Annotated in this window: 42 protein-coding genes, 4 tRNA genes and 1 riboswitch (2 of these 47 only partly in view); of the genes, 14 read left to right on the forward strand and 32 right to left on the reverse strand. The window is 64.2% G+C overall.

Annotated features, from left to right (window positions below):
* On the reverse strand, positions 1-252 hold the 5' portion of the coding sequence (locus KP003_RS13525; protein WP_216499518.1) for a hypothetical protein. Its footprint begins 69 nt before the window's first position; only the first 252 of its 321 coding nucleotides appear in the window; the start codon lies at positions 250-252; the stop codon falls past the left edge of the window.
* A 168-nt stretch (positions 253-420) separates the two neighbouring features.
* On the opposite strand from KP003_RS13525, the gene KP003_RS13530 reads away from it, so the two are divergent.
* From KP003_RS13530 to KP003_RS13540, 3 genes are read left to right on the forward strand one after another with little or no spacing between them, the layout of a single operon-like run.
* Positions 421-2595, forward strand: coding sequence for a type I secretion system permease/ATPase (locus KP003_RS13530; protein ID WP_217299685.1), 2175 nt, complete (start codon positions 421-423; stop codon positions 2593-2595).
* A gap of 13 nt (positions 2596-2608) precedes the next feature.
* Positions 2609-3967, forward strand: coding sequence for an HlyD family type I secretion periplasmic adaptor subunit (locus tag KP003_RS13535; RefSeq protein WP_217299686.1), 1359 nt, complete (start codon positions 2609-2611; stop codon positions 3965-3967).
* Positions 3968-3971: 4 nt separating this feature from the next.
* Entirely contained in the window at positions 3972-4589 is a 618-nt protein-coding gene (locus KP003_RS13540; protein ID WP_217299687.1) for a response regulator transcription factor, read from the forward strand.
* 9 nt (positions 4590-4598) lie between these two features.
* On the opposite strand, the gene KP003_RS13545 is transcribed toward KP003_RS13540, so the two are convergent.
* The 8 genes from KP003_RS13545 to KP003_RS13580 form a co-directional block, all read right to left on the reverse strand.
* Positions 4599-5219, reverse strand: coding sequence for a CAP domain-containing protein (locus KP003_RS13545; protein ID WP_217299688.1), 621 nt, complete (start codon positions 5217-5219; stop codon positions 4599-4601).
* Complete coding sequence (locus tag KP003_RS13550) at positions 5216-5491, reverse strand: hypothetical protein (protein ID WP_217299689.1); 276 nt, start codon at positions 5489-5491, stop codon at positions 5216-5218. The genes KP003_RS13545 and KP003_RS13550 overlap by 4 nt, the downstream gene beginning before the upstream one ends.
* A 390-nt stretch (positions 5492-5881) precedes the next feature.
* Positions 5882-6583, reverse strand: coding sequence for an amino acid ABC transporter permease (locus KP003_RS13555; RefSeq protein WP_216499524.1), 702 nt, complete (start codon positions 6581-6583; stop codon positions 5882-5884).
* A 62-nt stretch (positions 6584-6645) separates the two neighbouring features.
* Positions 6646-7350 carry an amino acid ABC transporter permease gene (locus tag KP003_RS13560; RefSeq protein WP_199390840.1) on the reverse strand — a complete coding sequence of 235 codons (705 nt, stop codon included), beginning with the start codon at positions 7348-7350 and terminating at the stop codon, positions 6646-6648.
* A 185-nt stretch (positions 7351-7535) separates the two neighbouring features.
* A complete protein-coding gene (locus tag KP003_RS13565) occupies positions 7536-8357 on the reverse strand; it encodes an ABC transporter substrate-binding protein (protein WP_216499525.1) in 822 nt (273 codons plus the stop codon).
* A gap of 86 nt (positions 8358-8443) precedes the next feature.
* The gene (locus KP003_RS13570) at positions 8444-9178 is read right to left on the reverse strand and encodes an amino acid ABC transporter ATP-binding protein (RefSeq protein WP_216499526.1); all 735 of its coding nucleotides are present in this window, start codon (positions 9176-9178) and stop codon (positions 8444-8446) included.
* A gap of 528 nt (positions 9179-9706) precedes the next feature.
* The gene (locus KP003_RS13575) at positions 9707-11131 is read right to left on the reverse strand and encodes a sigma-54-dependent transcriptional regulator (RefSeq protein ID WP_216499527.1); all 1425 of its coding nucleotides are present in this window, start codon (positions 11129-11131) and stop codon (positions 9707-9709) included.
* A 362-nt stretch (positions 11132-11493) separates the two neighbouring features.
* Positions 11494-13215: a transporter substrate-binding domain-containing protein gene (locus KP003_RS13580; protein ID WP_239027533.1), complete on the reverse strand. Its 1722-nt coding sequence runs from the start codon at positions 13213-13215 to the stop codon at positions 11494-11496.
* A 317-nt stretch (positions 13216-13532) separates the two neighbouring features.
* On the opposite strand from KP003_RS13580, the gene KP003_RS13585 reads away from it, so the two are divergent.
* Positions 13533-14027, forward strand: coding sequence for a hypothetical protein (locus KP003_RS13585; RefSeq protein ID WP_217299690.1), 495 nt, complete (start codon positions 13533-13535; stop codon positions 14025-14027).
* 3 nt (positions 14028-14030) lie between these two features.
* Here the strand turns inward: KP003_RS13585 and KP003_RS13590 are convergent, their stop codons facing one another.
* Both KP003_RS13590 and KP003_RS13595 read right to left on the reverse strand, forming a co-directional pair.
* A complete protein-coding gene (locus KP003_RS13590) occupies positions 14031-14327 on the reverse strand; it encodes a hypothetical protein (protein ID WP_217299691.1) in 297 nt (98 codons plus the stop codon).
* Complete coding sequence (locus tag KP003_RS13595) at positions 14324-15622, reverse strand: NfeD family protein (RefSeq protein ID WP_217299692.1); 1299 nt, start codon at positions 15620-15622, stop codon at positions 14324-14326. The genes KP003_RS13590 and KP003_RS13595 overlap by 4 nt, the downstream gene beginning before the upstream one ends.
* Positions 15623-15947: 325 nt before the next feature.
* On the opposite strand from KP003_RS13595, the gene KP003_RS13600 reads away from it, so the two are divergent.
* The gene (locus KP003_RS13600) at positions 15948-16385 is read left to right on the forward strand and encodes a MarR family winged helix-turn-helix transcriptional regulator (RefSeq protein ID WP_216499531.1); all 438 of its coding nucleotides are present in this window, start codon (positions 15948-15950) and stop codon (positions 16383-16385) included.
* Between the two features lie 104 nt (positions 16386-16489).
* Positions 16490-17083, forward strand: coding sequence for a YceI family protein (locus tag KP003_RS13605; RefSeq protein ID WP_217299693.1), 594 nt, complete (start codon positions 16490-16492; stop codon positions 17081-17083).
* Positions 17084-17218: 135 nt separating this feature from the next.
* Here the strand turns inward: KP003_RS13605 and KP003_RS13610 are convergent, their stop codons facing one another.
* From KP003_RS13610 to KP003_RS13620, 3 genes are all read right to left on the reverse strand, one after another.
* Complete coding sequence (locus KP003_RS13610) at positions 17219-19879, reverse strand: PAS domain-containing hybrid sensor histidine kinase/response regulator (RefSeq protein WP_217299694.1); 2661 nt, start codon at positions 19877-19879, stop codon at positions 17219-17221.
* 135 nt (positions 19880-20014) lie between these two features.
* On the reverse strand, positions 20015-21646 hold the full coding sequence (locus KP003_RS13615) for a methyl-accepting chemotaxis protein (protein WP_217299695.1): 1632 nt from the start codon (positions 21644-21646) through the stop codon (positions 20015-20017).
* Between the two features lie 389 nt (positions 21647-22035).
* A complete protein-coding gene (locus tag KP003_RS13620; protein WP_217299697.1) occupies positions 22036-23415 on the reverse strand; it encodes a sigma-54-dependent transcriptional regulator in 1380 nt (459 codons plus the stop codon).
* A 158-nt stretch (positions 23416-23573) separates the two neighbouring features.
* Between KP003_RS13620 and KP003_RS13625 the strand changes: the two genes are divergently transcribed.
* Genes KP003_RS13625 through KP003_RS13645 form a run of 5 tightly spaced genes read left to right on the forward strand, consistent with a single transcriptional unit; the run spans position 23574 to position 29182 of the window.
* Entirely contained in the window at positions 23574-24377 is an 804-nt protein-coding gene (locus KP003_RS13625; RefSeq protein WP_217299698.1) for a glycosyltransferase family 2 protein, read from the forward strand.
* Positions 24378-24379: 2 nt separating this feature from the next.
* On the forward strand, positions 24380-25375 hold the full coding sequence (locus KP003_RS13630; RefSeq protein WP_217299700.1) for a lysylphosphatidylglycerol synthase domain-containing protein: 996 nt from the start codon (positions 24380-24382) through the stop codon (positions 25373-25375).
* Entirely contained in the window at positions 25372-26802 is a 1431-nt protein-coding gene (locus KP003_RS13635; RefSeq protein WP_217299701.1) for an aminoglycoside phosphotransferase family protein, read from the forward strand. Before KP003_RS13630 ends, KP003_RS13635 begins: the two co-directional genes overlap by 4 nt.
* Positions 26799-27527: a glycosyltransferase family 2 protein gene (locus tag KP003_RS13640; RefSeq protein WP_217299702.1), complete on the forward strand. Its 729-nt coding sequence runs from the start codon at positions 26799-26801 to the stop codon at positions 27525-27527. The genes KP003_RS13635 and KP003_RS13640 overlap by 4 nt, the downstream gene beginning before the upstream one ends.
* Positions 27528-27538: 11 nt before the next feature.
* On the forward strand, positions 27539-29182 hold the full coding sequence (locus tag KP003_RS13645) for a hypothetical protein (protein ID WP_217299703.1): 1644 nt from the start codon (positions 27539-27541) through the stop codon (positions 29180-29182).
* Between the two features lie 85 nt (positions 29183-29267).
* On the opposite strand, the gene KP003_RS13650 is transcribed toward KP003_RS13645, so the two are convergent.
* The 10 genes from KP003_RS13650 to KP003_RS13695 all read right to left on the reverse strand — a co-directional run bounded on the left by KP003_RS13650 (position 29268) and on the right by KP003_RS13695 (position 41732).
* Positions 29268-30317 carry a protein-glutamate methylesterase/protein-glutamine glutaminase gene (locus KP003_RS13650; RefSeq protein WP_217299704.1) on the reverse strand — a complete coding sequence of 350 codons (1050 nt, stop codon included), beginning with the start codon at positions 30315-30317 and terminating at the stop codon, positions 29268-29270.
* A gap of 4 nt (positions 30318-30321) precedes the next feature.
* Positions 30322-31170 (reverse strand): CheR family methyltransferase, encoded by an 849-nt coding sequence (locus KP003_RS13655; RefSeq protein ID WP_216499542.1) that lies wholly within the window; start codon positions 31168-31170, stop codon positions 30322-30324.
* A complete protein-coding gene (locus KP003_RS13660) occupies positions 31167-33533 on the reverse strand; it encodes a HEAT repeat domain-containing protein (RefSeq protein WP_217299705.1) in 2367 nt (788 codons plus the stop codon). The genes KP003_RS13655 and KP003_RS13660 overlap by 4 nt, the downstream gene beginning before the upstream one ends.
* Positions 33517-34458 (reverse strand): CheR family methyltransferase, encoded by a 942-nt coding sequence (locus KP003_RS13665; RefSeq protein WP_216499544.1) that lies wholly within the window; start codon positions 34456-34458, stop codon positions 33517-33519. Before KP003_RS13665 ends, KP003_RS13660 begins: the two co-directional genes overlap by 17 nt.
* Before the next feature lies 1 nt (position 34459).
* On the reverse strand, positions 34460-36766 hold the full coding sequence (locus KP003_RS21495) for a methyl-accepting chemotaxis protein (RefSeq protein WP_217299706.1): 2307 nt from the start codon (positions 36764-36766) through the stop codon (positions 34460-34462).
* A 30-nt stretch (positions 36767-36796) separates the two neighbouring features.
* On the reverse strand, positions 36797-37339 hold the full coding sequence (locus tag KP003_RS13675) for a chemotaxis protein CheW (protein ID WP_216499546.1): 543 nt from the start codon (positions 37337-37339) through the stop codon (positions 36797-36799).
* Between the two features lie 39 nt (positions 37340-37378).
* A complete protein-coding gene (locus KP003_RS13680) occupies positions 37379-39055 on the reverse strand; it encodes a chemotaxis protein CheA (protein WP_217299707.1) in 1677 nt (558 codons plus the stop codon).
* A complete protein-coding gene (locus tag KP003_RS13685) occupies positions 39045-39464 on the reverse strand; it encodes a response regulator (protein WP_239027534.1) in 420 nt (139 codons plus the stop codon). The genes KP003_RS13680 and KP003_RS13685 overlap by 11 nt, the downstream gene beginning before the upstream one ends.
* A 61-nt stretch (positions 39465-39525) precedes the next feature.
* Complete coding sequence (locus KP003_RS13690; protein WP_216788792.1) at positions 39526-39945, reverse strand: response regulator; 420 nt, start codon at positions 39943-39945, stop codon at positions 39526-39528.
* Positions 39946-40322: 377 nt separating this feature from the next.
* Complete coding sequence (locus tag KP003_RS13695) at positions 40323-41732, reverse strand: sigma-54-dependent transcriptional regulator (protein ID WP_216499549.1); 1410 nt, start codon at positions 41730-41732, stop codon at positions 40323-40325.
* Positions 41733-41883: 151 nt separating this feature from the next.
* On the opposite strand from KP003_RS13695, the gene KP003_RS13700 reads away from it, so the two are divergent.
* Positions 41884-44514 carry a PAS domain-containing sensor histidine kinase gene (locus tag KP003_RS13700; protein ID WP_217299708.1) on the forward strand — a complete coding sequence of 877 codons (2631 nt, stop codon included), beginning with the start codon at positions 41884-41886 and terminating at the stop codon, positions 44512-44514.
* Positions 44515-44712: 198 nt separating this feature from the next.
* Here KP003_RS13700 and KP003_RS13705 read toward each other — a convergent pair whose 3' ends face one another.
* Entirely contained in the window at positions 44713-45093 is a 381-nt protein-coding gene (locus tag KP003_RS13705) for a hypothetical protein (protein WP_217299709.1), read from the reverse strand.
* Positions 45094-46020: 927 nt separating this feature from the next.
* On the opposite strand from KP003_RS13705, the gene KP003_RS13710 reads away from it, so the two are divergent.
* A complete protein-coding gene (locus KP003_RS13710; RefSeq protein WP_217299710.1) occupies positions 46021-52869 on the forward strand; it encodes an InlB B-repeat-containing protein in 6849 nt (2282 codons plus the stop codon).
* 264 nt (positions 52870-53133) lie between these two features.
* Positions 53134-53210: riboswitch (cyclic di-GMP riboswitch) on the forward strand.
* Positions 53211-53282: 72 nt separating this feature from the next.
* Entirely contained in the window at positions 53283-54152 is an 870-nt protein-coding gene (locus KP003_RS13715) for a response regulator (protein ID WP_216500671.1), read from the forward strand.
* Positions 54153-54218: 66 nt separating this feature from the next.
* On the opposite strand, the gene KP003_RS13720 is transcribed toward KP003_RS13715, so the two are convergent.
* The 7 genes from KP003_RS13720 to KP003_RS13750 all read right to left on the reverse strand — a co-directional run.
* Positions 54219-54303, reverse strand: a tRNA-Leu gene (locus KP003_RS13720).
* Between the two features lie 59 nt (positions 54304-54362).
* Positions 54363-54438 (reverse strand) — tRNA-His (locus KP003_RS13725).
* Between the two features lie 12 nt (positions 54439-54450).
* Positions 54451-54527, reverse strand: a tRNA-Arg gene (locus KP003_RS13730).
* A 21-nt stretch (positions 54528-54548) separates the two neighbouring features.
* Positions 54549-54626 (reverse strand) — tRNA-Pro (locus KP003_RS13735).
* A gap of 156 nt (positions 54627-54782) precedes the next feature.
* Complete coding sequence (locus KP003_RS13740) at positions 54783-55394, reverse strand: XTP/dITP diphosphatase (protein WP_216788805.1); 612 nt, start codon at positions 55392-55394, stop codon at positions 54783-54785.
* Positions 55391-56110 (reverse strand): ribonuclease PH, encoded by a 720-nt coding sequence (gene rph, locus KP003_RS13745; RefSeq protein ID WP_216500673.1) that lies wholly within the window; start codon positions 56108-56110, stop codon positions 55391-55393. The genes KP003_RS13740 and rph overlap by 4 nt, the downstream gene beginning before the upstream one ends.
* Before the next feature lie 273 nt (positions 56111-56383).
* Positions 56384-57671 carry the 3' portion of a beta-helix domain-containing protein gene (locus KP003_RS13750; protein WP_239027535.1) on the reverse strand. It continues 59 nt past the right edge of the window, so only the last 1288 of its 1347 coding nucleotides appear in the window; the start codon falls outside the window, past its right edge; the stop codon is at positions 56384-56386.

A 57671-nucleotide genomic window follows, 5' to 3' on the forward strand; every position in this document is an offset into this window, starting at 1 on the left:
CCTCTGCTGCGCCTGTTCGGGGAGTTCGGTGAAGTTGATCACGTTCTTTCTGACCAGGAGGTCGACCAGGTCCTCGATGACGCGCACGGTGGCCGCGTCGGAGAAGGCCAGCGCCTCCCCCCAGGCCCCGGCTTCGTTAAGGAAGGCGATCACCTCCTCGTCCATCGGGGATTTCTGTTCGGTGGCCGATGCGGCGGGACTTTTGTGCAGGGCGACGATCTTGCCCTCGCCGTCTCTTTCTACATAAAACATGGAGTATCCTTTCTTTGAACGGGTGGCTGACGGTGTTTCTAAAAGAGGTACTGACACGGGAAGACAGCCGCAAGTATAACGCAAAACGTTTACCAATGTGAAAGGTATTATGCTAGGATGTTTCCCGTTCATTTGAGCGGCCCCTTTTACAGCTAAAGAGGATCGGACGTGCCAGAGACTGAAAACCTTACCCAAGAAACAGAGTGGAATGTCGGCGAGGACAGCGATCGCCACGACGACCCCCTTCTCGACTCGCTCCTTTTGGTAGCCAAGCTGCACGGGCTGCCGGCATCGCGGACGGGGCTGACCGCCGGGCTCCCCCTGGTGCAAAACCGCGTGACGGTCGAGCTGTTCCCCCGCTGCGCCGAGCGCGCCGGGCTCTCCTCCCGCCTGGTGAAGCGTCCCCTTGAGCGGATCTCCCAGCTGCAGCTCCCCGCCATCCTGCTTTTGCACAACCGGCAGGCGTGCGCGGTGGTCGAGCGGCTCCCGGAGTCGGACAGCTTCAAGATCCTGCTCCCGGAGGCGGGGACCGGCGAGAAGACGTTGACCCGCGCCGAACTGGAGAAGCTCTACACAGGCTTCGCCGTCTTCGTCCGCCCCAGGTACCGCATCGGCAAGTCGACCAGCGTGACCCGCGAGGACGGGAAAGGGAACTGGTTCTGGGGGGCGATCACCTCATCCTGGCGCATCTACCGCGACGTCCTGATCGCCTCCTTCCTGATCAACGTCTTCGCCCTGGTCAGCACCTTCTACATCCTGAACGTCTACGACCGGGTCATTCCGAACAGCGCCTACGAGACCCTCTGGGTCCTCTCCATCGGCGTCACCGTGGTGTACCTGTTCAGCGTGCTGATGCAGGGGCTGCGCGGCTACTTCGTCGACGAGGCGGGCAAGAAAGCCAACCTGAAGATCTCCTCGCTGCTGTTGCAGCGGGTGCTGAACCTCCGCCTGGAGGCGCGCCCGCAGTCGATCGGCTCCTTCTCCAACAACCTGAGGGAATTCGAGACCATCCTCGACTTCATCACCTCCTTCTCCATCACCGCCGTCATCGACCTCCCGTTCGTCATCCTGGGTCTGGTGGTGATCTGGTACATCGGCGGTGGCGCCATCCTGACCATCTTCCTGGTGAGCATCGCTCTCATGCTGATCTACTCCGCCTGCATCCAGGCGCCGCTGCGCCGGGCCGTGGAGAACACGTTCGCCGCATCGAGCCAGAAGAACGCCATCCTGGTCGAGGGGCTCGCCGGGCTGGAGACGGTGAAGATGCTCGGTGCGGAGAGCCACGTGCAGCGGAGCTGGGAGGACGCCGTCAGCTACATCTCCACCTGGAGCGCGCGCTCCCGCTTCCTCTCCTCCTCGGTGAGCAACGTCTCCTACCTGGTACAGAACCTCGCCGTGGTCGCCCTGGTCATCGCCGGGGTCTACGCCATCGCCCTGCGCGAACTGACCCAGGGGGGGTTGGTGGCGCTGGTGATCCTGTCCCGGCAGGTGGTGGCGCCGGTGGCCCAGGTGGCCAACCTCGCCACCCGCTACCACCGGGCCAAGGAGGCCTACCGGGCCCTGGACGACATCATGAAGCTCCCGGTGGAGCGCCCCGCCGGCAAGACCTTCCTGCACCGCCCCCGCTTCAAGGGGGGAATCGGGGTGAAGGCGCTCTTCTTCGCCTATCCCGGACAGACGGTCAACGCGCTGAACAACATCTCCCTGCAGATCGCCCCGGGCGAAAAGGTCGGCGTCATCGGCCCCATCGGCTCCGGCAAGACCACGCTCGGGAAGCTCCTTTTGGGCCTCTTCGAGCCGGCCAGCGGCATGGTCACCATGGACGACACGGATCTCCGGCAGATCGACCCGGCAGAGCTGCGGCACTACGTGGGGTACGTCCCGCAGGACATCTCGCTGTTCAAGGGGACGGTGCGCGAGAACCTGACCCTGGGGGCTGCCGACATCGACGACCACGCCATCATGCGCGCGGCGGAGCTTGCCGGCGTCGGGGAGTTCGTCAAGAAGCACCCCATGGGGTTCGACATGGAAGTCGGCGAGTTCGGCCGCGGGCTCTCCGGCGGACAGCGCCAGTGCGTGGCCATCGCACGGGCGCTTCTGCTCGACCCGCCGGTGCTGGTCTTCGACGAACCGACCAGCAACATGGACAGCCGGGCCGAGTTGAAGCTCAAGAACAACCTGGCGGCCGGCGCCCAGGAAAAGACCATGGTCCTGATCACGCACCGCGCCTCGCTCCTGGAACTCGTGGACCGCATCATCGTGATCGACAACGGCGCCGTGATCGCCGACGGACCCAAGGCGACGGTCCTCGAAGCGCTGCAGCGCGGGCACCTGAACATCTAGCGGAGAATACGACGTGGAGATAAAAGCAGCCAAGAACAAGGGAAACGGGGTGTTCCGCAGGATGCCCGAAGACGACGTCGACTACGTCACCGACATCAGGACCTCGATCCTCGTGCAGTCCCCGCGCGGCGGGCGGGCCATCCTCTGGGCCACGTTTGCGCTCTTCGTCATCTTCATCGGCTGGGCGTCGGTATCCGAGGTGGAGCAGACGACCAGGGGCGAGGGGAAGGTGATCCCGGCCAGCCAGGTCCAGGTGATCCAGAACCTCGAGGGGGGGATCCTCTCCGAACTGCACGTAAAGGTGGGGGACACGGTCAAGAAGGGGCAGCTCCTGTTGAAGATCGACGAGACCCGCTTCGTCTCCTCGCTGGAGCAGAGCCAGGCGAAGTCCGGCGCCGACAAGGCCAAGGCGGCCCGCCTGCGCGCCGAGGCGGCCGGCAGCACCAGCTTCTCCATTCCGAGCGACGTTCCGGCCAGCATCGCGGCCAGCGAGCGGGCCCTCTTCGAGTCGCGCCGCGCCGAGCTGAAGCACTCCATCGAGGTGAAGCAGTCCCAGGTCGACCAGCGCCAGGGGGAACTGAGGGAACTGAGCACCCGCCTGCGCGAGCTGAACCAGACCTACACCCTGTACCAGAAGGAGATCAACATCACGAGGCCCCTGGTCGCCAAGGGAGCGGTCTCCGACATGGAGCTGTTGCAGCTCGAGCGCAAGGCGAGCGAGATGAAGGGGGAGATCGAGACCATCAAGCAGTCGATCCCGCGCATTCAGTCCAAGATCGACGAGAGCTACGCCGCCATGAAGGAGCTGAGGCTCAGCTTCTCCAACAAGGCCAAGGCCGAGTACAACGACGTCGCGGCGAAGGTCGGCGAGGAAACGGCGTCCTCGCTCGCGCTCAAGGACCGTCTGGACCGCACCCTGGTCCGCTCCCCGGTGAACGGCACCGTGAACCGGATCCTGGTCAACACCATCGGCGGCGTCATCCAGCCGGGGATGAACATCGTGGAGATCGTCCCCACCGAGGGGACCCTCCTCATCGAGACCAAGATCAAGCCGGCTGACATCGCCTTCCTGAAGCCGAACCAGAAGGCCACGGTGAAGTTCTCCGCCTACGACTACACCATCTACGGCGGGCTGGAGGCACGGCTGGAGCAGATCGGTGCCGACAGCATCACCGACGAAAAAACCAAGGAAAGCTACTACCTCGTCACGCTGAGGACCGACCGCAACTACCTGGGGACCAAGGAGAAGCCGCTCCCCATCATCCCGGGCATGGTGGCCACCGTGGACATCGTGGCCGCCAAACGGACCATCCTCTCCTATCTCTTGAAACCGATTCTCAAGGCCAAGTACTCGGCGTTGCGCGAAAGGTGATTACATGCTGATCCTGCTGGCTAGCGCAAACGCATCCCTGTTGGGCCGGTGGCAGGGCCTGGTGGCCGAAGGGAACCAGGTCCAGGAGTGCCGCACCCTCGGCGAATTGAAGCGGCTGGCCTCCTCCGGACAGTTCGAGCTGGTGCTCCTGCACCGCGACCTGGTGGACGCTGCCGCCTGCGCCGAGTTGCGCGCCGCGGCTCCCGCGGCCCGGCTCTTTCTCCTCTCGGACCGCCCCGAACCCGAGGAGGGTCTCTCCTTCCTGAAGGTGGGGATCGTGGGCTACGCCAACAGCTACATCGCCCGGGAGAACCTCCAGGAAGCGCTGCGCGTGATGGCAAGCGGCGGGGTGTGGCTCGGACAGCAGGTGATCCAGCAGTTGATCCTGGAAGCCGCGCAGAACAGCGCGGGAAGGGAAAAGCACCCCGAAAGGCTCCTGGCGCCGCTTACCCCGACCGAGCGCAGGGTGGCCGAACTGGTGGCGGCAGGGAGGACCAACCTGGAGATCGCCGCCGACCTGGGCATAGTGGAGCGCACCGTGAAAGCCCACCTCACCTCCATCTACTGCAAGCTCCCCGCCGGCAACCGGCTCAGCCTCGCGCTCCTGGTCAACCAGGCCTGAACCGGCCGGTTACCGCCCCTGGAAGCCTCCGGCGAAATCCGTGACGCAGATGGTGCGGTAGAGGGGGTGCGGGCCGCAGGCGGCGCCCGCGGTGGTGAAGGAGCGGTCGAAGATGTTCTTTCTGTGTCCCCGGTCGGCTACCCCGTCGTCGATGATCAGCCCCATCACCACCTGCCTCGCGGTTTCCGGCCCGTAGCTGATGTTCTCCCCGAGGCTCGAGCGCCAGGAGCCGTACTTCTCGATCCTCTTCTTCGTGTCGCCGCGCTCGCCGTGTCCCGTCTCTCCCGAGGCGGCCTGTTCCCGCACCAGGTCGGCCGCCGCCATCGCCAGTCCCGGCGACCAGGAAAGCGCCGGCAGCGGGCGCTGCCGCGACAAGAAACGCACCGCCTCGTCCAGCGCCCCCTTCCCTTCCGACGTCATCACCATGTTCAGCGTCCCCGGCAGCCGGTACGCCTTGCCGATGAAGCTCTTCCTGAACTCCCGGATGTACTCCGCGTAGCGCTGCGGGTTCTGGCGCGCCGCGTTGGTTTCGGCGAGCACCTGTTGGCCGAGGTCCCCCGACTCGGCGTGGGCAGCGCCGCAGGCGAGCAGGAGCAGCAGGCAGGATAGCGCCAACCGTTTCTTGATCATTTTTTCCCCTCCAAAAGAGCCAGCCTCGCCTCGAACACCTTGAGAGCGTCCGCAAGCGTCGCCTCGATATCGTCCCCGTACACCGTGAAGTAGAGGTAGTTTCCCGAGTAGTGGTGCCAGTTGAGGTCCTCGACCAGGAGCGGTTCGAGGTAGCGTTCCATCTTTTCGTAGGGGTAGAAAGGGTCGCCGTTGGGCCAGGTGCGGCGGAGCTTCTGCGCCTGGACCTCCGTAAGCGGGATGCGATAACGAACCGAAACGACCTGAGCCTCCATGACTCCCCCCTCCCCTATGCACCTCTGCGCGACCGATGACAATGCCCTCTCCCCTTTTTGGGGGTGCATAAGACCAAAAGGATAAGCCAGCCGCGCACCGATGACAAGCCCGATGACAAGCCCGATGACAAGCCCGATGACAAGCCTGCCCCTGCGTCAATCCCCTCTCCCTCCGGGAGAGGGTGGCCGGAGGCCGGGTGAGGGCGCTGCCACGAAGCACCAGGGGAGCATACTGCGACGCCCTCACCCCAGCCCTCTCCCGAGGGGAGAGGGCGATTGAAAAAAGCCTCCAGCCTTCAATCCACTTTCCCAGGGGTACCCCGAACAAAAAAACGCCCCCCTCGGAGCACCGAGGGGGGCGTTTTAAAAGCTGTTGCCGGTCCCGAAAGCCTAGATCGACTTTCTCCACGCAAGCCTTCCCTCCAGCCAGCGCGAGAAGGAGGTGAAGGCGAAGCAGAGCACGAAGTAGACCGCGGCGATGAAGATGAAGATCTCGGTCGGGAAGGCCATGGTCCGGTTGTTGATCTGGGTGCCGACGTGGGTCAGCTCGGAAACCCCGACAATGAAGGCGAGCGAGGTGTCCTTGATGAGCGACACGAACTGGTTCACGAAGGAGGGGATCATGTTCCTCAGCCCCTGCGGAAGCACGATGTAGAGCATCGCCTGCCAGGGCTTCAAGCCCGTCGAGATGGCCGCCTCGGTCTGCCCCTTGGGAATCCCCTGGATGCCTGCGCGCACGATCTGCGACATGTAGGCCGAGGTGAATATGGTGAGTCCCATGATGACCGTGGTCGCCTCCGGCACCGTCTTGCCCATCAGGGCCGGGAGCAGGAAGTACATCCAGAAGATCACCATGAGAAGCGGAATGCCGCGCACCGTGTTGATGAACAGGTTCACCGGGTGGCGGATCACCGCGTAGCGCGACAGGCTCAAGAGCCCAAGGATCAGTCCTCCGAAGAAGGAGAGGACGCAGGAGACCACCGCGAGGTACATGGTGAGCCCGAGTCCGCCCAGCGGGCCGTTGGGGTAGCGCCCGATCATGAAGTAGGTGAAGTTGTCTATGATTACCTGAAAGTTGAGTGCTTCTTCCATTATCTTCTCCGTTTACCGCAGGAAAATCTGCCGTTCTCGTTACCGGACCCGTCCGCCGTCCGCTAGGCGCGGTGCGGGTTGAGCACCTTCTTGTTGTACAGATCCATGAGCGCCGTGATGACCACGGACAGCCCGAGGTAGACCACGGTGGCGGCGGTGAACGCCTCGAATCCCTTGAAGGTGTAGCTCTCGACCTGGCGCGCCTGGTAGGTGAGCTCCATGACCCCGATGCTCATCGCGAGCGAGGAGTTCTTGGCGAGGTTCAGGAACTGGTTCACCAGCGGAGGGATCGTGATACGTACCGCCTGCGGCAGGATGATGTACTGCATGGAACGGAGATAGGAGAAGCCGGCGCTTCTGGCCGCCTCCATCTGCTCCTTCGGGATGGAGAGGATGCCCGACCTGATATCCTCGGCGATGAAGGCCGAGGTGTAGATGGTGAGGGCGATGGCGGCCGCGGCAAACTCGAAGTTCGTGCTGTTCAACCATTCGTTGACCGCCGCCGGGAGCACCTTGTAGGAGCCGAAGTACCAGAAGAAGATCTGGACCAGCAGCGGCGTGTTCCGGAAGAACTCCAGGTAGGCGGTGGCGATCCAGCGCACGGGACGGTAGTGACTCATCTTCAGGACGGCGATCAGGAGTCCCAGGATGAAGGCGCAGACGATGCCGACGGCGGAGAGCTCCAGGGTGACCTTGAGCCCGGATACCAGCCACTCGAAATACTTGCCGGAGGTGACGATGGACCAGTCAAATGTGTACTTTAGCACGTGAAACCCCTTAGAGGCAGGTTGAAGACTGAGACTGAGACTAAGATTAAGACTGAGATAAAGCTACCAGCTAAACGTCTTTTCTCAACCGGGCCTCACTCTTCGACCTGATTTACTGTTAAACGGCAGGTCAAGGTTGAGAGAAAGGTTTTTCTTAACCTCAATCTCAACCTTAACCTGTCTTTTTACTTGTCCGCTACGATCTTGAAGGTGCGCTTGAGCTGGAAGTCGGTGCCTTTGCCGAACCACTTCTCGAAGATCTTCTTGGCTTCGCCGCTCTTCTCCATGTCGAGGATGGTCTTGTTCACAAAGGCGATGAACTTGGCGTCGTCCTTCCTCATGCCGAGGCCGTACGGCTCGTTGGAGATCTGGACGTTCGGGATCTCGAACTTCGCCTTGTTGGGTGCCTTGGCGAGGATGCCGGCCAGGATCGCCTCGTCGGTGGTCACCGCCTGCACCTTGCCCTGCTGCAGCGCGAGGAAGGCCTGCGGGTAATCGTCGAAGGAAAGCACAGTGGCGGTCGGCAGGGCGGCCTTCACGTTCTGCTCCGAGGTGGAACCCTTGGCGGTACCGATCTTCTTGCCGGCCAGGTCCTTCAGGCTCTTAACCTTCCCCTTAACGGTGATGAACTTCTGACCGGTGGCGAAGTAGGTGTGGCTGAAGCCGATCTGCTTGGCGCGCTCCGGGTTCTTGGTCATGGTGGCGGCGATGATGTCGATGTTACCCTCGGTGAGCTGCGGCATGCGGGAAGCGGAGGTAACCGGCTTCAGTTCGACCTTCACGCCCAGCTTCTTGGCGATCGCCTTCACGAAGTCGACGTCGTAGCCTACGATCTCGCGGCTCTTCTCGTCCACGTAACCAAAAGGAGGAAGGGAATCCTTCACGCCAGCCACCAGGACGCCTTTCTTCTTGACTTCGGCAAGGGTGTCGGCGGGAGCCGCGGCCATCGCCTTACCGAAAGAACCCAACAGGGCCAAACCCATAACAACAGCAGCCAATCTTTTCACAGTACTCTCCTTTTGATGTTCGTTATTAACAGACACCCGTGCCCGCCGCTGGGAATCCGGCAGAGTTCGGCGGGTGAACGAGTTCTCTAGTGCATCGGCGACAGCAGCTGCTTCAGGAACTGCTTGGCGCGGTCGTGCTGCGGATTGCGGAAGAATTCTTCCGGCTGTGCCTCTTCGAGGATGACGCCGTGGTCCATGAACACCACGCGGTCGGACACCTCGCGCGCGAAGCCCATCTCGTGGGTAACGCAGACCATGGTCATGCCGGTGCTGGCAAGGTCCTGCATGACCGCGAGCACCTCGCCGATCATCTCGGGGTCGAGCGCGGAGGTCGGCTCGTCGAAGAGCATGATGCGCGGCTTCATGGCCAGGGCACGGGCGATGGCCACGCGCTGCTGCTGGCCGCCGGAGAGCTGGGTCGGGTAGGCGTCGCGCTTGACGGCGAGGCCGACGCGCTCCAACAGTTCCATGGCCTGCTCCTGCGCTTCCTTCTTGGATGTCTTGCGGATCTTGATCGGTGCCAGCGTGATGTTGTCGATCACCGAAAGGTGCGGGTACAGGTTGAACTGCTGGAACACGAAGCCAACCTCGGCACGCAGCCTGTTGATGTCGGTCTTCTTGCTCCTGAGGTCCATGCCGTCGACGATCAGGCTCCCCTCCTCGATCGGCTCCAACTGGTTGATGGTGCGGATCAGGGTCGATTTGCCGGACCCCGAGGGACCGCAGACGACGACCACTTCCCCCTGTTTGACGTGGAGATCGATCCCGTTAAGCACGTGAAGCTTTTTGAACCACTTGTGGACCCCTTCAAACTTGATCATCTGCTGCTCCTTTTCTATTTGTTGCCAATCGAGTCACTCGAAGCTGCTGCACAGGATATGGGCAGTTTCCCCGCTCAACCGTTCCCGCCAACCGTCGTTTTGGGTGCGGCAAGGCTGGCACGCGTACAATCCGGCTCTATATACAGCAAAGCCGGTGCCAAAGAAGGCGTAAACAGCTAACAACTCGGATTGCTATCCGAATACGCCATTTTGGGAGCCAACATTAGAAACAAAGGGGTATAACCACTACTGGAAAGCTGTTTGAGGCGAAGAAGGAAGTGACGAAGAAAGGGGATTTTAGGGCGGGTATAACAATCATTATAGGCTTAACGAAAGTTATACCCCATCGTGCGGCGGGTCCGGAGCGCGAAGAAAAGAGCCGGTGGGAAAAGGCGCAGGTTTTGTGCAAAAAAGCGGCAGAAGCAGCGTATCGGGTTCAGCAGGAAGGAGGCCGGGAGTGAGCGCGCTGCCTCGAAACTGGGCACGCACTCCGTAGGGGCGAATAATCATTCGCCCGTCCATCCTCACCTACTCCCCCTTGCCGTCCCTCTGCAGCTTGAGCCTCTTGCTGAGCGCGGGCTGGGAGATCCCCAGCATGCGGGAGGCCATGCTCTGGTTGTTGTCGGAGCGTCGCATCGCCTCGGCGACCAGCTGCTCCACCGCCGCGCTCAAGGTCGGTATCTCGGCACAGGAGCAAAAGACGTTCTGCTCGCCGGTTGCGGCCTGGTCCGCGGGAACCTCGCCCTGCACCTCCATCGCCTGCCTGAAGCTGTTCATGGAGAGCATGCGCGAGGAGTGCACGCTCATGGCGTCGTAGACCATCGACCTCAGCTCGCGCAGGTTCCCCGGGAAGCTGTAGTTGGTCAGAAGCGTCATGAGCTCCTTCGGGTAGCTCGGCACCTTCTTGCCGAAGACCTCCGCGCTCTCCTTGAGGAAGTGGTCCAGGAGCAGCGGGATGTCGTCCTTTCTTTCGCGCAAGGGGGGAATGTGCACGTGGTGCGCCCTCAGGCGGAAGTAGAGGTCCTTTCTGAACCCGCCGGCGTCCTTCTTCTTGGAGAGGTCGTGGTGGGTCGCCACCACGATGCGCGCCCTGAGCTGCTTGGGCTGGTCGCTCCCGAGCGGGTAGTATTCCCCCTCCTGCAGAAGCCGCAAGAGCTTCACCTGGCAGGCGAGCGAGAGGTCCCCGATCTCGTCCAGAAAGAGCGTCCCCTCGGCGGCCTGCTCCACCATGCCGCTGCGGCTCTCGTCGGCACCGGTGAAGGCCCCCTTCTTGTGGCCGAAGAGGGTATCAGTGAAGACGTTGTCCTCCAGCCCCGCCACGTTCACCGGGACCAGGGGACCGTCGCCGCGGCTCAGCGTATGGATGGCCCGGGCGATCAGCTCCTTGCCGACGCCGCTCTCCCCGGTCACCAGGATGGGCTGGGTGCTCCTTGCCACCGCCTCGATGTACTGGAAGATGGAGCGCATCGCCTTGTTGTTGGTGACGATGGGGGCGAAGGCCTCCGGGCACTCCAGGCGGTCGTTCAGGAAACGGCGCCGCATCTCCTTGTTTTCCCGCTGCAGCTCCTGCATCCGGATGGCGCGCCGCACCGATTCGAGGATGTGGTCCTCCTCGTCGGTCTTCACCAGGTAGTCGAAGGCGCCCAGGCGCATGCAGGAGACCGCCGTCTCGATCTGGTTCAGGCCGGAGAGGACCACCACGGTGACCTCCGGGTGTTCCTCGGCGATGCGGGCCAGGAGCTCCTGGCCGGAGAGGTAGGGCATGGTCAGGTCGAGCAGCACCAGGCCGATCTCCCCCTTGTCCAGCACCCCCATCACCAGGCGGCTGTCGGTGAGCGCGGTGATGTTGCTGATGGCACCGGGTCCTTCCAGCGTCATGCGCAGGCTGCGCAGCCAGGGCGCCTCGTCATCCACCAGCAGCACGCCGAATGCCGGGTATAGTGCTTCGCTCATCTGCAACTCCTCTTCGTCTTTTGAATCAAGGGGGAGGGCGAATGATTATTCGCCCCTACAGAACCTCGCGGTTTATGCCACCTCGCGGTCCATGCCACCTCGCGGTCCATGCCACCTCGCGGTCCATGCTACCTGGCGGTCCATGCTACCTGGCGGTCCATGCTACCTGGCGGTCCATGCTACCTGGCGGTCCATGCCACCAGGCGTCCATGCCACCAGGCGTCCATGCCACCAGGCGTCCATGCCACCAGGCGTCCATGCCACCAGGCGTCCATGCCACCGGGCGTCCATGCCACCGGGCGGTCACAGGCTCCCACTCCCTTGACGGGAGGGGAAAACCTACGAGCGTTCTGCAAAGATCTCTACATGCCCGCGCTTTCCCGCAGCGCCGGCAGCTCCATGGTGACCGTGGTGCCGAAACCCGGCTGGGAATCGAAGTTCAGGGTGCCGCCGTGCTGCTTCACGATTCCCGCGGAAATGGAGAGCCCCAGGCCACACCCCCCCTCTTCGCGCTTGGTGGTGAAGAAGGGATCGGTGAGCCGCGCCAGGTGCTCGGGCTCCACCCCCCTCCCCTCGTCGCGCACGGTGAGGAGCACCAGGTCCCGAAAGCGGTCGTGCCGGGTGGAGATCTGGACGCTCTTGCCGCTCCCCTCCAGCGACTGGGCCGCGTTCAAAAGGAGGTTCACGATCACCTGCTCGATGCGCTGGCTGTTCCCCTTCACCCGTGGCAGGGTCTCGGCGAAGTTGGCGACCACCTGGTGCGAATTCTTCACCACGGTGTTCTCGACCAGGCGCAGCGCGGCCTGGGCGCAGAGGTTCAGGTCCAAAAGCTCGGTCAGGTCGGCGCTGTCGCGGCGGGCGAAATCCTTCAGCTCGGCGACGATGCGCTTGATCCTCTTGGCGGCATCCTGCGTCTCGGAGAGCATGTGCGGCAGCTCCTCGCGCAGGCGGTCGTAACTGTGCCGCCCCAGCTTGAAGTCGCCGTGCCGTTCGCGGTACTCGTCCAGGATCGGCTGGGAACCGCGCAAGACCTCCTCGAAGCGGGGGAGGTTCAAAAGGATCAGCCCGTTGGGGTTGTTTATCTCGTGTGCGACGCCCGCCACCAGGGTCCCCAGCGAGGCGAGCTTGTCGGCCTGCACCAACTGGTCCTGGTGCATCCTCAGCTTCTCAAGCGCCGCCTGCTTCTCGGCCACCTCGCGGGCCAGTTCCTCGGTGCGCTGCGCCACCCGCTTCTGCAGGGTTCGGGACCAGACCACGGTCCCCCCGAGGATCAGCAAAAGCGGCAGGGACACCAGGGTCACGTAGCGCACCACCCGCCCCCAGGAGACCGGCTGCGACTCCATCACCCCGAGCCACTTGTTGTGGATCTCCTGGAACTGACCGGAACGCTTCAGGATGGCGAGCCCCTCGTTGAAGCGCGCCAGCACCTCGGCGTTCCCCTTCTTTACGGCGTAGCCGTAGGCCTGGGTCATGATCGGCTCGGCCACCGGGACGATCCGCTTCAGCCCCATCTCCTTTTCCAGGTACATCCCGGTCAGCCTCGAGACCAGGGCGCAGTCCCCCCTCCCCTGGTTCAAAAGTCTCAACGCCTCGGCCAGCGTATCGGTGAGGATGAGCCTCGCCTTCGGGTCGAACCCCTTCATGAAGTCATGCATGATGCTGTTCTTCATCACGATGACTTCCTTGCCGCGCACGTCGTCTATGGAACGGATGCGCCGGTCGTCGCGGCGGATCCAGATGGACTGGAACAACAGGGCGTGCGGCGTTGAGAAATCGACCTCGCTGGTGCGCTCCTGGGAGAAGGCCATCCCCTGCAGGATGTCCACGTCCCCCTGCTCCAGCGCCCGGCGCATGCCGTCCCAGGGCCCCAGGGAGATCTCCACCTTGAAGCCCATCACCTCGGCTATGGCGCGGGTCAGCTCCACGTTGAAACCGGTGGGTTTGCCGTCGTTGTCGACGAACTCGTAGGGGGGATAGTTGAAGTCCCCCCCCACCACGACCACCCCTTTGCCGGCTCCGCCGCGCCCCAGGGTGTCGGCTCCCGCCGCCGAGGCCAGCAGCACCAGGAAAAGGAACAGGAGCATGGTGACTCGGGTCAGGCACAGGCGCTTGCGGCCGGCACCGGCGGCGCGGGATCTCTGGATCTGTTGTACTGAGCGGAAAACGTGCAAGGGCAAGACACCTTAGCAGGGACTAGCGGGATAGATGGCGATGGGAAATTAATGGCATAGACCGGAGGGTTATGTCAACCGCGATCACCCGCCAGGACGGGGCGACCGGAACCTGGGTACGCCGCAAAGATTATTGCGTCCCCCCATTTGCTTTTTGGCTGGGGCCGGTATTATTTTTATCGTGACAACCGAAGTATCCCTCTACCACAGGTTCTACTACAGGTGATGACATGCGGCTTTCTCTCTATCTCGAACATGGTGAACAGTTCTCCCGGGCCGCGCTGAAACTTCCGGTGCAGACCCCCATCGATATCGAATCGACCCTGCTCAACTGCTACATCGAAGTGCTGCCGGTGGCGGCGTCCTACTACATGGGACCGGAGCACCTTCCCGGCATCGAGTTCCCGCACCCGGAAATCCGCGTGGTGTTCCAGTTGAAGGAGCACCCGCAGGTGGCGGCGGTGTACTCCATCGACGTCTTCGTGACCGACGCCATGCTGAGCCTGGTCAGCCACGCCCAGGGGCACACCCACGTGGACATCAACCGCAGGGCGGCGCACATCGAGAGGCTGATCGCCAACAAGCAGAACGGGCTGCTGGAACTGATCGGGTGCAACCACAACACCCTCATCGACCGGCTCACCCAGGCCTTCCTCGGCCTGCGCAGCGCCTACCTGAACGCGCTCAACGAGGAAGGGTGCCTCCCCATCCCGAAGCACTACTAGCGCTTAACCGGGGCGACCGAACCGCTCGAGGCAGGGCCGGCAGAGGCCCTCCTCGGGCTGCCATCCGGGAAACCTCTCCTGCACCTGCTCCACGACCACCGGATCGGCCGCCCCCTGCGACCCGTGCAACAGCTCCGACACCTCCTGGCCGCAGACCGGGCACTCCGGCGCGGCGCTTCCCCTTTCCTCCCGCATCCCCCCCGTCAGGTTGGCGCGCTGGCGCTGCAGGCAAGGAAGCCCCAAAAGGTCATCCCCCAGCCGCAGGTCTCCGGACTCCTTGCGCTTTTTGGATTGCGTCATGATCCGCCCCGCACCTCCTCCTTTTCTTCCGCCTTGCGCACGGTGAGGCGCAGCCCGGTCACCGCGACCACCTGCACCTTTTCCCCTTTGCGCAGCGGTTCCTCGCTGCTCGCGTTCCAGTACTCGCCGCGCAGCAGCACCCTACCCTCCGGCACCAGGTCGGTATCCGCCACCCCGAGTTCCCCGAGCATCCCCTCCACGCCGGTTATCGGCTTCTCCCGGTGCGCCTGGATCACCTTGACCACCACCACCGCGAAGAAGAGCGCCGTCACCCCGACCGTCCCCGCCAGCACCTCCCAGGACAGGCGCAGGTACGGTTCGGGCGACGGGAACAGGATCAGCGATCCCAGCACCATCGCCACGACTCCCCCGACCGCGAGCATGCCGTAGGAGACCACCTTGATCTCCGCGATGAACAGGATGATTCCCAAAAGGATCAGGCCGATCCCGGCGTAGTTGACCGGCAGGGTCTGCAGGGCGAAGAAGGAGAGGAGCAGCGAGATGCCGCCGATTACCCCGGGCAGGATCACCCCGGGGTTGGAGAGCTCGAAGAAGAGCCCCAGTATCCCCAGGAGCATCAGCATGTAGGCGACGTCCGGGTTGCTGATCGCGTCCAGGATCCGGTCGCGGGTCCCCATCTCGTGGCTCACCACCCGTGCGCCGGCTAGGTGCAGCACGATCTCTTCCCCTCCCCGCTGCACCTTGCGCCCCTCCAGCCTGACAAGGAGGTCCTGCCGGCTCGGCGCCACCAGGTCGATCACCCGCTGCGCGAGTGCCGCTTCGGCGCTCAACGAGATGCTCTGGCGCACCATCCTCCTGGCCAGCTCGGTGTTGCGTCCCCTCTTGGCGGCGATCCCCTCGACGTACGCCTCGGCGTCGTTCACAAGCTTCGCCTCCATGACCGGGTCGGGTTTGCCCCCCAGCCCCACCGGGTGCGCCGCCCCGATGTTGGTGCCGGGGGCCATCGCCAGGATGTCAGCGGAAAGGGCGATCACGGCGCCCGCCGAGGCCGCGCGCGCGCCGGAGGGGGCGACGTAGACCGCAACCGGGACCGGCGCGCCGAGAATGGCCTGGACCGCCTCGCGCATGGCGCTGTCGAGCCCGCCGGGGGTGTCCAGTTCCACCAGCAGGAGCCGGTCCCCCCGTTTACCGGCCGCCGCCAGGTTTTCCTTCAGGAAGGCGGTGCTGACCGGATTGATCGGTCCACGCAGGGAGATGAGTCCCACCTGCGGCTCCTGAGCCGCCAGGCACAGGGGGAGCACCAGTAACAGCAGCACCAGCAACAGCCGTTTCATCACCGCACCTCCCGAAAAAACTGTTCGGCCTCACGCCAAGCCGCAATGACGCAAAGCTTACCCCCCAAAAAGGCTACGATCAGCGGCCTGCCGCGGTGCTACGGTTAGAAGCTCCAGGCGTATTTTTCCATTAAAAGAGGGCCTTGGCAAGCTTCAGCGTGCCTTGGCGCCTTTGCGGCCTTGTGCGAAATGTTTGTTTTTTACCTTTGCGTCCGCTGAGTTGCACTATTCGCAATATCCCGAAAAAAATAGTTTGACATTTAATCACTTCAGTTATAGTTTTAAATCATCGAAACGATGTTGCTTCTCAACGGAGAGAACGATCATGAAAGAAGACGCCAAGACAAAACTCGCGCTGAACAGCTACACCAAACTGATGCGGGGTGCCGAGTCGGTGACCGTCCGGGTAGGGCGCAAGATGTCGGACGCCGGGCTCACCATCAGCCAGTTCGGCGTCCTTGAGGCACTGCTGCACAAGGGCCCCATGTGCCAGCGCGACGTGGCGTCCAAGATACTGAAAAGCACCGGCAACATCACCCTCGTCATCGACAACCTGGAAAAGCAGGGACTGGTCCGGCGCGAGCGCTCCCTGGAAGACCGCCGCTTCTGCACCGTGCTCCTCACGGAAAAGGGACGGGCGCTGATCGAGGCGACCTTCGCCGAAGTCGAGGCGGCCATCGCCGCGGAGATGGGGGTGCTGACCGATGAAGAACAGGAAACCCTGGGCAGGATCTGCAAAAAACTCGGTTTACGGGAGGGATGACGGGAAGGACGACAGCGGCTTTTTTTTGAACCAATAGTTTAACATCAAAAGACACAAACTAAAACAAACCACACATAGTCAACAAAAGAAAAAGGAGAAAGACCATGAAAAGAACCATCGCAACCATAGCAGCAGTAGCACTCCTCGCAGTTCCAGTTCTCGCCTCCGCCTCCACCTGGAACATCGACCCCGACCACTCAAGCGTCGGCTTCAAGGTACGGCACCTGATGGTATCCAACGTGAAGGGGAGCTTCGAGAAGCACAGGGGGACCGTGGAGATCAACGACAAGGACATCACCAAGTCCAAGGTTTTGGTCACCATCGACACCGCCTCGGTCAACACCAACGTGGCCAAGCGTGACGAGCACTTAAGAAGCGCCGACTTCTTCGACGTGGCCAAGTACCCGACCATGACCTTCACCTCGAAGAAGGTCGCCAAGGCCGGCAAGGACAGGCTCAAAGTGACCGGCGACCTGACCCTGCACGGCGTGACCAAGGAAGTGGTGCTGAACGTGGAAGGTCCCGCCAAGGAGAGCAAGGACCCGTGGGGCAACCTGAGAAGCGGCGTAACGGCCAACACCAAGATCAACCGCAAGGACTTCGGCCTGGTCTATAACGCCGCGCTGGAAACCGGCGGCGTCGCGGTGGGCGAGGACGTCGACATCAACCTCGAAATCGAGATGATCAAGGCCAAGTAACACCCGGCTGCTACCAATACGCACGTGTCTAAACAGAAAGCGCCTGTTCCTCGACTGGAACAGGCGCTTTTTTTGGTTCTTCCGGAAACTCCGGAGAAAACTTTCCTTTTATCGGCTCCCCCTCCCCTGACGGCTTCAGGCCTGGACCCGGGACGCACCTGCCCCGGCTGCTTCCGCCTGCTGGCGCGGGACGCTGCTGGTAAGGTTCTGCCACCCATCGGCCTGCAGGCACCCTATGGTACCTTTCAGTTCTTCCTGGAAGTCGGAGAGCTCCTTGCCCAGGTCCCCCTCACCCTTCAAGGCCGTCTCCAGCCGCTGCGCGGCCCCGTGCAGCGGCTGCGCTGCCAGCACTCCGGCGATCCCCTTCACCGAGTGGGCTAGCCGCGCCGCCTCCTCCCTATTGCCGCCCCGTATCTCGCGCTCGATCTCGCCCCCCTGGTTCTGGTACTCGCGCTCGAACTGCTTGAGCAGGTCGCGGTAGAGCTTCCGGTCGCCGCCGGTCTGCCGAACGCCGGTCTCGAAGTCGATCTTCGCCACCGGCTGCCGTTCCTGGGCCTGTTCATGCCCCCCCGCAACCGCGCCCTGGCCGGACGCCCGCGCGCTCCCCTGGCCGTCGAGCCAGACCGAGATGGCGCTGTAGAGCGACTCCGGGGTGAAGGGCTTGGCGACATGCCCGTTCATGCCGGCCGCGAGGCTCGCGGCCACGTCGTGCTCCATGGCGTTGGCCGAAACGGCCAGGATCGGGAGAGTCTCCGTCCCCGGCTTGCCCAGCGCCCGGATCTCCCGCGCCGCGGTGAGACCGTCTTTCCCCGGCATCCGGATATCCATCAGCACCAGGTCGAAGTCGCGGCGCCGCACCAGCTCCACCGCCTCGGCGCCGTTGGAGGCAACCGTCACCTGCAGTCCCCCCCGCTCCAGCAGGGCGAGCGCCACCTTCTGGTTGAAGGGGTTGTCCTCGACCAGGAGGACCTGCTGCTGCCGGAACCGGGTGAAGCCCGCTTTCTTCTTACGCTCCACCCTGCTGTCCGCGGCGGCGATGCCGAAGGGAAGCCAGAACGAGAAGGTGCTCCCAAGGCCAGGGATGCTCTCGCACCAGATCTCGCCCTTCATCATGCTGGTGAGACGCCTGCAGATGGCGAGCCCGAGTCCGGTCCCGCCGTGGCTGCGGGTGATCGAGCCGTCCAACTGCGTGAAGGCCTGGAACAGCAGGGCCTGGTCCTCGGCCAGGATGCCGATGCCCGAGTCGCGCACCGCGAAGATGAGCTCCGCTGTGCCGGGCTCCCTGCGCGCCAGTTTCACCGCGAGCTGTACGCTGCCGTGGCGGGTGAATTTGAGGGCGTTGCTCAGCAGGTTGTTGAGGATCTGGGCGAGGCGCATCGGGTCCCCGGTGAGCAGCTCCGGGATCTGCGGGTCCAGCTCGACGTCCAGGTCGATCCCCTGCTGGCGCGCCCTCAGCGCATAGACCGCCAACAGCTCGGCCACCACGTCCTGAAGGCGGAAGGCGACCCGCTCGATCATGAGTTTGCCCGCCTCGATCTTGGAAAAATCGAGCACGTCGTTGATGATCCCCAGGAGGAGGTCGGCGGAGACCATCAGCGTCTGCAGGTACTCGCCCTGCCGGGGGGAGAGTTCCGTGTCCAGCAGCAGGTGTCCCGCCCCCACGATGGCGTTCATCGGGGTGCGGATCTCGTGGCTCATGTTGGCCAGGAAGTCGCTCTTGGCGGCGGAGGCGCGGGCGGATTTCACCGCCAGTTCGTTGGCGCGCTGCACCGTCCTGACCAGTTGCCGGTTGGCCTCCTCCTGCAGGCGGGTGCTCTCCTGCAGTGCCGCCTCGCTTTGCTTGCGCTGCGAGATGTCCAGCATGATCCAGACGAAGTTGGACAGCTCGCCCGCCTCGTCAAGAACCGGCGTTACCGTCACCTCCTGGTCCAGCGTCGTCCCGTCTTCGCAGCACCCAAGGAGCTCTCCCTGCCAGGGGCGCCGCGCCTCCAGGCTCTCGGAGAGGTTCTCCAGGAGCTCCGGCTTGTCCCCCGCCGTGAAAAGCAGCTGCGGTTTCTTCCCCAGCAGTTCCTCGGGGCTCGCCCCCAGGATCCGGCAGAGCGCCTGGTTTACCCAGATGATCCTCTCCTGCCTGTCGGCGATGATGATCCCGTTCATCGCCGCCTCCAGGGCCGCGCCCTGCAGGCGCAGGCGGTCCTCGACCTCCCGGCGGGCACTGACGTTACGGAAGGTGAGTACGGCGCCTGGGCGGCTGCCGCCGGCGAGCGCACTGCAGCTGAAGTCGGCGCTGAAGGAGCTGCCGTTCTTGCGCCACAGCACCTCGTTGCGGGAGCGCTGCCTCCTCCCCCCGGTGAAGGCGGGGTGCAGCAGGCAACTCTCCTTGCCGCAATGGGCGCAGTCGGGATCCTTGCCGTGGTGCATCACCTCGCGCAGGTCCCGCCCCACCAATTCCCCCTCCTGGTACCCCAGGAGTTCTTGCGCCGCCTGGTTGGCGAAGGTGACGCATCCGGTGCCGTCCACCGAGACCACCCCCTCCTCGACCGACTGCAGGAGCAGGGAGGCGTGAGGCCCCGCCTCAGCCGGGGGATCGTCCCGCCGGGCCATGAAGTGCCAGGCCAGGAACCACCCGGAAACGGTGCAGGCGGCGGCGATGAGGAGCAGGGCTAACTGCCGCAGGTGGGGGCCGCCGGCTCCGAACTGCAGTTTTTCCAGGAGAAGGCAGGTGAGTCCCCCCTGCAGGACCACCAGTGCCAGGGTGCTTACTATGGTTATTTTCAGGCTGCGCTCCGCGTGCATGACGCCACCTCTGTCTCGTATCGCCGCGTCCTCGGCAGGGATCACCCTCTGCGGGACGTACTCCTTTCTTCGGGAAAAAGCGCGCACCCCTTGAGGGGAATGTCGCGTCTCGAGGTTTCTTCCGCTTTGCCTGCGCTAGGCGACCCTGAACCTGGCCACCAGCGTCTGCAGTTCGTCGGCCTGCTGGGCCAACTGCGCTGCGGCCATGGCGGTTTCCTCGGCGCCGCGCGCGGTGTGCTGCACCACGTCCGTGATCTGCTGGATGTTGGAGGTGACCTCCGTGGTGGTGGCGGTCTGCTGCTCGGCGGCTGTTGCGATCTGGCTCACCTGCAGGGAGACCTCGCTGATGCACTTGAGGATATCTTCCAGCGCCTGCCCGGAACGTTGCGACGAAGCCGCCCCCTTCTCGGCCTCCTGCACACCCTCGTCCATGGCGCGGACCGCGTCGCGGGTCTCGCCCTGGATGGCCTTGATCATGGTGCCGATCTCCTTGGTCGCCTTGCTGGTCCTCTCGGCCAAGGCCCGCACCTCGTCCGCCACCACGGCGAAGCCGCGTCCCTGCTCGCCGGCCCGGGCCGCCTCGATGGCGGCGTTCAAGGCCAGCAGGTTGGTCTGGTCGGCGATGTCCTCGATGGTCCCGACGATGTCGCCGATCTCCTCGGAGCGATGCCCCAGCGCCTCCACCGTCTTGGAGGTCCGGCGCACCCGGCCGGCGATCTCTTCCATGCCCGTGATGGTTTCCTGCACCACCTTGGCCCCCTGGTTGGCCGAATCGCTGGACTGGCGGGATGCCTCGGCGGCCAGGACGCAGTTGCGGGCGATGTCCGCGCTGGTGGCCGCCATCTCCTCGCTGCCGGTGGCGACGGTCCCGGTCTGGGAGGCTACCTCCTCGGCGCCGGTGGCGATCTGGGCCGAGGTACCCTGCAGCTGGGTCGAAGCCGAGGCGATGCTGCTGGAGATCTGCACCGTCTGGGTCACCAGTCCCCTGAGGCTCTGCACCATGTGCCCCATCGCCGCCTGGAGCTGGCCGGTCTCATCCTTGGAATCGACCACCACCTCGACGGTCAGGTCTCCCTCCGCCAGCCGGTTGGCCACCTGCACCGCCTTGTCCAGCGGCCGGGTGATCATCCTCGAGGTAACCACCCCAAGCACCAGCGCCAGAATGAGACCCAACGCCAGGAGGCCGCCGATCGACCGTGCCGCCGACGCGGCGGCGAGTTCGTTGCTGCGGGCGGTGGTCTTCCCTTGCCGCTCCTTGGCCGCCATCAGCTTGTCCAGCGCCCCCTGCTGCCTCAGGGCCGCTTCCTTGCCCGCGCCGTGCAGCAGCTCCCTGGCCTCGGCGTTTCGCCCCGCCTGGTTCATCGCGAGGATCCTCTCGACGCACCCCAGGTACTCCGACCTCGCCTGGGCGTATTCGCGGAACAGGCTCCGCTCCTCCTCGCTCGTCATGGTCTTCTCATAGCGCGCCATCCGCTCAGAGATGTTCTGACGCAGCGCCGTGACCGTTTCCACGTAACGCTGGCGCTGCGCCGGGTCGGTCGCCTCGACCGCATCGCGCAGGTTGATCCGGACCCGCTGGAACGAGACCGACATCCCTGCCAGTTCCCCCAGTGGAACGGTCACCGTCTCATAGGCCCTCTTCCCTTCAGCGTTTAGGTTGTTGGTCACTCTTATGCCGATGAAGCCGATGACCACCGCTATGATGGCCACGCAGGCAAAACCTGCCGCGAGCTTCATACCTACTTTAAGATCTCTGATCGCTTTCATGTCGTGTCTCCCGTGCTTTCGGTAGTGGCGGTAGTCTCCCCCAAGGGGAGTTTCAGGTGGCCGGTGCCGTCGCAGCTGTTCCGTGCGGGACAGATCGGCCTCCCTGTACCTGTAAGGAGCATAACCGGTGCCAAAACCGCAACTGGCGCAGTTTCGGCAGGTTTGACCGTCTGCGGACGGAGGCGGTTGTCCCCCAGCGGGACAGTGTGACCGGCAGTGGGACAGGAGAGTCCGAAGGGTGTGGACAATGGGTCCCGCACCTCCCCCGGAGGGGGAGGGTGGGAGGGGGAGCACCAGGAGTCGGCGGCAAATGGGGGGAGACGGCAAAGGGGGGAGGCGGCAACCGCCGCGTCAGGCCAAGGACCTGCGACGGGGGCCGAAACGCTGGATCAGGAACGGTAGAAGGCCTTGCGGTTCACCTTGAGCAGTTGGGAGGCCTTCGACTTGTTGCCGCCGCAGCGCTGCAGCGTGATGCCGAGGATCTGCTCGTTCAAGGCGTCGAGGGAAAGCTCGTCGGCGGGAAGCGAGAGGTGGTAGCTGACCCGGCCGGCGTCGACGGCGCCTTCCGCGTCTATCGATTCCGGCCCCTCCGGCGCAGTGCCGGCAAGCCCCAGGTGGCTTGGGCGGATCAGCTCGTTGTCGGTTATGATGGCGGCCCGCTCCAGGCAGTTGCGCAGCTCCCGGACGTTGCCCGGCCAGCGGTACTCGAGCATCAGCTCCATGGCCTGCTGCGAGATCCCGGGCAGCGGCTTGCCCAGGTGCTGGCGCAGCTGCTCGAGGATGTGGCCGCACAGGATCGGGATATCGTCCTTTCTCTGGCAAAGCGGCGGGATGGTCAGGGGGAAGACGTTGATGCGGTGGTAGAGGTCCTCGCGGAAGCGCCCGGCCGCGACCAGGTCGGCGAGGCTGCGGTTGGTGGCGACGATCACGCGGCAGGCGACGGGAATGGGGGCGTTGCTGCCGATCTTCTCGAAGACCCGCTCCTGGAGCACGCGCAACAGCTTCGCCTGCAGGGGAAGCGGCATGTCCCCGATCTCGTCCAGCAGGATGGTTCCCTTCCTGGCCAGGCTGAACTTCCCTTCCCGGTCGCGGTCTGCGCCGGTGAAGGCGCCGCGCACGTGCCCGAAGAGCTCGCTCTCCATCAGGTGCTCGGGGATGGCGGCGCAGTTCACGGCCACGAACTCGGCGGGAAGCCCGTTGCCGGCGAAGTGGATGGCCCGCGCCAGCACCTCCTTGCCGGAACCGCTCTCGCCGTAGATGGCCACCGTGGTCTGCCGCGCTGCGGCGACCCGCGAGGCCAACTCCAGCACCTGCTTCATGGCGGGGTTCACCGTCACGATGCTCTGGAAGGTGAAGCGCTCGGTCAAAAGCCCCTTGATCTGCTCGTTTTCCTGGACGACGCGCTGGTAGTCGAGGGCACGCCGGATGGTGATGCGCAGATCCTCCGGGTCGTAGGGTTTCTCCAGGTAGTCGTAGGCGCCGCGCCGCATCGCCTCCACCGCGCTCTCCACGCTGCCGTGCGCGGTGATCACGATGATGGGGGTGCCGGGATGGAGCTTCTGCACCGAGCCGATCAACTGCAGGCCGTCCATCCTGGGCATGACCAGGTCGGAGAGCACCAGGTCGACGGTCTGCTGCTCGAGGATCTCCAGCGCCTGCAGCCCGTCGACGGCGCTGACGACGTCATAGCCGATCTCGCGCAGTTGGCGCTCGAGCAGGAAACGGAACACGGGTTCATCGTCGACGGCGAGGATCTTGGTGTGGGGCATGCCATGGGGCTCCGCAGGTTGAGGTTCACTGTCTTATCGGCAGTTGCGCCGGGAGCTTGAGCCGCTCGGCGCTGCAGTTCTCCATTGCGCTGAGCGTGAATTCGTCGTATCCTTTGGCGCTCGTACGCCGCACCATTCCATACGTCCCGAGAGCGACCATGTCCACCCCCGACCGCATACTGGCCTTCATCCCCGCCTACCGCTGCGCCCCCCAGGTGGTCCGGGTGCTGCGCCAGTTCCAGGACCCTGCAGTGCACGGCCACTTCGCCGAGATCATGGTGGTGGACAACGTGAGTCCCGACCAGACGGTGGCGGCCGCCATCGACGAGGCCCGCGCCCTGGGCCTTGGCAAGGTCTCGGTGGTGCGCAACCATGCCAACTACGGGCTGGGCGGCTCCCACAAGGCGGCCTTCGGCTACGCCATCGCCAACGGCTTCAGCCACGTCATGGTCTTGCACGGCGACGACCAGGGCAACGTCGCCGACATCATCCCCGTCCTCGCCGCCGGTCGTCACCACGATTACGACTGCTGCCTGGGCGCCCGCTTCCACCCCGACTCCCGCATCGAGGGGTATTCACCCACCCGGGTCCTGGGCAACCACGTTTTCAACCGCCTCTTCTCGGCGGCGTGCGGACGAAAGCTCCACGATCTCGGTTCCGGACTCAACCTGTACCGCACCGAGCATCTCCGCTCCGGGTATTGGCACAAGTTCCACGACAACCTCATGTTCAACTACTGCATGATCCTCGCGCACGTCAAACGAAAGGACAGCCTCCTCTTCTTCCCGATCTCCTGGCGCGAGGAGGACCAGGTCTCCAACGTCAAGCTCTTCTCCCAGGCGCGGCGCACCCTGGGCCTGCTCGGCAGCTACCTCAAGAACCCCGACGCGTTCCTGGCCCGGGAGTTCCGGGACCACCCGGTGGCCGAGTACCGGTTCGAGACGCTCGCCAAGGGGCTGTGACCATGAGGCTACGCGCTCCCTCGGCCTCCCTCGTGCTCGATCTCTTCGGGCTGTGCCTCGCCTGTTTTTCCGCCCTTTTCCTGGTATCCCTCTGCGTCTACAACGCGCAGGTCCTTAGCCTGCATCCGGCCTGGGGCTCGACCGCCCTCGCCGCTGGACTCGCCGCCATGGCGGCCTACGCGCTGGCGCACGTGCTGCGGGCCATCCGCCTCTGGCTGTTGCTGGGCAGCGACCGGCTCGGCTTCTCGACCGTGTTCGGCTGCCACGCGACCATCGCCCTGGTCACCTTCGCGACCCCGTTCAAGCTGGGGGACCTGCTGAGGGCCGCCGAGTTCTCGCGCCTGCTTTGTAACGACGCGCGCGGGCTCTTCGCCGTCTGGCTCGACCGCCTCTTCGACGTGACGGTGATCCTGGCGATGCTGGTCGGGCTGGTGCTGCTGCGGCCTTCGGGCCCGCCGATGGAGCTGATCTTTCTCTCCCTTGGGGGCTTCCTGCTCAGCTCCATCCTCTTGGGGATGCTGCTTCCCGGGGCGGTCGCGGCGCTGATGCGGGCCCTGCTGCAGTCCCGCAGCAAGAGGTCGCTCACGGTGCTGCGGGGGATGCGGCGGCTACGCCGCCTGCTCGGCGCGATCCCGAGGATCGACCTGCAGACCTTGTCCCTTTTGTGCATCGTCACCTTCGCGGTCTGGGGGCTCGAGCTGGCCATGGTCTTTTTGCTCCTTATCGCCTCCCCCACGACCGGGTACACCGTCACCCAGCAGGCGCTCGACACCCTCAGTAACGCCATCATGGCCCAGCCCCACAGCCACGTCCTGCAGCTCGCGCTGTACCGCTCCATCTGCCTGCTCACCCTGGGGATCATGGCGGCGCTGGGAGGGGGAAGCTACGCCAGGCTGAGGCTCGGCTACCGCCCCGGCAGGCACCCCGCCGCGCCCAACTACCGCTACACGCCCCCCTTCCAGGGCGTCAAGGCCACCACCAGAGGACGGACCAGATGAGCACCGTTTTACTCTACGACGACAGTTGCCCCGTCCCGGGCGAGCTCACCGGCCTGATCGGTGCGCAAAGGTTCGGCGACATCGTGTTCCGCCGCCAGTGCCTCTTCGAGCGCGCCTGCGCCCTGGCCCGCCGCCTCGGCTGGCCCGTGGTGAGGCTTGAAACCGGCAAACCGGCCGAGATGATCGACGCCGAACTGGTTCGGCAGCGCTGCTCGCGGGTGGTGCGCATAGCCGGCTTTCTCGTGCCGGCGCTGGAAACCGTCGCCCTGGACCTCCTGGAGCGGATCGGGATCTGTGCCGACAGCTGCCAGGGGACCATGAACGGGGTGCGGGTCCCGCTGCAGGCGACCAGCCTGGAGCGTTTCCGCCGCGGGCCAGACCTTGCGCTCGCCGCGGAGGGGGACGGGGGGGACGCGGTGCGGGTCCCGGTGGACGGCGCCTTCGTGGATGTGAGCGAGCAGGTCGGGCTGCTCGATTTCCTGAGCGGCTCCTTCAACAGCAGGCATTTCAACAACGTCACCCTGACCCTGCAAAGCGTGGTCAAGCGTTCGGCCAACGCGCGCAAGATACGGGCGGAGCACGACTTCTACGGCCTGTTGCCGGAGTCGATGCGGCGCTGGTTCGTGATGCCCTACGACCTGACCGTCGGGAAAAACGGCGCGAGCTACGCCATGGAGCGCCTGCTCATGCTGGACATGGGACAGCAGTGGATCAACGGCGGCTTCGACACGCGGGAGTTCGCCCGCTTCCTCGAGGATATCCTGCACTTCCTCGACGGGCGTGCCCGCCGCTCCTGCTCGCGGCAGCGGGCGCGCGCCAACTTCGACCGGCTCTACCTCACCAAGGTGCGGGAGCGCCAGGCCGAGCTGCACCCACTGCCGCTCAGGGGGTACCTGGACGACATGCTGCGTAACGGCAGCAGCTTCCCCTCGCTGGAGCGGCTGCTGGAGTGCTACCTGGACCTGGTGGCGCCGTACCGGGACCGGCAGCCCGACTACGAGTGCATCGGGCACGGGGACCTCTGCTTCTCCAACATCCTCTACGACAAGAGGATCCGGCTCTTGAAGCTGATCGACCCGCTTGGGGCCGGCTCCGAGGACGAGCTCTACACCGACCCGTTCTACGACTACGCCAAGCTGTCCCACTCCGTGCTGGGCGGCTACGACTTCGTGGTCAACGGCCTGAGCGAGATCGTCGTGGGCAGCGACCTGCGGCTGCAGCTGCACACCCCCGAAGCCGACTTCGACGCCTACGCGGCGGTGTTCCTCCCCCCCCTGGAGGCGCAGGGGATCGACCTGAAACGGCTGCGCCTCTACGAGGCGTCCCTGTTCCTGAGCATGCTGCCGCTGCATATCGAATCTCCGCACAACATCCTTACCTTCGCCCTGATAGCGGCGCACATCCTCAAGGAGGTGGGGGAACAGTGACGCAAAAGACCACCATCGTCATCACCATGGCCGGCTTCGGCCGGCGCTTTCTCGACGCGGGCTACACGGTCCCCAAGTACATGATCCAGGCGCGCGGGCTCACCCTGTTCGACTGGTCCATGAAGGGTCTGCAATCCTTCATCGATACGGGCTCCCCCTTCGTCTTCGTGGTGCGCGCCGAGGATCGGGCCGCCGACTTCATCCGGGAGCGCGCAGCGGCGCGCGGCATCGGCACCGTCGGCGTCATCGAGCTCGCCGCCCCGACGGACGGGCAGGCCACCACGGCGCGCCTTGCCTGCGGCGAGATCGACGGCGCCGCCCCCATGGCCATCTTCAACATCGACACGGGGGTGCAGCCGGGTTTGTTGCAGCCCGGCCAGGCCGCCGGTGACGGCTGGATCCCCTGCTTCCGCGCCCCCGGCGAGGGGTGGAGTTTCGTGAGGTGCGCCGACGAAGGACGGGCCGTGGAGGTGCGCGAGAAGAACCGCATCTCGGAGCTCGCCACCATCGGCTTCTACTGGTTTTCCTCCGCCGCGCTCTACGCCCGCGCCTATGACGCCTACTACGCGGTCGCCGGGCGCGAGGAGCGCGGGGAGCGCTACGTCGCCCCCCTGTACAACCAGCTCATCGCCGAGGCGCGGGAGGTGACGGTCACCGAGATACCGTTCGGGTCGGTCACCCCCCTGGGGACCCCGGACGAAGTCAGCCGCTTTCTCGCCGACTGATGGAGAGACCGGTGCCGAACAAGCCGGCGGTCACGCGACCGTCCCCGCCAAACGTTGAGCCGGCGCACCGCGCCGAAACTCCGACGCTGATCCGCGTCGGCGCGCCCCTTTTCGCCCTGCTGGTCCTGCTGCTGACCTTCTACAACACCCTCCCCTATGCGGCCTACGACGCCGCGAAGCTCAGCAAGCTTTTCTGCGCCAAGGCCGTAGCGGTGGGCGGCGCCTACCTGCTCGCCGGGAGGGTGCTCCGCTTCGTGCACCGGGCGGCCCAAAACGGCCTCGACGAGGAGTCCGGGAACTTCCTCGCCTTCTTCGTCATCTGCGCCGCCTGGTTCGGCTTCTGGCTCCTCGGCCTGTGGCCCGGGTTCTACATGACCGACTCCTACGGCACGCTCTGGAGCATGTACTCCCTTTCCTTCGACAACTGGTTCTCGGCCTTGCACCCGCTTTTGTACCTGGCCCTGTACCAGATCGTTCCCAACGCGGTGGTGGTCCCGATCTTCCAGCTCCTGCTCACCTCCCTGGTCTTCGCCTACGCCCTGGCGGGGCTGCGCCGGCTCGGCCTTTCCCGGTTCCTCACGATCCTGCTGCTGTTGGCGTTACTGGTGAACGTCCCGGTGATCGCGCTGACCCTGCTGGTCACCCGCGACACCGTCTTCTCCGTGGTGCTCTTGTTTTTCGCGCTCTGGATCTTTTTCCGGATCGTGGAGCGGGAGAGGGCTTTTTCGGGGAGGGAGCTCTGCTTTTGCGCGGCGCTCATCGTTTTTCTCGCCATCTACCGGGGCGACGGCATCGCGTTGCTGCTCGCCGTCCCGCTGCTGCTCAGGCTGAACGGGAGGATCTCGACGCCGCGGGCGGGGATGCTTTTTCTGGGCGCGCTGCTCATGTTGCAGATCGTCAAGCCCGCCCTGATCAAGGCCCTGGCCATCCCCGACGACCAGAAGATCGCCTACTCGGTCTCTCTCATGATGAACCCGCTCGGGTACCTGCTGCAAAACAACTACGTCACCGCGACCCCGGAACAGGACCGCAAGGTGCTCGGCATGCTCGTCGACGTGGACAAGGTGAAAGAGGTCTCGATCCCGTACGAGATCCCGGCGTTCTGGTCCGGCTACTGGAAGCCGGTCCCGGAGGCCGCCTTCTCCCGGGTGCGCGCCCTGTACGGCCGCATGATCATGGACAACAAGGCGCTGTTTCTGGCCAACCGCCTGATCTGCTTCTCGGCCAGCACCGGGATGAGGCCCTACGGTTTCACCTACTGCGACATGGCGCGGGACACAAAGCACGCGCCGCACTTCGACGCGGTCTACAACGAGCCGCTGCACAGGACGCTCTTTCCCGCACTCTACCAGCGGCAGGCCGGGTTCATCGCCTCGGCGTCGACCTTCACCGGGCTGCACCCGGAAGGGAAGTTCCTGCACTGGAACTTCCTCCCGGAGCTGGCCCTCGCCCTGCTCGCCCTCGCCCTCTTCCCCTGGTTCCCGGCCACGGCGTCGACCGCCCTAGTCGTCCTGAGCCGGGTCCCGCTGGTCTTCCTGGCGGCCCCGGCGGGGCAGTTCAAGTACTACTACTCCCTGTACCTGTTCGGTTTCTTCGTGATTTTCCTGCTGATTGCGGAGAGAAAAGGCGCCTGGGCGCGGAAGGGGCGGCAATAGCCGGGGCAGGTTTGGGGCGAAAAAAAACGGCAGGGGGAAGCCTCGAGCTCCCGCTGCCGGTCGGTGCATGGTGACGGTGCCGCCGCTAGATCATGCCGGCGATGGCATCGGACACCTGGTACAGCGGCACCGCGGCGTCGACGCTGACCGCGTCCGCGACCGCCTTGGGCATGCCGTAGACGATCGCGGTCTCCTCGGTCTCCACCACGATGCGCCCCCCGGCCTTCTTGATGGCCCGGGCGCCGGCTGCCCCGTCCTTCCCCATCCCGGTCAGCACCACCCCCAGGGCACGATCCCCGCAGACCTCGGCCGCTGAGTCGAAGAGCGCATCGACCGACGGGCAATGCAGGTGCCCGCCGGGGACCGGGTCGAGCCAAACCTGGAGCGCCCCGTCCTTGCGCCGAAGCCGCATGTGCCAGCCGGCGGGGGCAAGGTAGACGTTCCCCGCCACCACCACCTCGCCGTCGCTCGCCTCCCGGACCGTCAGCGCGCTGTGCCGGTCGAGCCGCGCGGCGAGCGAGGCGGTGAATCCGGGCGGCATGTGCTGCACGATGAGGATCGGGCAGGGGGGGGGCTGCATCCGCCCCAAAACCTGCTGCAGCGCGGGGGGGCCGCCGGTCGAGGTCCCCATGACCACGACCTCGGCGCCCTCTCCCTTGGTTCTCCCCCGGGAGGGAGGCGCCGTTCCCGCCTTGCGTGCCGCGGCGCGCAGCTTTTCCAGGTCCACCCCGGCCGCCACCTTGATTTTCCCGGTCAGCTCCTTGGCCAGGGCGCCGATGTCCATGGCCCCTCCCGCGGAGCTCTTGTCGACGAAGTCGACCGCGCCGATGTCGAGCGCCTTCATGGTCTTCTCCGCCCCCTTGCCGGTGAGGCAACTGAACATGATCACCGGCGCGGGACACTCCTTCATGATCAACTCGAGCGCTGAGAGGCCGTCCAGGACCGGCATCTGCACGTCGAGGGTGATCACATCCGGGCGCAGGCTCCTGGCGAGTTCCACCGCGCTCTCGCCGTTGGCGGCGACACCGACCACCTCGATGTCGGGGCTCTTTTCGAACATCCGCAGGATGGCCCGGCGCACGAAGGCGGAGTCATCCACGACCAGGACCCTTATTTTCTTCTGCAAGCCGCCCACGCTGTCACTCCCTCTTCTGATAGATGATGGCGCCCGGAAAACGAAGCGGCAGGTACGACGCCTGCGTCCGTGACAGCGACTCCGAATGCCCCAGGAACAGGTAGCCTCCCGGAGACTGCAGGGCGCCGAAGTTGTCCACCACCCGCTTGATGGTTTGGTCCGCGAAATAGATGAGCACATTCCGGCACAGGATGACGTCGAACTGCTCCCCGGCCGCGCTGTCGGCCAACTCGAGCAGGTTTCCCTGGGCGAAGCTGGTCCATTTCCTCAGGATGTCCCTCACCGCGAACTTGTCGTCCTGGCGTCTCAGGTACCGCTCGACCAGGTGCGGCTCCGTCGCCCAGAAGGCACGCTGCGCGTAGACCCCCTGCCGGGCCGCGTCCAGGACCCGCGCGTCGATGTCGACGCCGGTTATGCGCACGTCCCAGTCCCAGGAGAAGCACCCCGACTCCAAAAGGAGCATGGCGATGGTGTAGGCCTCCTCGCCGCTTGAGCAGCCGGCCGAGAGGATGCGGAGGGTGCGCTCCCCGCGGGCCAGCTTGCGCTCCTTGAGCGCCGGCAGCACCTCCTGCGCGAGGACCGAGAGCTGTCCGGATTCCCTGAAGAAATAGGTTTCGTTGTTGGTGATGAGGGGGACCAGGCGCTGCCACTCGGCGCTTCTCCCCGGTGAGAACTTGAGGTAGCTGTAATACTCGGTGAAGCTCTTCAGCCGCAACTCCTGCAGCCGGGGCGAAAGCTTGGCCGCCAGCCCCCTCTGCGTACCTTCCTCCAGCACCAGGCCGAAGGAGTCCGCCACGAACTCCTTGATAAGCCTGAACTCCTCGGCCTGCATGGCGATCTTCTCCACCATCATCCGAGGTATTCCCGCTGTGCGAAACTCTGCAGGGCCAACTCCGCCCTCGCCCTGACTTCGGCGCTCTGGTCCTCCTTTCTCACCTGGATCAGCCGCTTCAGGGGGAGGGTATCGTAGCAGTGGCACAGCGCGTCGATGCAGGCGAGCCGGACGATCTCGCTTTCGTCGTCGAGGAGCTCCAAAAGCGGCTCCACGCTCTTGACGTCGGCGATCTTCCCGATCACGTCGATGACCCGCTCGCGCAGCTCCGCGCTGTAGCTCTTCTTCATGAGACGGTGCAGCCAGGGGAGCCCGCCGCGCCCGAACGCCACCAGCGCCTCGAAGGCGTGCCTCCCTACCTCCGCGTCGTCGAGCAGCGCCACCAGCTCCGGGACGGTGACGGGGTTGCGCAGCTCCCCGAGGACGGTGATGGCGTGCTTGCGCACCATGGAATCGGCGTCGTTCACCCCCTTGAGCAGCAGCGGGAGCTCACGTCCGCCGCCGATCTTGCCCAGCACGCGCAGGGCCGCGATACGCACGCTCCAGTGGGGGTCGCAGACCGCGTCCTCCACCGCCTTGAGCGATTCCTGGTCGGCCAGCTCGCCAAGGGTATAGACCGCGAGCCGCCTGATGTCGGGATCGGCATGCTTCAGGTAACGCCTGGTGACGAGGTCGGAGGCCTCCCGGTAGGCCAGTTTGCCCAGGGTTTCCACGATGGCGTACTCCAGCTGGCGCGAAACGCCCCGGGATAGGTACTCCACCAGGAAGGCGCCGGCCTCACGCGCACCGATGTCGCCGACCGCGCGGATCACGCAGTAGTCGAGATCCTCGCGTCCGCTCCCCAAAAGGGCCAGGAGCTCGTCCACGAGCATCGGCTCCCCCAGCTCCGCCGCGGCCAGGACAGCCGCCTCGCGCACCGACTCCTCCGGATCGCACAGCGCGCGGCACAGAAGCGGCACGGCCTGGGAGACCTGCTGTTTGCCGATGGAACGCACGAGCTCCGCCCGCACCACGGCCTCGTCATCGAGGCTGAGCAGGCGCAGGTTCTCGACGCCCCCCCCCTGCTTGAGGCACCCCAGCAGCATGGCGGCGCGGCGGCGCGACTGCGGCTCGGGGGAATGCACCAGTTGGGCGAAAAGATCCAGCACAGGCCCCAGGCGATGGCGCGCCAGGGCGAGGGCCGCCTGCTCGGCCAGCTGGTCGCTCCCCTTTGCCAGCATGAGTTGCAGTTGCGGCAAGAGCGACTCGTCGGGGAAGGACTGCAGCGTCTCCAGCACCTCGAGCTGTACCGCCTCCTCGTCCTGTTTGAGAAGGCGCGCCAGTTCCCGCGCGTCGCAGGGGACGCCGACCCAGCGCAGCGCGCGCAGTGCGACCAGCCGGACCGCGGCGCTGTCATGGTGCAGCGCCGCCAGAAGCTCCCCCTCGGCCTGCCTCCCCAGCGAGAGGACGGCGTTCTCGACCACCTGGTGGTTGCGCTCGTCCCCCAAAAGCGCGAAGAAGCCGTCCAAGGCGGAGAGCTCCCCCATCCCCCCCAGCAGCATCGCCGCCGCCTGAGACGATTCAGGGTCCCCCTCTTCCTTGAGGATCGATTTGAGCCGCTCCACGCCGCGGCCGGAAACCAGCTGCCGCAGCCGTTCCTGCTGGGTCCCCACCTCGATGCGGTTTTTGTAGCTCAACTGGTCGTTCAGGCTGTTGTTGATGGACGCCATGGCGCGCGCGACGCTGCGCGCCAGCTCCGGTTCAACGAAGGGGAGGATGCCGCCCAGCGCGTAGAGGGCGCGCTGGTCACCGGCCTTCCCGAGCGCGTCGACCACCGCTGCGCGCAACATTTCGTCGTCGAGCAGCGGCAGCAGGTGCGGCACGGCGCGGTAGTCCCTGAGCTCCCCGATGGCGCAGATGGCGGGGTACTGCAGCCAGAAGTCCCCCTTCAACAGCTCCAGAAGCGGCACCAGCGCGCTGCGGTCGCCGATCTTGCCGAGCGCCTCAGCCGCGGAATGGCTCACGTTGCTGTCCGGGTCGGCGAGCGCCCGGATCAGGTGCTCCACCGCGTCCCGGCTGCCGATGTCCCCGAGCATCACCGCGCTGAAGTTGCGGATCTCCTCGTCATCGTCGTCGGTAAGGAGCCGGCTCAGGCGGGGCACCGCCTCCCCCCCCATCTTCACCAGCACCTCCATGGCGCCGTTTCTCAGGTCGGCGTTGTCGTTGTCGCGAACCGCCGCCTCGAGAGCGGGGTAGATCTCCTCCATCCCCCGGCCGATGATTGCTTCCAGGGCCTCGTACTTGCGTCCTCGTTCGGCGTCGCCGACAAAGAGGAGGAGCTCGGGGAGTGAACGTTCCTGCAAGGGGGGGAACTCGGTGCCAAGGGTGTCATAGGGCAGAAGCATTTTCGACGTTCTCCAATTTCCTGTAGACGAGGCAGGCCGCATCGGGGACCGCAGCGAGGTCGTGGCTGAAAAGGTGCAGCGGCTCGGCGTCGCCGGTGAAGAGGTGCCCCCCCGGGGCCAGGAGCCGGGAGAGGGTTTCCACGAGGAGCTGCTGGCAGCTCGGCGCGAAGTAGATCATCACGTTGCGGCAGAACACCAGGTCGAAGCCGCCCCAGCCGGTGGCGAGCTCCGGGGGTAGCTCTCCCTCCATGAGCTGGTTCAGGTTCAGCGGAATGAAGCGGACCAGCTCCCTCAGCTCTTCCCCCACGAAGGCGCCGCCGGCGGTCGCCGTGAAGTATTTGCCGATCAGGTGGGGGGGGATGTTGTGCAGCCGCTCCGTTTCGTAGAAACCCTCCCGCGCGGCCTTGAGGCAGCTCTTGCTGATATCACCGGCCACGATCTCGATGTCCCACGCCTTGGGGTAGCGCAACCCCTCCATGAGGGTCATGGCCACCGTGTACGGCTCCTCGCCGGTGGAGCAGCCGGCGCAGAGGACCCGCAGCTTCATGACGTTTTCGCCGGCGCCGTTCCCGCTTCCCCCCCACGAGCGCATCATCTCCCGCCCCCGCGCCAGCTCCAGCCCTGGCAGCACCGCCTGCCGCAGGTGCCGGAACTGGTCGGGGTTTCTGAAGAAGAAGGTCTCGTTGATGGTCATCAGGTCGAGCAGGGACGCGTACTCCCCCGGGGTTTGTTCCAGGTGCCCCAGGTAGGAGCGGTAATCCGCGAGACCCAGCTGCGCCAGCCGGGTCTCCAGCCGCTGCCGGAAAAGTGAGAGCTTGCGGGGGCCGAAGTAGAGCCTGCTCCTCTGGAAGACCCGTTCACGTATCCGCTCCAGGTACGGGTCCGGCGCCCCGTCCCGGCAGGCCAGGTTTCCCCCGGTTTCCATCTCAGGCCACCTTGAAGGTCCCAACCAGCGCCGTCATCTCCTCGGCCTGCTGGGTGAGGTTTAGCGCCGCACGCGAGAGCTGTTCGACGGCGGAGAGGTTTTCGCGGGTGATGTCGCTTATGTTGTCCATGGCGACCACGACCATCTCGCCCCCCTTCTTCTGCTCCGCGGTGGCGTTGGCGACGGACTGGGTCATGGCGGTCATGCCGTTCACGGCGGTGACGATCTGGCGCGCGGAGAGGGACTGCTCCCGGGTGGCGAGGGTCACCTGGCTGGTCACCTGGTTCATGTTCTCCACCGCGATGCGGATCTGGCGGCTCCCCAGGGCCTGCTCCTTGGCGGAACCGGTCACCTCCTGGGTGAGCTGGTTCATCCGCTCCACGGCGATCCGGATCTGCCTGCCGCCGGCCGCCTGCTCCCGGGCTGCGTTGGCCACCACCTCCGAAGCCCCGCTCATCTGCTCCGCCGCCCTTATCACCTGGTTGGAGGCGTTGGACTGCTCGGCGGTCATGCGGGCGATGTCGGACATGAGGGTGCTGGTGCGCTCGATGCTGGAGACGATGTTCTCCAGCGAGTTCCCGGCCAGGGTGATCAGCTCCATGGAGTTCTTCGCCTCCTGCGAGGCGATCTCGCCGTACTTCACCGACTCGCCGGTATCTGCCTGCACCTGGCGGATCACGAGGGCGATCTCCTTGGTTGCCCCCATGCTCCGCTCGGCGAGCTTTCTCACCTCGTCGGCCACCACGGCGAAGCCGCGCCCCGCGTCGCCGGCGCGCGCCGCCTCGATGGCCGCGTTCAGGGCGAGCAGGTTGGTCTGGTCGGCGATCTCGCCGATCACCTTGACGATGTTGCCGATCTCCTCGGAGCGCCGCCCGAGGGTCAGGATGGAGTCCGAGGTCTTCTCGATCACCCGGGCCACGCGCTCCATGGCGGCGACCGCCTGCTGCCCCGCCTCGAGGCCGGCGCCCCCCTCCTTGGCCGCCCCCTTGGCCACCTGGTCCGCTTCCTCCACGTTCCTCGCCACCTGGCGGATCGACGCGGCCATCTCCTCGATGGTGGAGGACGAATCGCCCACCACCTTCTGCAGCTCCTGGGAGTTGGCGGCCACCTGGTCGATGGAAACGGCGATCTGCTCCATGGTGGCCGAGGTCTCGGCGACCGAGGACATCAGCTCGTCTGCGTTTTGGGCCACGTTTTCTATGGAGATGGTCATCTGCTCGATGGTGGCCGAGGTCTCGGCGACCGCGCTCGCCATCACGTCGGCGCTCTTGGCCACCTGCTCGCTGGAGGCCCCGAGCTCCTCGATGGAGGAGGAAACCTCGTCCGCGTTGGCGGCCAAAGCATCGGCGTTGCCGGCGACGGTCTGGATGGAGGCGGCCATCTGCACCATGGTGGCCGAGGTTTCCTCGGTGGCCGAGGCCTGGCCGTGGGCGGACTTCGTGAGCTGCTGCGTGTTGGCCGAGATCTGTCCGGCCGCGGAGGCGACCTCACCGGAGGTGCCCCTGATCTTGCCGATCATGGCCATGAGGTTCTGCACCATGATCTGCATGGCGGAAAGGAGCTCGCCCACCTCGTCCTTCGAGTTCACCTCGACCGCCACGGTGAGATCCCCCCGGGCCACGGTCTTCGCCACCTCGACCGCCGCGTTGATGGGCACGGTGATGCTGCGGGTGATCAAAAAGCTCACCAGGATCCCCGCGATGAGGCTTACCAGGATGCTGGAAATGACCAGGAGCGTCACGTGGCGGGAGAGGTCGATCATGACCTTCTCCTTGCTGTCCATGCGCTGGTTGCTCTCGTCGGCGATCTCCTTGGAGACCTCCTCGAACTTGTGGATCCCCGCCTTGTACGGCTCGATGGCGGCGTTGGCCTGGGCCGGGCTCTTGATGCGACCCGCCTCTATCCCCTGGTAGATCTTGTTGAAACCGGCCTCGTAGGCGGAGAGCTCCTCCCTCATCGCCTTGACCGCGTCCTTTTCCTTCGGCAGGACAACGATCTTCTCCAGGTCCTTCAGGCGGTTCAAAAGGTGGTCGCGCTGTTCGCCCCACTTGCCGAGGTATTCCTTCTCGTGCTCGCGGCTGCCGATGTTCAGGAAGAGGTCCTTCTCGTAGCGCCGCATCCCCACCACGTTGGCCCGCGCCCGGGAGGCGTGTTCCGAGATGGTGGCGTCCCCCTGCAGCATGGCGATGGTGGTCTGGGTGCTTTCCTTCACCCCCCAGTAGCCGGTGCCGCCGACCGCGACCACGATGAGCAGCATGACGCCGAAACCAAGGCCGAGCCGGCCCCCTATGCGAACGTTCTTTAACATCTCCTTCTCCTTTACTGGTAGTGCCCCGTGCTAGAGCAGCAGTGCGCGGTTGAGGTTCAAAATGATGATCAGGCGGCCGTCGAGTTTCCCCATGCCGTTTATGTAGCTGGCCTCGGGGGTGGTGGCGTCCTCGGGCATCTCCTCCACGAGGCTCGTCGAGAACTGGATCACCTGGCGCACCGAATCGACCAGCATCCCCAGGCGCTTCTCGCCCAGTTCCACCACCACGATGCGCTGCTCCTCGTTCTCCTCGATGTCGGGACGGGAAAAGCGCCGGCGCAGGTTCACCACCGGGATGATCTTGCCGCGCAGGTTGATGACCCCGCTTACGTGCCCGGGTGCGCCGGGGACCTCGGTGATGCCCCCTCCCCGGATGATCTCCTGCACGCTGTTGATGTCGACCCCGTACTCCTCCTTGCCCAGCCTGAAGGTGACCAGTTGCAGCGTCCCCCCTCCCTGTGCCAAGGAGTCGCCCACCGTGCCCCGGTCCACCTCCTCCTGCGCCTGTTCGATGAACCGGGCCAGCACGTCCTCCGCGAGCCCGGAGCTTGGGAGGATAAATTGCTCTGCCATGCCTGTCTCCTTTGCGATAACTCTTTACGCCTTACGGGGTCAGCGCCCCAGAATCGAGGGTATGTCGACGATGAGCGAGACCCTGCCGTCACCGAGCACGGTGCCGCCGGAGATCCCGGGGAGCTCCCCGAGGTAGTCGTCCAGCCCCTTGATGACGATCTCCTGCTGGCCGACCAGCCGGTCCACCACGAGCCCCCCCTTCTTGTCCCCGCTGGCAACAACCACCACGTACTCCTGCTCCCTTTCTCCGCCGCTTTCCCGACCGAAGAAGCGGTCCAGCCGGTACAGGGGGAGCACCCGGTCGCGCAGCATGATCACCTCGCCGTTTCCGGTGTCGTGGCACTCTTCCCCCTGCACCTGGACGCTCTCCAGGACCCCGGAGAGCGGCACCGCGTAGGTCTCGCCCGCCACCTCCACCATGAGGGCGGAGATGATGGCGAGGGTCAGGGGGAGCATCATGGTGAAGGTGGTGCCGCGTCCCACCCGGGATTCGATCTCGATGATGCCGTTTAGGGAGGAGACGATCTTCTTGACCACGTCGAGCCCGATGCCACGGCCGGAGGTCTCGGTCACCTCGCTCCTGGTCGAGAAGCCGGGGACGAAGACCAGCTGCAAGAGCTCCGCCTCGCTCATCGCCTGGGCCGCTTCCTGCTCCAGCACGCCGCGGGCGACCGCCTTCTTGCGGATCTCCTCCGGGTCCATGCCGCGCCCGTCGTCGCAGACCTGGATGACGATGTGGTTGCTCTCGTGGCGTGCCCTGAGGGTCAGGGTGCCGCAGGCCTCCTTGCCGCGGGCGCGCCGCTCGGCGGGGGTCTCCAGGCCGTGGTCCACGGCGTTTCTGATCAGGTGCAAAAGGGGCTCGCCGATCTCGTCCAGGACCGTCTTGTCCAGCTCGGTCTCCTCCCCTTCCAGCTTGAGGCGCACCTCCTTGCCATGGGCGAGCGAGAGGTCGCGCACCAGGCGCTGGAAGCGTTGGAACACGCTCTTCACCGGGAGCATGCGCACCTTCATGATGGACTGGCGCAGGTCGTCGGTGCTCTTGCCGATCAGCTGGCTGGTCTCGTTGAAGGCGTTCAAAAGCTCCCGGTCGGACACCTGCTCGCGCAGGCGCTTTTCCAGGGTGGCAAGCGCCGTGCGCTGGATGACCAGTTCGCCCATGAGGTTCAAGAGCTCGTCCAGCTTCTCGAAGTTCACCTTGAGGGTGCTGCTTTTCTGGGTGATGTAGCCGAACTCCGCCGGCGCGGCGGAACGGGAAGGGAGGGGCTCGGGAGTCCCCTCGGACGTCGCCTCGGCCGAGGCCCGGGTAACGGAGTGGGGCGCGGCGCGCAGCGCCTCGAGAGCGGCCTCTTCGACGGCGAAGTCGAAGCCGACGTCGGGGGTCTGGGCGAAGCGGAACAGGGCCGAGCGGAGCGCGTTGATGCCGCCGTAGAGCGCACCGAAGAGCGCGCCCCCCAGGGTGAGCGTGCCGGCGCCGGTCTCCTTCATCACCTCTTCCAGCCGGTGCACGTACTGCTGCAGCGGGGAGAGCCCCATCATCCCGGAGTTCCCCTTGAGGGTGTGCAGGTGCCCCTGGATCAGGGTGACCAGTTCGCCGTCGCATCCGGCCGGGGCGCGCCGCTCCAGCTCCAGGAGGAACCCCTCCACCGCGTCCAGGTGTCCGCCGGCGTCCTCGACGAAGTCACCGATCAGGGCTGAAAAATCACACTCACCGCTCAAGTGCCATCTCCTCGTCCGGCTCGATGCCGGCCCCGCCCGCCTCTATCACCCGTACGATCACGTCGTGCAGCTGGCTCGGCGTGAAGGGCTTGGTCAGGTAGCCGCTGGCCCCCAGCCTCAGCCCCTGGACGGTGTCCGCCTCCTTCCCCTCGGTGCTTACGATGACCACCGGGACCCGCTCGGTCAGGCCGAGCACCGAGGCCTTCTCCAGGAACTGCACCCCGTTCATCACCGGCATGTTGATGTCCAAGAGCACGAGCTGCACGTCCTCCTGCCGCGCCAGGATGTCGAGCGCCTCCTGCCCGTTGCGGGCATCGACGACCTCGCACCGGTAACGCGCCAGGACCAGGTGGTACATCTGGTGGATCAGCGCCGAATCGTCCACTACGAGAACCTTGTTCAGCATCATCTCATTCCCTTTCCATGTTTCCGGCCGGCTGCGGTGCCGGCGCCGGCGAGCTGCCGCTGGATTACAGGGTGTTGGCGCAGCGGCGCTGATCGAAGTCGGCAACCTCGCCTGAGGGAAGCATGAGCTTAGCGATCAGCTCGTGCAGCAGGGTGGGGTTGAAGGGTTTCTTCACGTACCCCTTGGCGCCCAGCTGCAGGCCGCGGATGGTGTCGCTTTCCTTCCCTTCGGTGCTGATGATGACCACGGGAATCCTGCTGGTGAAGCCCAGCGCGCCGGCCTTCTCCAGAAACTGCACCCCGTTCATCACCGGCATGTTGATGTCGAGCAGGATGAGCTGGACCCCCTGGTGGCGTTCCAAAAGGTCGAGCGCCTGCTGTCCGTCCATGGCGTCGAGGATCTCGCAGCTGTAGCGGTTCAGAACCAGGCGGTACATCTTGTGGATCATTTCCGAATCATCGACTACCAGCACCTTCTTAAGCATCGTGCACCTCGTTTTCTTTCCTTTATCCTTCTCCTTGCCATGCCCCCACGTGACTCAAGGGGGAAAGCGACAAAGCAGCCTGCCGGGCAGGGAGTTCATCCCGGACGTTCCAGCTCTGGCAAGCGCCGTGCCAGCACCGAAAAAAATGAAGAACTCCCTGTTTACGGCGCTTGCAATGAATACAAAGTGGGGGGGGGGGCGTTGCGGTCAGCAAGGTTTCTTGACGGCGCGAGGGTAGACGCGGGAATTCGGCTTATGTGACGGAGACTTGCGGCGGCGAGCAAGAAAACTTTACAGGGCAAGATTTCTTGCCCTGTAAAGGGGATGCGAAAGGGCGGGGAGCGGTTTTTTCGGGGTGAAGCGGGAAAATAGTGGCGTTATTTTTTGCTAATCCTCTGATTGAGCGCCTGGCGGCTGATGCCCAGGAGTTCCGCGGCGGCCCTCTGGTTCCCCCCCGAGCGCTTCAGCGCGGCCTCGATCAGGCTCTGGGTGAGCTGCGCCAGGGTCGGGAAACCTGCGGTGAGGTTCAGCCATTCGCCCCCCTCGTCGGGACCGGGGGCCAGGGCCGGGAGCCCCACCCCGGTGGCGTCCCGGAAGGGGGCCAGGGAAAGCTTCCCCCTCTGGTGCCGGGTCACCACGTCGAAGACCAGGGCGCGCAGCTCCCGGACGTTGCCGGGGAAGCTGTAGCCGGCCAGGAGGCTCGCCAGCTCGTAGGGGTACTCCGGGACCTCCTTGTGCAGCGTGTGGGCCGCCTCCTCCACGAAGGTCTCCAAAAGGAGCGGGATGTCCTCGGTCCGCTCGCGCAGCGGGGGGATGTGCACCTGGTGGGCGCAGAGCCGGTAGTAGAGATCGCGGCGAAAGCTCCCCTCGCTGATGGCGGCGGAAAGGTCGCGGTTGGTCGCCACCACCACGCGGGCCTGGTTGGCGGAGGCGACGTCGGCCCCCAGCGGGTAGTACTCCCCTTCCTGCAAGAGGCGCAGGAGCTTCACCTGGGTGGGGAGTGACATCTCGCCGATCTCGTCGAGAAAGAGCGTCCCCCCCGCGGCGCGGACGATCATGCCGTCGCGCGCGTGGTCGGCGCCGGTGAAGGCCCCCTTCTTGTGCCCGAAGAGCGTGTCGGAGAAGACGTGGTCATCGACCCCGGCGCTGTTCACGGGGACGAAGGCACCCCGGCGACCGCTCAACTCGTGCAGGGCGCGGGCGATCAGTTCCTTGCCGACCCCGGTCTCTCCGGTGATCAGCACCGGCTGTTCGGTGGGAGCCACCGCCTCCAGGTAGCTGAAGATCGCCTTCATGCGCGGGCTCCTGGTCTTGACGCCGGAGAAGGCCTCCTCGTTGGCGGGCCTGCCGCCCAGAAGCGACTCGCGCAGCGACTCGATCTCGCGCTGCATGGTGTTGCGGTCCAGCGCCTTCCTGACGCTGGTGACGAAGCGGGTGGCATCGACCGGTTTGACGATGTAATCGAAGGCGCCCAGCTTCATGCAGTCGATGGCCGTATCGAGCTCGTTAGCCGCGGTGACGATGATCACCGGGACCCCCGGGTAGCTGCAGCCGAGTTCCCCGAGCATCTCCTTGCCCGAGATGTACGGCATCTGCAGGTCGAGGACGATCACCCCCGGCTCTTCCTCGGCCAAAAGGGGCAACAGCTGGCGGATGTCGTCCAGCGTCCTGACCCGTCCCAACCCCGCCTGCCTCAGCATCACCGAAGACCCGAACAGAATGTGGGGCTCGTCGTCCACCAGCAGGATCAGATCCGCTGCGTCCCTCTTGTTTCCCCGTGCTGACATGTGCGCTCCGCGTCCGTCCACAATCCACTAATGCTAATAGTCAAATGAGTGTTTGCCAGCTTATCGTCAAAATGTTAAAAGCAAAAGAGTTTTTTTTCGCACCGATTCCCATGGCGCCCCCCCCTGCGGGGAGCCCAGCGCGAGGAGCCCCGTGCCCACCCACCGTTTTCGCAGGATACTGTCGCTGCAGTCGACGCTTCTGGCCGTGATCCCCTTCCTGCTGGTCGTCTTTTTGAACGTCTTCCTGCTGCTTCCCCACATCAGCGAGGACGTGGCGACGGGGCAGCGCGAACTGGCACGGGCGTTCGGGGTCGCCATGGACAACTACCTCTCCGCGGCGCTCACCGACGTCAAGGCGGTGGCCGCCCTCCCCCTGCACAGGCCCGCTTACCAAGCGGACCTGCAGGAGATCCTCGATGCCGAGGTCGAGGCATCGGCGTCGCTCAACCTGCTCTACACGGTCCTCCCCGACGGACACATCGAGGCGGTCGGGATCCGCAAGGACCACCGCCACACCCAGCAGGACCACCGGGCCCTGGAGAGGGCCAGCCTGGCCCAGGAACAGCTCTTCCGCGACACCCGCCGCGTCGGGGACGCCGTCTGGTCCAACACGTTCGTTTCCGCATTCGGGAAGGGAACCTCCATCGCGGTCGGCGTCCCGAGCGCTGACCTGGTCCTGATCGGAGAGGTCGACCTGGCGAAGCTGGTTCGTTCCATGGGGGACATCGTCGGGAGCGCCGGGCAGGCGATCATCCTGATCGACCGCAACGGCCAGTTGATCGCCCAGCAGGGTGGCCCCGCCCTGTCCCCTCCCCCCTTCATGGGTGACATCCCGCTCGTGCGCCGGGGACTCCTCTCGGACCGGCCGGTGAGCGGCGAGTTCAGGCTGCGGGGGCAGGCCCTGGTTGGCACCGTGATGAAGTCCACCCATATCGGCTGGTACGTGCTGGTCGCCCAGCCGGTGCAGAGCGCCTACCGCTCCGTGGTCATCACCACCCGCAACGTGGCGGCCGGGGCGCTTGCCGCCCTCCTCCTGGCCCTCCTCGCCTCGCTCTTTCTGGCCCGCCGCCTCTCGCGCCGCCTGGAGGAGCTGGCCAGCTTCGCCCGCAGGGTGGCCGGCGGCGAGAGTTCTCCCCCTTGGCACAAGGGAGAGATCGCCGAGGTCGAGCAGCTGGCGGGCGACCTGCAGAGCATGGGGGACGAGATCCGGCACCGGGAGCAGCAGCTCATGGAGAGCGAGAGGCTTTTGCGCTCGGTCACCGACCACGCCTTCCATTACCAGGGGCTCCTCACACCCGACGGCACCCTGGTCGACGCGAACCGCACCGCACTCGCCCTGGTCGGAGCCGAGAAGGAGGCCGTCCTCGGCGTCCCCTACTGGGACACCCCCTGGTGGCGCCACGACCCGGAGCTGCGCGAACGGCTGCGCGCGTCGATAGCCACCGGCTGCCGGGGCATCCCGACCCGTTTCGAAACCACCCACCTGGACCAGGCGGGAGAGGTGCACCACGTCGACTTCTCCCTCTCCCCGATCCGCGACGAGGCGGGGTCGGTCATCTACCTGATCGCCGAGGGGCGCGACATCACCGACTTCGCCCAGGCCAAGAGCGAGCTCAAGGAGAGCGAGGAGCGTTTCTACCAGGTCTTCGTGCAAAACGACGATCCCGTCATCCTCATGAAGCTGGAGACGCTGCAGGTAATCGACGCCAACCCCGCGGCGCTCTCGCTCTACGGGCTGCGCCACGAGGAGCTCCCCTCCCTGCGGATGGACGCCCTCATCGCCTCGGCGGACCTGCAGAAGATCAGGGAGGAGCTCGCCCAGCACCACGCCTCGCAGGGGTTCCTGCAGCGGGCGGTGAGCTACAAAGCGGGGGGCGAGAAGATCGTCATCTCCTTGCGGGGCACGAGGATCAGGCTCAAGGACGAGGAGTTGCTGCTCTGTTCCATCCGGGACATATCCGACAAGCTCCGCCTGGAGCAGGAGATCCGGGCCACCCAGGCCAAGCTGATCCAGACCAACAAGATGACCTCCCTGGGGATGCTGGTTTCAAGCGTCGCGCACGAGATCAACAACCCCAACCACTGCATCTCCATCAACAACACCGTGCTGACCCAGATCACCCGGGACTCCCTGGCCCGGTTGCGGGCGCTCAGGGAGGCGGAGGGAGAGTTCGACCTCGGTGGGTTCCACTACGACGAGGTCCTGGACATGGTCCCCAAGCTGCACGACGGCATCCGGGAGGGGTCGCTTCAGATCGACAAGATCGTGCGGGACATGAAGAACTTCAGCAAGCCCGCCGAGCTGGACATGCAGGGGAGTGTCGACTTGAACCGGTCGCTGGAAAACGCCGGCGCCATCCTGTGGCACCATATCCAGCGTCACACCGATCGCTACCGGATGGAGCTCGAGCGAGACCTCCCCGAGGTGCAGGGAAGCCAGCAGCAGATCGACCAGGTGGTGATCAACCTGGTCATGAACGCGCTGCAGTCGTTACCCGACAAGAACAGCGGCGTCGTGGTGGCGACCTGGTACGATGCCGAGCGGAAGACGGTGAACCTGAGCGTCGAGGACGAGGGGGATGGCATGTCCGAGGAGGTGCTCTCGCGGCTTACCGAGCCCTTTTTCACGATGAGGATCAACAAAGGGGGTACCGGGCTCGGCCTGTACATCTCTTCGTCCATCGTCAAAGAGCATGGCGGCAGCCTGGATTTCGAGTCCGAGCCGGGCAAGGGGACCAAGGTGACGGTTCGCCTCCCGGCGCTGGCGGCCTCCGGGGACTGAGGGGCTCCCGGATCGCAGGGCAAACGGATAACTAAGTTTAAAAAATATCCAGATCAGGCAAAAGCCCAAGGCAGGAAGACAGTGACGTCGGCCCAGTCACACAACGAACTCCGACACGAAAAAAGGCTTACCCCGTGAGAGGTAAGCCTTTTTTCAGTACTGCGAGGTCCGGCAAGTCGCCGGGCCCGTTCTGCCCCGCTAGGGAGCAGCCGGGGAAGCGGCCTGTCCCGCGGTTTGCTGCATGGTGGGGGCCTTGTCCTTCATCGACTGCGGCATAGACGTCTTCGCCTTAGTCGCTGGCATGGTTGTATGAGTACCCTGGTGTCCGCTGGCCATCCCGCTCGATGCAGCGCCGGACTTGCCGACATTCATTGCTGCGCCTGTGCCCGCACCGACACCGACACCGGCACCGGCACCGGCACCCGCACCGGCACCCGCACCGGCACCCGCGCCGGTTCCCGCGCCGTGACTGGCGCCGTGGCCGGAGCCCCCTCCCATCCCCCCCCGGGCCATGCCCTGGGTGGCAAATGAAAGCATGGTAAGCGCGGTCACCGCATAAATCGCCAACGTTCTTTTCATGGGTTATTCTCCTTCGAAGGGATTGTTGCTGCTGCCTCTGTTTCTACACAAGCCATGCCATGAGCGCCGAGCTTCGCCGCCGCGTGTGATTACCGACAGTTGCAGCAGCCACCCTGGACAGCCCCCCCAAAAGTCGGTGCAAAAAGGTTCACCTTGCAGTGAACCTTTTTGCACATAAAAGCCGTTACGCCGGAACGTCTTTGCAGCGCCTTGCCCTCCGGCATCCTTTTTCACCACTTTACCACCGGGTTCTCCAGCACCCCGATGCCGTCGATCTCGATCCGCACGGTGTCCGCCTGCTGCAGGTAGCGCGGCGATTTGAAACCTACCCCGACGGCCGAAATGGGGTTGGGTTAAATCGCTGACGGATGTCTCAAAGTTCTTAGACGCCTCCTGCGCAAAAATCAGTTTCGGCAACCTCTCTATTGGTTTCCGCACGAAACGGTTACTCAGGTGACTGATGCGCCAAGCCAGTTGCTGGAAAACCGAAACAGCAGGAAGTGTCACTCCGTTGTGGTCGAACCGGTAAACTGCTCATCGAAAGAACACAATTCACCGCGATGGTCTAATGAAATTAATCAAAACTGTTATATAGCGGGCGTAATGGTTGTTTCGCTGTGGACGATAGTTACCATCGAATGGCGTTTTGAGAGTTAATTAAATTATTCAATCTCGTCTCCGCCATTTCGCGGGTAAGGTTTTCCGACAAAAAGATTTCGCAAAACTTTATGTGAGCCGCGCCGGGTACTGCTTTTAAGGGCTTGTCTGTTCTACTGGATTGGATAGAACGGCTAAATCGGCATCCCAATTGCCCCCACCCGTGTTGATAATGACTCCTCCCCAAACAGAGTATTGCAAATTTGGCATGTATACTGCTCTAGGCCCACTTATTGTCCTTGTATGTTAAGCCATTAAATGGAGGCGCAGATGGGTATTTCACGGTGGAGATGGTACGGTAGAGTAGCCGACTGGCATCGGCTTTTGTTCAATTTGTTATTTTTTGTCCTATGCGGCGCAATTCTCGCGGCGCAACCGGCGCTGGCGCAGAACTTCACCTACCAGGCCGAGATGGGGGCGATGCGTTACGGCCACTCCGTCACGCTGCTGCCGAGCGGCAAGGTATTGATCGCCGGTGGCTACAACGACACCTCGTGCCTCAACTCCGCCGACATTTACGACCCCAAGACAGGAGCGATTTCCAAGGCACGCCCCATGCTCTTTCCCCGGAAGGATCATTCCGCTACCCTCATGGCAAACGGAAAGGTCCTCATTGTCGGGGGGCGCAATGGATTGGAGACAGTAAAGGCTGCCGAAATATTTGATCCCGCCACCGGCGTCTTCAACAAGACCAAAGGAACACCCATCGATCGGATCGGACACTCGAGCACCCTGCTCCCCTCCGGCAAGGTCCTTATTTCGGGAGGCACCACGGGCAACGCACCGGCGACGACAGCCGAGATTTACGATCCCAAGGCTGACTCCTTTGTCACGCTTCCCTCCAAATCCGCGGCGCGGATGAACCAGAACGCAATCCTGCTGCAAAACGGCAAGGTCCTGATTACCGGCGGCCTGCAAGACGACGTCTACGTCGCAACGGCAGAAATCTTCGACCCCACCACCGGAAAATTCGCAGTCACCGGGTCCATGACCACCCCTCGCTCCGCCCACTCCGCCACGCTTCTCGCAGACGGCAAGGTACTGATCGTCGGCGGACGCAACGGGTCCAACATCTTGCAAACCGCGGAGATCTTTGATCCCGCCACCGGCAGTTTCACCGCGGTCTCTGCACTGGGCTCAGGGCGCTCCGACTGCACCTCCACCCTTTTGCCCAACGGCACGGTCCTGGTTGCCGGGGGGCGCGATGAGAAAGGCTACCTAAGCAGTGCCGAGGTCTTCGACCCGGCCAGCGGGGTCTTTGTCCCCACGGTAAATATGACCTCGGTTCGCGACGTTCACTCGGCCATCCTTCTTCAGAACGGAACCGTCCTTATCACCGGCGGTTGGAACGGCCTTTCCGCAGCGAGTAGCGCAGAGATTTTCAACCCGGAGTTGCCGAAAAAAACCTACAAGCTCCTGCTGAATATGGTGGGAAATGAAGACGTCACAGTCGGGTTCTCCCCCGGCGAGAAATGTTCAGGTACCTGCAACCAGTGGTTCCCCGCCGGCACTATGGTGAACCTCTCGCCGGTCCTTTCGGAAAATTCCCAGTTTCTCGGGTGGTCGGGGTGCGACTCCACGTCGGGTACCGTCTGCAGCGTGGCCATGAACGACAACCGGCTGGTCAAGCTGAAGAGCACCGGCGTCACAGCATCCGGCAGTGCAAACCAGGTCGCCATTACCGCAACGGCTGGCCCCCACGGGGCGATCTCCCCCGCGGGAATAACCATGGTCGACCGCTTCGGAAACCTGACCTACACCATCACTGCCGATACCGGCTACCATATTGAAGACGTGCTGGTAGACGGCAGTAACGATCTCGGGGCCATTGACACGTTCACCTTCACCAACGTCAAGGAATCCCATACCATCTCGGCGACCTTCGCCCTCGATGGCGCCTTCACTATAACGGCAGGAGTTGCGGACCCTGCCACCGGTTCCATCTCCCCTTCCGGACCAGTCTCGGTCAAGACGGGGAACAGCCAATCCTTCACCGCGACCCCGGCTGCCGGGTACGCCATTCAGGACCTTATCGTCGACAACACATCGGTCGGTGCGGTCACGGACTACACTTTCTCCGATGTGACGGCGAATCATAGCATCACCGCCTCCTTCGCCCGATCAGTTTTCACCATTACCGCAACGGCTGGACCCGACGGGACCATCACCCCGGAAGGACCATCCAGTGTCACCAGCGGTTCAAACCAGAGCTACACCATCACCGCCGCCGCAAACTACCAGGTCAAGGACGTCGTCGTCGACGGCACCTCGGTGGGGGCGGTAACCTCGTACACCTTCAGCGAGGTGACGGCGAACCACACCATCGCAGCCACCTTCACCCCTATTGTCTATACCGTGACGGCAAGCGCCGGCGCCAACGGGAACATCACCCCCGGGGGGGCAACCGGGGTCAAAAGCGGTACGGACCAGAGCTACGCCATCACCCCCGCTTTGAACTACAAGGTGGCTGACGTCGTCGTCGACGGCGTTTCCGCTGGGGCGGTGACAAGCTACACCTTCTTCAGTGTGAACGCCAACCACACCATCGCCGCCACCTTCACTCCCATTGTGTACACCATCGTGGCCACTGAAGGTCCCAACGGGAGTATCAGCCCGGCAGGGGCGACGAGTGTCAACAGCGGCACGAGCCGGAGCTATACCATCACCGCCGCCCCCAACTATAAGGTGGCCGATGTCGTGGTTGACGGCGTTTCGGTAGGTGCGGTAACAAGCTATAGCTTCGAAAACATCACCGCCAACCACTCCATTGCCGCAACGTTCACCCCCATCATCTACAACATCACGGCCACTGCCGGAGCCAACGGGGGCATCACGCCCGCCGGGACAACCCAAGTGAACAGCGGCAGCAGCCAGAGCTATACCATTAGTGCCGCCGCCAACTACCAGGTGGCCAATGTCGTAGCGGACGGTGTCTCCCTGGGGCCGGTCTCGACGTACAGCTTCACCAACGTAACCGCTAACCACACCATTGCAGCCACCTTTGCCCCCATCGTGTACACCATCACGGCCAGCGCCGGGCCCAACGGAACGGTCGACCCCGCCGGGGCTCTGGGGGTCAACGCCGGCTCCGACCAAAGCTACACCATCACCGCCGCCGCCAACTTCAAGGTGGCCGATGTGCTCGTCGACGGGGCCTCGGTTGGGCCTGTTACGAGCTACAGCTTCACCAACGTCAGCGCCGGCCACACGCTCAGCGCCACCTTTACCCCCATTGTCTATACGATCACGGCGACAGCCGGGGTAAACGGTACCATCGATCCGGCCGGAACCAGCAGCGTGAACAGCGGCACCACCAAGGCCTATACCATCCTCGCCGACGCGCACTACCGGATTGCCGATGTCCAGGTGGACGGAGTTTCCGTAGGCGCGGTGTCAAGCTACAGCTTCGAAAACATCACCGCCAACCACACCATTGCCGCCACCTTTACCCCCATCGTCTACACCCTGACGGCCAGCGCCGGCGCCAACGGCACCATCGACCCGGTGGGCCCGAGGGAGGTGAACAGCGGTACCAGCGCGGTCTACGCCATCACGCCGCTCCCCAACTACAAGATCGCCGATGTCGTCGTCGATGGGAACTCGGTGGGCGCCACCACGAGCTACACCTTCAGTAACATCACCGGCGATCACACCATCGCGGCGACCTTCGCCCCCATCATCTACACCATCACTGCCACCGCGGACGCCAATGGCAGCGTGACCCCGGCGGGCTCCACCGATGTCATCAGCGGCTCCACCCATAGCTACGCCATCACCCCGTCGCCGAACTACAAGGTGGCCAACGTCCTGGTGGACGGCTCTTCCGTCGGCGCCGTCACCAGCTACACCTTCGTCAACGTGACAGGTAACCACACCATCTCCGCGACCTTCACGCCGATCATGTACCAGATCAGCGCCAGCGCCGGTGCCAACGGGAGCATCACTCCCGTAGGGGCGACCAGCATAGCCAGCGGTTCCTCCATCACCTACACCATCACCCCCAGCACCGGCAGCACCGCGACCGACAGCTACAAGGTCGCCGCGGTCCTCGTCGACGGCAAGTCGGTGGGGGCGTTGAGAAGCTACACCTTCGCCAACGTCACGGCGGATCACACCATCACTGCGGCCTTCACACCGCTGGAGGCGAGCCTCGACTACTTCATCGTAACCGCCACTGCCGGCTTCGGGGGGAGCATCAGTTCCGCAGGTGACAGCGTGCTCTATCCCCACGATAACAGCCCGGTTTACAGCATCGCAGCCGCCCAGGGATATGACATTGCCCAGGTCACCGTCGACGGCGTTGCCATGGGGCCCATAACGAGCTACGCCTTCGCCGACGTCACAGCCAACCACACCATCACCGCATCCTTCACCCTCAAGACCTACGCCGTAATTGCGACAGCCGGTGCGAACGGAAGCGTGACCCCCGCCGGCACCAGCGAGGTGCCCTACGGCGGCAGCGTCACCTATACCATCACCCCTGCTGCCGGCTACCGGATTGCCGATGTCCAGCTTGACGGCAAGTCACTCGGTGCGGTCCCGAGCTACACCGTCAGCAACGTGACGGCAGATCACTCCCTCACGGCGGCGTTCGTTCCGATAACCTACCGCATTTCGGCCTCTGCCGGCGCGAACGGCAGCATCACCCCGGTAGGGGAGAGCATCCTGAACAGCGGCGCGAGCATAACCTACACCATCACCCCCATCGGCCTGTACCGGATCGCGGACGTGCAGGTGGACGGCGTCTCCGCCGGCAAGCTGTCAAGTTACACCTTTACCAGCGTCTCGGCTGACCACACCATCACCGCCAGCTTCGAGCCGCTGGTGGCCGGGGTCGACTACTTCGCCATCACCGCCACCACGACCACCTCGGGGGGGAGTATCACCCCCGCAGGGACCACCAATGTCCTCAAGGGAGCCAACAGCCCCGTCTATACGGTAACTCCGGATACCGGCCACGTTATTGTCTCCATCGGGGACAACGGGGTACAGATCGCCAAGCGCCCTGCAGCGCCATACACCTACACCTTCACCAACGTCCTTAAAGCGCACACGCTTACCGCGAGCTTCCAGCTCGCCACCTTCACCCTTACCCCCATTGCCACCGGCAATGGCACTATCTCGCCGGCGTACCCGGTTGCCCCGACCTACGGGTCGAGCTACTACTTCCGATTCACGCCCGCCGCCGGATACCACATCGGCGACGTCCTGCTCGACGGCACGTCGCTTGGGCCGGTGGACGGATACAATTTCACCAACATCACCGCAAACCACACCATAGAGGCCAGGTTCGAAGCAAACGCCGCCATCACCATCTCCGCCAGCGCTGGACCTAACGGCAGCATCACCCCTGCAGGTGACAGCTCCGTGCTGAGCGGCAGCAACGTAACCTACACCATGACACCGGCGCCAGGATACCGGGTCGCCGACGTGGTCGTCGATGGCGTCTCCAAAGGGGCGCTCACCAGTTACACCTTCACGAAGGTGTCCGCGGTCAACCACACCATCGCGGTCTCCTTCACGCTCAACGTCTACACCATCACCGCTGCCGCCGGCGCTAACGGGGCCATCACGCCTTCGGGTGTCACCACCAACATCGCCCCGGGGGCATCGCTCACCTACAACTTCACCCCTGCACTCGGGTACAAGGTGGCCAGCATCGTCGTCGACGGTTCATCGAAGGGAGCAGCCGACAGTTACACCTTCACGAACATCATGGCCGACCACACCATTAGTGTGAGCTTCACCCAGATCACCTACACCATCACCCAGTCCGCGGGCGAGGGGGGCGTGAACTATCCCAACACCCCGGCCTACATCGGCTACGGCGGCAACGCGACCTACACCATTCAACCGAGTCCCGGGTATCACGTGACCGACGTCCTCGTGGATGGCGTGTCGGTGGGCGCCGTGTCCACCTATACCTTCACGAACGTGACCGCTGACCATACCATCCAGTCCGTTTTCGGGTTGAACCCCACCGTAACCATCACCGCGACTGCCGGCGACAACGGCACCATCAGCCCTGCCGGAGCAGTGCCCGTCGTTTCCGGCAAGAGCATCACCTTCACCTTCACCCCTGCGGCAGCGTACCGCGTTGCCGACGTGGTGGTGGACAACGTCTCCAAGGGACCGCTGAGCAGCTACACCTTCACCAACGTCTCCGCTCAGGACCACACCATCACGGTGTCCTTCACCTTCGACTCCTACATCATCAGCACCAACGCCGGGGCGGGAGGGACCATCTCCCCTTCGGCCAATGTCGCCGTCGCCAAAGGGGGGGACAGCCCCATGTACACGGTAACCCCGAACCCCGGCTACCTGATCGTATCGGTCGGAGATAACGGGAGACAACTGGCGAAGGAGCCCACCGCACCCTATACCTACACCTTCACCAACGTCACCGCCAACCACGTCCTGAGCGCCGCGTTCAGGTTGCAGACCTTCACAATAACCCCGATCGTCGGCGCCAACGGCTCGATGTCGCCGGCCTATGCGGTGTACCCCACCTACGGTGCCAGCCAGTACTGCACGATCACCGCGAACCCGGGGTACCACGTGAAGGATGTGTTGATCGACGGTACGTCCGTGGGACCGGTGACAAGCTACAACTTCACCAACATCAACGCAAACCACACCATCGAGTCGATCTTCGAGGCAAATCCCGCGGTGACGGTGACAGCAAGTGCCGGGGCGGGGGGGACCATCACCCCATCCGGCGCCATAAGTGCGCTTACCGGGACCAGCCCGACCTTCACCTTCACACCAGACAGCGGATACCGGATCGCCGCTGTCACCGTGGACGGCAACTCCGTCGGGACCCCGTCGAGCTATACCTTCAGCAAGATCGCAGCAAACCATGATATCGCGGTAACTTTCACCGAGAACACCTACACCATCAACGCCATCACCGAACCCAATGGCAGCATTACCCCAGCCGGGAAAACCATCGCGAATGGCGGCGACAGCATTACCTACACCATCACTCCGGATCCGGGGTACAAGGTGCTGAACGTGGAGGTGGACGGCGTCTTCCAAGGGCCGCTGACTTCCTACACCTTCAGCAACATAAGTGCGAACCACACAATCGATCCGTCCTTTGCCTTGATAACTCCCTGATCCCGTTTTCCAGCTCACCACTCATTGGTGCCGGGGCACAACCCGGCACCACCCTTAGGCCCGGCAGGTTCATCCTGCCGGGCCTTCTTGTGCGTATCTTGATCGGTGCCGCGTCCCCTCCCCACTGAAGCCACCGCCATGTGGACAATGCAATCAGAACATGTCGTCGAGTACCGCTTGCGCATTGCTTAAATCCCGCTTAATTGTTTCGCCTTGACAACAGGCTGCCTAAGCGTGTAAGCAAGGTAAAATAAATTTAGTGATAGACGACAATACTAAACCATTCGCGAGAGTGGGGCGGAAAGCCTAAAGGGTCTCCAGGAGACAGCCGGGTTGCCGAAATATCAAATGATATTCAGCCCCGGCTTTTTTGCGTCCGCGAGAGGGAGCCGGGGGATGCCCAAGGGGGAACGATGGACCGTTCACAGCGAGCGGCGCAGGCAGGGGAGCGCACCGCCAGGAAGATGTTAGGGGAGATCTTCGTGGAGAGGGGCATACTCTCCGCCCTGACCGTGGAAAGGCTCGTCGCGTATGCACGCAAGAAGGGAAAGCGTTTCGGAACCGTGCTGGAGGAGTTGGAGCTGGTGACGCCGGACGAGTTGGCCCAGGCGCTGGCGCAGCAGCACGGCATGAAGTTCCTCGGGGACTTTCACCGCTACAAGTATTCCGAGGCACTGCTCGGGTTGATCCCGACCAAGGTGGCCCTGGCCAATCTGATCTTTCCGCTGAAGATGCAGGACGGGAAGTTGGCCGTCGCCATCAGCGACCCGACCCTTTCCGGCGTGCTGCGCACCTTGACGGAAGAACATGGCCTCACCGTACTACCCTACGTGGCCCCCCGGCGCGAGATCATGCTGGCCATCAAGCTGCACTACCTGAAATCCGCCCCGGCGGCGGCAACCGACAAGAAAAGCGTGCTGGTCGTGGATGACGACCAGGCGGTGAGCCATTTCATCAGCTCCTCGCTGAAGCGCAAGGGATACCACGCCGTCTGTGCCGGCGACGGCATGGAGGCCTTCAAGGAGATCATGTCCAGCCGGTTCGACCTGGTGATCACCGACAAGGAGATGCCCAAGCTGAACGGCTACGCCGTGTTGGAGAGCCTGCGCACCTTCCCGGAGACGGCGAACGTGCCGGTGATCCTCATGACCTCCGCCGCCACGGTGGATGAAGAAGCCACCGCGTTGCGGCGGGGCTTTTTCGACTTCATGTCCAAACCCCTGCGCGAAGCCACCCTTTCCGTCAAAGTCCAGCGCGCCTTGGCCATGACCGAAGAGTATTGAGCGCTACGCGGAGATCCTGAAACAGCAAAGGCCGCCCGTTGCCGGGCGGCCTTTTGAATTGGTTGGTGGTGCGAGAGAGGGGACTTGAACCCCTATACCTTGCGGTGCCAGATCCTAAGTCTGGTGCGTCTGCCAATTCCGCCACTCTCGCAAAATCGCACAGCTGAAACAACAAACCCCGCTTTTTAAACGGGGTCGCTTTTTATAGGTTGGGGTGGGTAGTGGGATTCGAACCCACGTATGAACGAGTCACAGTCGTTTGTGTTAACCGCTTCACCATACCCACCATATTCAATTGTGGTACGCCTGAGAGGGTTCGAACCTCTGACCTACGGCTTAGAAGGCCGTTGCTCTATCCAGCTGAGCTACAGGCGCAGAAGTAGAGCCTGCAATGAGTGGTCGGGGTGAGAGGATTCGAACCTCCGGCCCCCTGCTCCCAAGGCAGGTGCGCTAGCCAGGCTGCGCTACACCCCGATTCAAGAAGCACGTTTATAGCACAGCGTTTCGGGGTGTGCAAGATCTTTTTTCTCGTAAACACAACAACCAACGGAACAGGGATGAAGGGGATGACAGGGATAAATTCCCTCCAAGGATGAGCACCCTTCATCCCCTTTATCCCTTTCATCCCTGTTAGTCGTTCTTTGCGTCTTGGCGGCTTTGCGTGAGCGCCTCTTTGAGCATCCGCATCGCACGGCCGCGGTGGCTGATGGCGTTCTTCACGTTCATGGGAAGTTCCGAGAAGGTCTGCCCGTACTCGGGGACCAGGAACAACGGATCGTACCCGAAGCCCCCCTCGCCCCGCGGCGCCTCCAGGATCTCCCCCGCCAGCATGCCGTCGAAGGTCTGGCAGGTCCCGTCGGGAAGGCAGAGCGCGATGACGCAGTGGAATGCACCCGTGCGCTCCTCGCGCGGCACGCCGGCCAGCTCCTTCAATAGGAGCGCGTTGTTGTCGGCATCGTTGGCGTGCTCGCCGGCAAAGCGCGCCGAGAAGACGCCGGGACGCCCGCCGAGGTAGTCGACGCAGAGCCCGGAATCGTCGGCGAGCACCGGCTTCCCGGTGAACCGGGCCGCCGAGAGCGCCTTCTTGATCGCGTTCGCCTCGAAGGTGTCGCCGTCCTCCACCACCTCCGGGAGATCCGGAACGTCGGCGGGAGAAAGGATCGTCTCCACAACCCCGCGCAACAGTTCGGCGAACTCTCTCAGCTTCCCCTTGTTGCCCGACGCTACCAGGAGCTCTTTCATGCCTGAAGCGCCTCCCGCTGCAGTTCGAAGAGCCGGGAGAGCCCGAGCATGGCGTGGCTGCGCATGGCGTCCATCTGCTCTAATGTGAACGGCTCCGCCTCGGCGGTTCCCTGCACCTCGACAAAACGCATGGACGAGGTCATCACGAAGTTCATGTCCACCTCGGCGCTGGAGTCCTCCGGGTAGTCGAGATCGAGGAAGGGAACGCCGTCGATGATGCCGACGCTCACCGCGGCCACCGCCTCGCGCAGCGGGCTTTCGCTCAGTTCGCCGTTGTCCACAAGGTTCTGCAGCGCGTCAGCGAGCGCCACGTAGGCGCCGGTGATGGAAGCGGTGCGGGTGCCGCCGTCGGCCTGGATCACGTCGCAGTCGATGAGGATGGAGCGCTCGCCGAGCTTCTCCATGTCCACCACCGCGCGCAGCGACCTACCTATCAGGCGCTGGATCTCGTGGGTGCGTCCCGAGAGTTTCCCCTTCGCTGACTCACGCTGGTTGCGGGTGTGGGTAGCGCGCGGCAGCATGCAGTACTCGGCCGTCACCCAGCCGGTCCCCTTCCCTTTCAAAAACGACGGAACCCTTGCCTCCACCGTCGCGTTGCAGATGACCTTGGTGTCACCAAACTCGATCAGGACCGACCCCTCGGCGTGCTTCAGGTAGTTGCGGGTGATCTTAACATCTCTGAGTGCGTCCGCCGCGCGGCCATTGCTACGTGTCATCTCTGTCTCCCAAAGCCGTTCAACGCTCAACGTTCAACGTTCGTTTATCCTTCTTCTATTTAAAGCCGCCATTTCTCCGACGGCTGCATCTTCGACTCGACCTGAAGGGGTCAAGGTGCAACAGACCACGTTCGCGGTCAGTCCCCCGTGCCGCCGTTCCCCGGCGGTGACACCCCGATCCGGACCTGACCGTTGCACGTCAACCGCCCGAGCCGGCTATTCACCCGGCCACTCGATGTTCGGTTCAACGTCGAACATTGAACGGCTGCCGAGTCAGTTGCCGCTGGGCGCTGTTTTGAGCTGCGGCACGACGTTCACCTTGCCGCGGCCGCCGTTGTCGTAGATTCTGGGTCCGCTCTCCCCCCAGAAGTTGTTGGGGGCGCGGAACTCCTCGGTCCCGGCGTTGTAGATATCGTGCCCGCTGTTGCCGCTGATGACGTTGTCCCAGGCCACGCCTGCGCCGTCGAAGACAAGCATCCCCTGCATCCCGTTGCCGGTGATCAGGTTGCCGTTCACCCGGACCCGCGAGCCGGTCAGGGACAGACCGTAATCGCTGTTGCGCGCGAGCTTCATGCCGCTCACACTGCCCTCGCACTCCAAAAGGGTCACCCCGCGCCCGTTGTCCAGCGCCGCCCCGCCGGCGAGCTTGACCCGGCAGTTGTCGCACGAGAGGGCGGAGCGGTTCATGGCGAGACTGGCATCCTGCAGGTAAATGGAACTTTTTTGTGCCGAGATCCCCACCCGGTTGCCGATCAGGTTCAAGCCTCGCAGGGTCGCCTCGCTGTTGGCGAAGACAAGGCCCGTCTCGCAGTCCGAGGTGCCCCCCGTTTCCATCTGCAGCAGCGCATCCTGGAAGCGCATGCCGACCGCGCAGCGCTCGGCCCGCACACCCTTCAGAGTCAGGTTTGAAAAGAGCGCCTCCAGTCCCGTCTGCGCGCCGTCGATGCGGCAGTTCTCCAAGACGTTTTTCTTTTCGCTCCCCAGCAGGGTCACCCCCTGCCAGTCTCCCGGCGTCGAATTGGCGAAGTTGGAAGTAAAGCGGATAGGGTCATCCTTGGTGCCCGAAGCGACGAGGCGTCCCTGCACGACCAGGATCGGATTGTGCCCCTCGCTCTTTTTGAAGCGGACCACCGTTCCAGGTTCCACGGTCAGCGTCGCCTGGGAAGCCACCGACACCGCGCCCTGCACCAGCACCTCCCCGCGCCAGACCGTGTCCTCGGTCAGCATCTGGTCGACGTAGGAGAGCGCAGGGTTGAACGGTGCCTCAACGCGCTGCGCCACCGGTGCAGCCGGAGTTGCAGCCGCGCCAGCCTCGTCGCCCGCAGTCTTGACCGAACCGGTCTCGGCAGCCGCGATCTTGACCAGCGCCGTCTTGTCCGCCGTCCTGTCCACCGTCCTGTCCGCCGTCCTGTCCGCCGGCTTGTCGGCCGAAGCGCCAGCGAAGGCTGAAGCGTCAGCGAAGGCTGAAGCGTCAGCGAAGGCCGAAGCCTTGGCCAAGGGGGGCGTGCCCACCGTAGCCTTGGCGAAGAAGGGCGTGCCCACCGTAGCCTTGGCGAAGGTG

It is taken from the genome of Geomonas diazotrophica, assembly GCF_019063885.1.
In the GTDB taxonomy this organism is placed as follows: domain Bacteria; phylum Desulfobacterota; class Desulfuromonadia; order Geobacterales; family Geobacteraceae; genus Geomonas; species Geomonas diazotrophica.

Coding starts and splice junctions, on each gene's coding strand:
- KP003_RS13715 (WP_216500671.1), top strand. CDS start 53,283: ATGGACCGTTCACAGCGAGCGGCGCAGGCAGGGGAGCGCACCGCCAGG.
- KP003_RS13595 (WP_217299692.1), bottom strand. CDS start 15,622: ATGAAACGGCTGTTGCTGGTGCTGCTGTTACTGGTGCTCCCCCTGTGC.
- KP003_RS13610 (WP_217299694.1), bottom strand. CDS start 19,879: ATGCACGCGGAGCGCAGCCTGAAAATAACCATAGTAAGCACCCTGGCA.
- KP003_RS21495 (WP_217299706.1), bottom strand. CDS start 36,766: ATGTTAAAGAACGTTCGCATAGGGGGCCGGCTCGGCCTTGGTTTCGGC.
- KP003_RS13630 (WP_217299700.1), top strand. CDS start 24,380: ATGAGGCTACGCGCTCCCTCGGCCTCCCTCGTGCTCGATCTCTTCGGG.
- KP003_RS13690 (WP_216788792.1), bottom strand. CDS start 39,945: ATGCTTAAGAAGGTGCTGGTAGTCGATGATTCGGAAATGATCCACAAG.
- KP003_RS13575 (WP_216499527.1), bottom strand. CDS start 11,131: ATGAGCGAAGCACTATACCCGGCATTCGGCGTGCTGCTGGTGGATGAC.
- KP003_RS13620 (WP_217299697.1), bottom strand. CDS start 23,415: ATGCCCCACACCAAGATCCTCGCCGTCGACGATGAACCCGTGTTCCGT.
- KP003_RS13675 (WP_216499546.1), bottom strand. CDS start 37,339: ATGGCAGAGCAATTTATCCTCCCAAGCTCCGGGCTCGCGGAGGACGTG.
- KP003_RS13740 (WP_216788805.1), bottom strand. CDS start 55,394: ATGAAAGAGCTCCTGGTAGCGTCGGGCAACAAGGGGAAGCTGAGAGAG.
- KP003_RS13660 (WP_217299705.1), bottom strand. CDS start 33,533: ATGCTTCTGCCCTATGACACCCTTGGCACCGAGTTCCCCCCCTTGCAG.
- KP003_RS13555 (WP_216499524.1), bottom strand. CDS start 6,583: ATGGAAGAAGCACTCAACTTTCAGGTAATCATAGACAACTTCACCTAC.
- KP003_RS13695 (WP_216499549.1), bottom strand. CDS start 41,732: ATGTCAGCACGGGGAAACAAGAGGGACGCAGCGGATCTGATCCTGCTG.
- KP003_RS13705 (WP_217299709.1), bottom strand. CDS start 45,093: ATGAAAAGAACGTTGGCGATTTATGCGGTGACCGCGCTTACCATGCTT.
- KP003_RS13590 (WP_217299691.1), bottom strand. CDS start 14,327: ATGACGCAATCCAAAAAGCGCAAGGAGTCCGGAGACCTGCGGCTGGGG.
- KP003_RS13580 (WP_239027533.1), bottom strand. CDS start 13,215: ATGCTCCTGTTCCTTTTCCTGGTGCTGCTGGCCTCGGCGGCGGGAGCC.
- KP003_RS13635 (WP_217299701.1), top strand. CDS start 25,372: ATGAGCACCGTTTTACTCTACGACGACAGTTGCCCCGTCCCGGGCGAG.
- KP003_RS13585 (WP_217299690.1), top strand. CDS start 13,533: ATGCGGCTTTCTCTCTATCTCGAACATGGTGAACAGTTCTCCCGGGCC.
- KP003_RS13605 (WP_217299693.1), top strand. CDS start 16,490: ATGAAAAGAACCATCGCAACCATAGCAGCAGTAGCACTCCTCGCAGTT.
- KP003_RS13665 (WP_216499544.1), bottom strand. CDS start 34,458: ATGGAAACCGGGGGAAACCTGGCCTGCCGGGACGGGGCGCCGGACCCG.
- KP003_RS13625 (WP_217299698.1), top strand. CDS start 23,574: ATGTCCACCCCCGACCGCATACTGGCCTTCATCCCCGCCTACCGCTGC.
- KP003_RS13615 (WP_217299695.1), bottom strand. CDS start 21,646: ATGAAAGCGATCAGAGATCTTAAAGTAGGTATGAAGCTCGCGGCAGGT.
- KP003_RS13570 (WP_216499526.1), bottom strand. CDS start 9,178: ATGATCAAGTTTGAAGGGGTCCACAAGTGGTTCAAAAAGCTTCACGTG.
- KP003_RS13600 (WP_216499531.1), top strand. CDS start 15,948: ATGAAAGAAGACGCCAAGACAAAACTCGCGCTGAACAGCTACACCAAA.
- KP003_RS13710 (WP_217299710.1), top strand. CDS start 46,021: ATGGGTATTTCACGGTGGAGATGGTACGGTAGAGTAGCCGACTGGCAT.
- KP003_RS13685 (WP_239027534.1), bottom strand. CDS start 39,464: ATGATGCTGAACAAGGTTCTCGTAGTGGACGATTCGGCGCTGATCCAC.
- KP003_RS13545 (WP_217299688.1), bottom strand. CDS start 5,219: ATGATCAAGAAACGGTTGGCGCTATCCTGCCTGCTGCTCCTGCTCGCC.
- KP003_RS13540 (WP_217299687.1), top strand. CDS start 3,972: ATGCTGATCCTGCTGGCTAGCGCAAACGCATCCCTGTTGGGCCGGTGG.
- rph (WP_216500673.1), bottom strand. CDS start 56,110: ATGACACGTAGCAATGGCCGCGCGGCGGACGCACTCAGAGATGTTAAG.
- KP003_RS13550 (WP_217299689.1), bottom strand. CDS start 5,491: ATGGAGGCTCAGGTCGTTTCGGTTCGTTATCGCATCCCGCTTACGGAG.
- KP003_RS13655 (WP_216499542.1), bottom strand. CDS start 31,170: ATGATGGTGGAGAAGATCGCCATGCAGGCCGAGGAGTTCAGGCTTATC.